Source organism: Paraburkholderia sp. BL9I2N2, from assembly GCF_004339745.1.
Lineage (GTDB): Bacteria > Pseudomonadota > Gammaproteobacteria > Burkholderiales > Burkholderiaceae > Paraburkholderia.
Genome location: NZ_SMGP01000005.1, coordinates 230,687 through 287,311 on the forward strand (window position 1 = coordinate 230,687; position 56,625 = coordinate 287,311).

The 56,625-nt window shown below is 63.1% G+C and carries 51 protein-coding genes, 1 tRNA gene and 1 pseudogene (2 of these 53 only partly in view); 27 read left to right on the forward strand and 26 right to left on the reverse strand.

Going from position 1 to position 56,625, the window contains the following annotated elements; translation table 11 throughout:
• The 3 genes from treS to B0G74_RS42685 form a co-directional block, all read right to left on the reverse strand.
• On the reverse strand, positions 1-1,805 hold the 5' portion of the coding sequence (gene treS / locus B0G74_RS42675; RefSeq protein WP_132383668.1) for a maltose alpha-D-glucosyltransferase. It extends 1,660 nt beyond the left edge of the window; the window shows 1,805 of its 3,465 coding nt (coding positions 1-1,805); its start codon is at positions 1,803-1,805; its stop codon lies beyond the left edge, outside the window.
• A complete protein-coding gene (locus B0G74_RS42680) occupies positions 1,802-5,242 on the reverse strand; it encodes an alpha-1,4-glucan--maltose-1-phosphate maltosyltransferase (protein WP_132383670.1) in 3,441 nt (1,146 codons plus the stop codon). The genes treS and B0G74_RS42680 overlap by 4 nt, the downstream gene beginning before the upstream one ends.
• A gap of 466 nt (positions 5,243-5,708) precedes the next feature.
• Positions 5,709-6,374: a DUF1345 domain-containing protein gene (locus B0G74_RS42685; RefSeq protein ID WP_132383672.1), complete on the reverse strand. Its 666-nt coding sequence runs from the start codon at positions 6,372-6,374 to the stop codon at positions 5,709-5,711.
• 361 nt (positions 6,375-6,735) lie between these two features.
• On the opposite strand from B0G74_RS42685, the gene B0G74_RS42690 reads away from it, so the two are divergent.
• The 4 genes from B0G74_RS42690 (at position 6,736) to B0G74_RS42705 (ending at position 11,374) form a co-directional block, all read left to right on the forward strand.
• The gene (locus tag B0G74_RS42690; protein ID WP_132383674.1) at positions 6,736-7,329 is read left to right on the forward strand and encodes a sugar dehydrogenase complex small subunit; all 594 of its coding nucleotides are present in this window, start codon (positions 6,736-6,738) and stop codon (positions 7,327-7,329) included.
• Between the two features lie 116 nt (positions 7,330-7,445).
• Positions 7,446-9,047, forward strand: coding sequence for a GMC family oxidoreductase (locus B0G74_RS42695; protein ID WP_132383676.1), 1,602 nt, complete (start codon positions 7,446-7,448; stop codon positions 9,045-9,047).
• Between the two features lie 19 nt (positions 9,048-9,066).
• Positions 9,067-10,491, forward strand: a complete 1,425-nt coding sequence (locus B0G74_RS42700; RefSeq protein WP_132383678.1) for a cytochrome c — start codon at positions 9,067-9,069, stop codon at positions 10,489-10,491.
• A gap of 145 nt (positions 10,492-10,636) precedes the next feature.
• Positions 10,637-11,374: a metallophosphoesterase gene (locus B0G74_RS42705; RefSeq protein WP_207915805.1), complete on the forward strand. Its 738-nt coding sequence runs from the start codon at positions 10,637-10,639 to the stop codon at positions 11,372-11,374.
• A gap of 56 nt (positions 11,375-11,430) precedes the next feature.
• On the opposite strand, the gene B0G74_RS42710 is transcribed toward B0G74_RS42705, so the two are convergent.
• Entirely contained in the window at positions 11,431-12,132 is a 702-nt protein-coding gene (locus B0G74_RS42710) for an RES family NAD+ phosphorylase (protein WP_132383682.1), read from the reverse strand.
• The gene (locus tag B0G74_RS42715) at positions 12,129-12,566 is read right to left on the reverse strand and encodes an MbcA/ParS/Xre antitoxin family protein (protein WP_132383684.1); all 438 of its coding nucleotides are present in this window, start codon (positions 12,564-12,566) and stop codon (positions 12,129-12,131) included. The genes B0G74_RS42710 and B0G74_RS42715 overlap by 4 nt, the downstream gene beginning before the upstream one ends.
• 112 nt (positions 12,567-12,678) lie before the next feature.
• Here B0G74_RS42715 and B0G74_RS42720 point away from each other — a divergent pair, with 112 nt between their 5' ends.
• Positions 12,679-13,245, forward strand: a complete 567-nt coding sequence (locus B0G74_RS42720; protein WP_132383686.1) for a hypothetical protein — start codon at positions 12,679-12,681, stop codon at positions 13,243-13,245.
• Between the two features lie 7 nt (positions 13,246-13,252).
• Here the strand turns inward: B0G74_RS42720 and B0G74_RS42725 are convergent, their stop codons facing one another.
• Both B0G74_RS42725 and B0G74_RS42730 read right to left on the reverse strand, forming a co-directional pair.
• Entirely contained in the window at positions 13,253-14,176 is a 924-nt protein-coding gene (locus B0G74_RS42725) for an HTH-type transcriptional regulator ArgP (protein ID WP_132383688.1), read from the reverse strand.
• Positions 14,177-14,261: 85 nt separating this feature from the next.
• Positions 14,262-15,113, reverse strand: coding sequence for a LysR substrate-binding domain-containing protein (locus B0G74_RS42730; protein WP_132383690.1), 852 nt, complete (start codon positions 15,111-15,113; stop codon positions 14,262-14,264).
• A 101-nt stretch (positions 15,114-15,214) separates the two neighbouring features.
• Here B0G74_RS42730 and B0G74_RS42735 point away from each other — a divergent pair, with 101 nt between their 5' ends.
• Positions 15,215-15,598: a tautomerase family protein gene (locus B0G74_RS42735; RefSeq protein WP_132383692.1), complete on the forward strand. Its 384-nt coding sequence runs from the start codon at positions 15,215-15,217 to the stop codon at positions 15,596-15,598.
• 71 nt (positions 15,599-15,669) lie between these two features.
• Here the strand turns inward: B0G74_RS42735 and B0G74_RS42740 are convergent, their stop codons facing one another.
• On the reverse strand, positions 15,670-16,464 hold the full coding sequence (locus tag B0G74_RS42740) for an SDR family oxidoreductase (protein ID WP_132383694.1): 795 nt from the start codon (positions 16,462-16,464) through the stop codon (positions 15,670-15,672).
• A 201-nt stretch (positions 16,465-16,665) separates the two neighbouring features.
• Here B0G74_RS42740 and B0G74_RS42745 point away from each other — a divergent pair, with 201 nt between their 5' ends.
• Positions 16,666-17,502 (forward strand): TOBE domain-containing protein, encoded by an 837-nt coding sequence (locus B0G74_RS42745; protein WP_132383696.1) that lies wholly within the window; start codon positions 16,666-16,668, stop codon positions 17,500-17,502.
• 24 nt (positions 17,503-17,526) lie between these two features.
• On the opposite strand, the gene B0G74_RS42750 is transcribed toward B0G74_RS42745, so the two are convergent.
• The 4 genes from B0G74_RS42750 to B0G74_RS42765 all read right to left on the reverse strand — a co-directional run bounded on the left by B0G74_RS42750 (position 17,527) and on the right by B0G74_RS42765 (position 20,538).
• Positions 17,527-18,228 (reverse strand): ATP-binding cassette domain-containing protein, encoded by a 702-nt coding sequence (locus B0G74_RS42750; protein ID WP_132383698.1) that lies wholly within the window; start codon positions 18,226-18,228, stop codon positions 17,527-17,529.
• A gap of 1 nt (position 18,229) precedes the next feature.
• The gene (gene modB, locus B0G74_RS42755) at positions 18,230-18,904 is read right to left on the reverse strand and encodes a molybdate ABC transporter permease subunit (RefSeq protein WP_132383700.1); all 675 of its coding nucleotides are present in this window, start codon (positions 18,902-18,904) and stop codon (positions 18,230-18,232) included.
• A 23-nt stretch (positions 18,905-18,927) separates the two neighbouring features.
• Positions 18,928-19,701 (reverse strand): molybdate ABC transporter substrate-binding protein, encoded by a 774-nt coding sequence (gene modA / locus B0G74_RS42760; RefSeq protein ID WP_132383702.1) that lies wholly within the window; start codon positions 19,699-19,701, stop codon positions 18,928-18,930.
• A gap of 135 nt (positions 19,702-19,836) precedes the next feature.
• Positions 19,837-20,538 carry a phosphatase PAP2 family protein gene (locus B0G74_RS42765; RefSeq protein ID WP_132383704.1) on the reverse strand — a complete coding sequence of 234 codons (702 nt, stop codon included), beginning with the start codon at positions 20,536-20,538 and terminating at the stop codon, positions 19,837-19,839.
• A gap of 411 nt (positions 20,539-20,949) precedes the next feature.
• Between B0G74_RS42765 and B0G74_RS42770 the strand changes: the two genes are divergently transcribed.
• Positions 20,950-22,146 carry a PHB depolymerase family esterase gene (locus tag B0G74_RS42770; protein WP_132383706.1) on the forward strand — a complete coding sequence of 399 codons (1,197 nt, stop codon included), beginning with the start codon at positions 20,950-20,952 and terminating at the stop codon, positions 22,144-22,146.
• Positions 22,147-22,253: 107 nt separating this feature from the next.
• Positions 22,254-22,430 (forward strand): DUF3563 family protein, encoded by a 177-nt coding sequence (locus B0G74_RS42775; protein ID WP_132383708.1) that lies wholly within the window; start codon positions 22,254-22,256, stop codon positions 22,428-22,430.
• An 86-nt stretch (positions 22,431-22,516) separates the two neighbouring features.
• Here the strand turns inward: B0G74_RS42775 and B0G74_RS42780 are convergent, their stop codons facing one another.
• The 7 genes from B0G74_RS42780 to B0G74_RS42810 form a co-directional block, all read right to left on the reverse strand.
• The gene (locus B0G74_RS42780; RefSeq protein ID WP_132383710.1) at positions 22,517-22,975 is read right to left on the reverse strand and encodes a TspO/MBR family protein; all 459 of its coding nucleotides are present in this window, start codon (positions 22,973-22,975) and stop codon (positions 22,517-22,519) included.
• 53 nt (positions 22,976-23,028) lie between these two features.
• Positions 23,029-24,528: a deoxyribodipyrimidine photo-lyase gene (locus B0G74_RS42785; protein ID WP_132383712.1), complete on the reverse strand. Its 1,500-nt coding sequence runs from the start codon at positions 24,526-24,528 to the stop codon at positions 23,029-23,031.
• A 217-nt stretch (positions 24,529-24,745) separates the two neighbouring features.
• Positions 24,746-25,165, reverse strand: a complete 420-nt coding sequence (locus B0G74_RS42790) for an organic hydroperoxide resistance protein (RefSeq protein ID WP_106282649.1) — start codon at positions 25,163-25,165, stop codon at positions 24,746-24,748.
• 174 nt (positions 25,166-25,339) lie between these two features.
• The gene (locus B0G74_RS42795; RefSeq protein ID WP_132383714.1) at positions 25,340-25,792 is read right to left on the reverse strand and encodes a MarR family transcriptional regulator; all 453 of its coding nucleotides are present in this window, start codon (positions 25,790-25,792) and stop codon (positions 25,340-25,342) included.
• 171 nt (positions 25,793-25,963) lie between these two features.
• On the reverse strand, positions 25,964-26,770 hold the full coding sequence (locus tag B0G74_RS42800; protein ID WP_132383716.1) for a BPSS1780 family membrane protein: 807 nt from the start codon (positions 26,768-26,770) through the stop codon (positions 25,964-25,966).
• The gene (locus B0G74_RS42805) at positions 26,761-27,756 is read right to left on the reverse strand and encodes a homoserine kinase (protein ID WP_132383718.1); all 996 of its coding nucleotides are present in this window, start codon (positions 27,754-27,756) and stop codon (positions 26,761-26,763) included. The genes B0G74_RS42800 and B0G74_RS42805 overlap by 10 nt, the downstream gene beginning before the upstream one ends.
• Positions 27,757-27,980: 224 nt before the next feature.
• Entirely contained in the window at positions 27,981-28,376 is a 396-nt protein-coding gene (locus tag B0G74_RS42810; RefSeq protein WP_132383720.1) for a hypothetical protein, read from the reverse strand.
• Between the two features lie 199 nt (positions 28,377-28,575).
• Here B0G74_RS42810 and B0G74_RS42815 point away from each other — a divergent pair, with 199 nt between their 5' ends.
• A complete protein-coding gene (locus tag B0G74_RS42815; RefSeq protein WP_012428586.1) occupies positions 28,576-30,102 on the forward strand; it encodes an AMP nucleosidase in 1,527 nt (508 codons plus the stop codon).
• Positions 30,103-30,161: 59 nt separating this feature from the next.
• Here the strand turns inward: B0G74_RS42815 and B0G74_RS42820 are convergent, their stop codons facing one another.
• Complete coding sequence (locus tag B0G74_RS42820; protein ID WP_132383722.1) at positions 30,162-30,692, reverse strand: chromate transporter; 531 nt, start codon at positions 30,690-30,692, stop codon at positions 30,162-30,164.
• Positions 30,689-31,259 (reverse strand): annotated as a pseudogene (locus B0G74_RS42825) (chromate transporter). The gene B0G74_RS42820 and the pseudogene B0G74_RS42825 overlap by 4 nt, the downstream one beginning before the upstream one ends.
• Before the next feature lie 95 nt (positions 31,260-31,354).
• On the opposite strand from B0G74_RS42825, the gene B0G74_RS42830 reads away from it, so the two are divergent.
• Entirely contained in the window at positions 31,355-32,272 is a 918-nt protein-coding gene (locus tag B0G74_RS42830; protein WP_132383724.1) for a transcriptional regulator GcvA, read from the forward strand.
• A gap of 65 nt (positions 32,273-32,337) precedes the next feature.
• Here the strand turns inward: B0G74_RS42830 and B0G74_RS42835 are convergent, their stop codons facing one another.
• Positions 32,338-33,081 carry a TIGR00730 family Rossman fold protein gene (locus B0G74_RS42835; RefSeq protein WP_106282655.1) on the reverse strand — a complete coding sequence of 248 codons (744 nt, stop codon included), beginning with the start codon at positions 33,079-33,081 and terminating at the stop codon, positions 32,338-32,340.
• Between the two features lies 1 nt (position 33,082).
• Between B0G74_RS42835 and polA the strand changes: the two genes are divergently transcribed.
• From polA to B0G74_RS42850, 3 genes are all read left to right on the forward strand, one after another.
• Positions 33,083-35,824 (forward strand): DNA polymerase I, encoded by a 2,742-nt coding sequence (polA, locus tag B0G74_RS42840; protein ID WP_132383726.1) that lies wholly within the window; start codon positions 33,083-33,085, stop codon positions 35,822-35,824.
• Positions 35,825-35,989: 165 nt separating this feature from the next.
• Positions 35,990-37,339 carry an NAD(P)/FAD-dependent oxidoreductase gene (locus B0G74_RS42845; protein ID WP_132383728.1) on the forward strand — a complete coding sequence of 450 codons (1,350 nt, stop codon included), beginning with the start codon at positions 35,990-35,992 and terminating at the stop codon, positions 37,337-37,339.
• Positions 37,340-37,441: 102 nt separating this feature from the next.
• Positions 37,442-38,314: a dienelactone hydrolase family protein gene (locus B0G74_RS42850; RefSeq protein WP_132383730.1), complete on the forward strand. Its 873-nt coding sequence runs from the start codon at positions 37,442-37,444 to the stop codon at positions 38,312-38,314.
• A gap of 99 nt (positions 38,315-38,413) precedes the next feature.
• Here the strand turns inward: B0G74_RS42850 and B0G74_RS42855 are convergent, their stop codons facing one another.
• Together B0G74_RS42855 and B0G74_RS42860 are read right to left on the reverse strand one after the other, a co-directional pair.
• Entirely contained in the window at positions 38,414-39,283 is an 870-nt protein-coding gene (locus tag B0G74_RS42855; protein WP_132383732.1) for a sulfurtransferase, read from the reverse strand.
• A 213-nt stretch (positions 39,284-39,496) separates the two neighbouring features.
• Positions 39,497-40,603 carry an aromatic ring-hydroxylating dioxygenase subunit alpha gene (locus tag B0G74_RS42860; RefSeq protein WP_132383734.1) on the reverse strand — a complete coding sequence of 369 codons (1,107 nt, stop codon included), beginning with the start codon at positions 40,601-40,603 and terminating at the stop codon, positions 39,497-39,499.
• Positions 40,604-40,888: 285 nt separating this feature from the next.
• On the opposite strand from B0G74_RS42860, the gene B0G74_RS42865 reads away from it, so the two are divergent.
• The 4 genes from B0G74_RS42865 to folE2 all read left to right on the forward strand — a co-directional run bounded on the left by B0G74_RS42865 (position 40,889) and on the right by folE2 (position 45,129).
• Positions 40,889-41,197: an exodeoxyribonuclease VII small subunit gene (locus tag B0G74_RS42865; protein ID WP_007178839.1), complete on the forward strand. Its 309-nt coding sequence runs from the start codon at positions 40,889-40,891 to the stop codon at positions 41,195-41,197.
• Positions 41,194-42,075 (forward strand): farnesyl diphosphate synthase, encoded by an 882-nt coding sequence (locus tag B0G74_RS42870; protein ID WP_132383736.1) that lies wholly within the window; start codon positions 41,194-41,196, stop codon positions 42,073-42,075. Before B0G74_RS42865 ends, B0G74_RS42870 begins: the two co-directional genes overlap by 4 nt.
• Before the next feature lie 85 nt (positions 42,076-42,160).
• Positions 42,161-44,068 carry a 1-deoxy-D-xylulose-5-phosphate synthase gene (dxs, locus tag B0G74_RS42875; protein ID WP_132383738.1) on the forward strand — a complete coding sequence of 636 codons (1,908 nt, stop codon included), beginning with the start codon at positions 42,161-42,163 and terminating at the stop codon, positions 44,066-44,068.
• Positions 44,069-44,322: 254 nt separating this feature from the next.
• Positions 44,323-45,129: a GTP cyclohydrolase FolE2 gene (gene folE2, locus B0G74_RS42880; protein WP_132383740.1), complete on the forward strand. Its 807-nt coding sequence runs from the start codon at positions 44,323-44,325 to the stop codon at positions 45,127-45,129.
• A 74-nt stretch (positions 45,130-45,203) separates the two neighbouring features.
• On the opposite strand, the gene tsaD is transcribed toward folE2, so the two are convergent.
• Positions 45,204-46,232 (reverse strand): tRNA (adenosine(37)-N6)-threonylcarbamoyltransferase complex transferase subunit TsaD, encoded by a 1,029-nt coding sequence (gene tsaD / locus B0G74_RS42885; protein WP_132383742.1) that lies wholly within the window; start codon positions 46,230-46,232, stop codon positions 45,204-45,206.
• A 121-nt stretch (positions 46,233-46,353) separates the two neighbouring features.
• Between tsaD and B0G74_RS42890 the strand changes: the two genes are divergently transcribed.
• From B0G74_RS42890 to B0G74_RS42925, 9 genes are all read left to right on the forward strand, one after another.
• A complete protein-coding gene (locus B0G74_RS42890; protein ID WP_132383744.1) occupies positions 46,354-47,571 on the forward strand; it encodes an NAD(P)/FAD-dependent oxidoreductase in 1,218 nt (405 codons plus the stop codon).
• 68 nt (positions 47,572-47,639) lie between these two features.
• Entirely contained in the window at positions 47,640-47,852 is a 213-nt protein-coding gene (gene rpsU / locus B0G74_RS42895; RefSeq protein ID WP_028196180.1) for a 30S ribosomal protein S21, read from the forward strand.
• A 235-nt stretch (positions 47,853-48,087) separates the two neighbouring features.
• Positions 48,088-48,534, forward strand: coding sequence for a GatB/YqeY domain-containing protein (locus tag B0G74_RS42900; protein WP_011490548.1), 447 nt, complete (start codon positions 48,088-48,090; stop codon positions 48,532-48,534).
• Positions 48,535-48,613: 79 nt separating this feature from the next.
• Positions 48,614-50,485 (forward strand): DNA primase, encoded by a 1,872-nt coding sequence (gene dnaG / locus B0G74_RS42905; RefSeq protein WP_132383746.1) that lies wholly within the window; start codon positions 48,614-48,616, stop codon positions 50,483-50,485.
• 91 nt (positions 50,486-50,576) lie between these two features.
• Entirely contained in the window at positions 50,577-52,979 is a 2,403-nt protein-coding gene (gene rpoD / locus B0G74_RS42910; RefSeq protein ID WP_132383748.1) for an RNA polymerase sigma factor RpoD, read from the forward strand.
• A 153-nt stretch (positions 52,980-53,132) separates the two neighbouring features.
• Positions 53,133-53,220: transfer RNA gene (locus B0G74_RS42915), tRNA-Ile, on the forward strand.
• Positions 53,221-53,685: 465 nt separating this feature from the next.
• Positions 53,686-53,895, forward strand: coding sequence for a hypothetical protein (locus B0G74_RS42920; RefSeq protein WP_132383750.1), 210 nt, complete (start codon positions 53,686-53,688; stop codon positions 53,893-53,895).
• A 190-nt stretch (positions 53,896-54,085) separates the two neighbouring features.
• The gene (locus B0G74_RS46105; protein ID WP_165924048.1) at positions 54,086-54,226 is read left to right on the forward strand and encodes a hypothetical protein; all 141 of its coding nucleotides are present in this window, start codon (positions 54,086-54,088) and stop codon (positions 54,224-54,226) included.
• Positions 54,227-55,033: 807 nt separating this feature from the next.
• Positions 55,034-56,167, forward strand: coding sequence for a porin (locus B0G74_RS42925; RefSeq protein WP_132383752.1), 1,134 nt, complete (start codon positions 55,034-55,036; stop codon positions 56,165-56,167).
• 141 nt (positions 56,168-56,308) lie between these two features.
• On the opposite strand, the gene B0G74_RS42930 is transcribed toward B0G74_RS42925, so the two are convergent.
• Positions 56,309-56,625: the end of a porin gene (locus tag B0G74_RS42930; protein ID WP_243658587.1), read on the reverse strand. Its footprint extends 766 nt past the window's final position; 317 of the gene's 1,083 nt are visible here — the last part of the coding sequence; its start codon lies off the right edge, out of view; its stop codon occupies positions 56,309-56,311.

Below are 56,625 nucleotides of genomic sequence, written 5' to 3' on the forward strand. Positions count from 1 at the left end.
ACGATCGTCACGAATTCCGGCAGCGACTCCGAATGGGCCTGTGCCCACGTCGGACGCTGGCTGCCCTCACACAGCAGGAACCACAGGAAGCCGTACGGCGGGAACGTCAACAGATACGTCAGTTGGCCGATGGCGGGGAACACGGAATCGGCGGTCATTTCGATCGGCACCGAGCCGTTGAACTCGGACAGATCGAGCTCCACCGCTTGCGGCGCGCGCGACAGATTCGCCACGCACAGGATCGGCGGCTCGCCCGGCATTTCGCGCAGATACGCGAGGATCTTGCGGTTTTCCGGCTTCAGGAAACGGATCGTGCCGCGCCCGAACGTCTGTTTCGCGCGGCGCGTGGCGAGCATGCGCCGAGTCCAGTTCAGCAGCGAATGCGGGTCGCGGCTTTGTGCTTCCACATTCACTGCGTCGAAACCGTACAGTGAGCCCATGACCGGCGGCAGCACCAGTTGCTCAGGATCGGCGCGCGAAAATCCGCCGTTGCGATCCGACGACCACTGCATCGGCGTGCGCACGCCGTCGCGATCGCCGAGGTGGATGTTGTCGCCCATGCCCAGTTCGTCTCCGTAATAGATCACGGGCGTGCCCGGCATGGAGAGCAGCAGCGAATTGATCAGTTCGATACGGCGGCGGTCGCGCTCCATCAGCGGCGCAAGGCGGCGGCGAATACCGAGATTCAGCCGCGCGCGACGATCGCTCGCGTAGGTGTTCCACAAATAGTCACGCTCCGAATCCGTGACCATCTCCAGCGTCAATTCGTCGTGATTGCGCAGGAAAATCGCCCACTGGTTCGTTTCGGCGAGGTCCGGCGTTTGCCGCATGATGTCGGTGATCGGGAAGCGATCTTCGCTCGCTATCGACATGTAGATGCGCGGCATCAGCGGAAAGTGGAATGCCATGTGGCATTCGTCTTCATCGCCGAAGTATTCCTTCACGTCTTCCGGCCACTGGTTGGCTTCGGCGAGCAGCATCCGGTTCGGATACTCGGCGTCGATGGTGGCGCGAATCTTCTTCAGCACCTCGTGCGTTTCCGGCAGATTCTCGTTGTTCGTGCCCTCACGTTCCACCAGATATGGCACCGCGTCGAGCCGTAGCCCGTCGATGCCCATATCGAGCCAGAAGCGCATGACCTGCAACACTTCCTTCAGCACGGCCGGATTGTCGAAATTCAGGTCGGGCTGATGCGAGTAGAAACGGTGCCAGTAATACGCGCCCGCCACGGGATCGTGCGTCCAGTTGGACGGCTCCGAGTCGATAAAGATGATCCGCGTTTCCTGATATTTCTGATCGGTGTTGGACCACACGTAGTAGTTGCGGTGATTCGAACCCGGCTTCGCGCGGCGCGCGCGCTGAAACCACGGGTGCTGATCCGACGTGTGGTTGATCACCAGTTCTGTGATCACGCGAATGCCGCGTGCGTGTGCTTCCTGAATGAAGCGCTTCACGTCGGCGATCTGACCGTAGTCGGGGTGCACGTTGCGGTAGTCGGCGATGTCGTAGCCGTCGTCGCGCCGCGGCGATGGATAGAACGGCAGCAGCCAGATCGCGTTCACACCGAGCTCGGCAATGTAGTCGAGCTTCGCGATCAGGCCGGGAAAATCGCCGACGCCGTCGTTGTTCGCATCGAAGAACGACTTGATGTGCACCTGATAAATGATCGCGTCTTTGTACCAGAGCGGATCGTCGTTCAATGCCGCCGGTTTGCCGCGCCGATTCGTGCGCGGCTTGGCCGTGTTGCCAGGGGCATTGCCCACCGGTGACTGTGTCGTGCTTTGAGCCGGGTCGTCACGCTTCATGTCGCACCTTCCGTTGAGGTTGGGTTGCCAGCGTCTGCGTGATAGTCGCTGTCGGCTTCATCCGGCCGTTCGGCGGGCAGGCCGCCGAGCGGCGCGATGCGCCAGATCGAGAACGGCTGGCCCGACCCGAGCTGGACGTGCTGCCAGCGGCCGTGCCATTCGAAGCGCGCGCCGGTCATCTGGTCGGTGACTTCCAGCGGGCCGTGGTCGTGCAGATTCCATTTCTGGAAAGTCTCCCACGACAATTCGATATCCGCGCCCTGTTCGTTGAACGGGTCGAGATTGATCGCGACGAGGATCACGTTGTCGCGCGATTCGGTCGCTTTCTCGAAGAATAGGATGTGATCGTTGTGCGCGGGCAGGAACGTCAGTCCGAGATGCGTTTGCAGCGCCGGGTTCGCACGGCGAATCCGGTTCAGCGCAGTGATCTCGCCGACGATGTTGCCGGGCCGGTTCCAGTCCCACGCGCGCAACTGGTACTTCTCGGAGTCGAGATATTCCTCGCTGTTCGGCAGCGCGGCGGCCTCGCATAGCTCGAAACCGCTGTACACGCCCCACAAACCGGCCAGCGTCGAGGCGAGCGCGGCGCGAATCAGAAAGCCCGTGCGTCCTTGCGATTGCAGATGCCGCGGGTTGATATCCGGCGTATTGACGAAGAAGTTCGGCCGGTACGAATCACGCGCGCCGGTTTGCGTGAGTTCGGTCATGTACTCGATGAAGTCGCGCTTGGATTCCCGCCACGTGAAGTACGTGTACGACTGCGAGAAGCCGATCTTGCCGAGCCGGTTCATCATGCGCGGCCGCGTGAAGGCTTCGGCGAGGAAGATCGTGTCGGGATAGCGCGCGCGGATATCGCCGATCACCCACTCCCAGAACGGCAGCGGCTTGGTGTGCGGATTGTCGATGCGGAAAATGTGCACGCCCGCTTCGATCCAGAACAGGAACACGTCGCGCAGCGCGAGCCATAAATCGGGCTTGGCGTCGTGCGCATAGAAGTCGGGATTGACGATGTCCTGATACTTCTTCGGCGGATTCTCCGCGTAGCGCAGCGTGCCGTCGGGGCGCCACGCGAACCACGTCGGATGCTCCTTGAGCCATGGGTGATCCGGCGAGCATTGCACCGCGAAGTCGAGCGCGATTTCGAGGCCGTGCGCGTGCGCGGCGGCAAGCATTGTCTTGAAGTCGTCGAGCGTGCCGAGTTGCGGATGCACGGCCGTGTGCCCGCCTTCGACCCCGCCGATCGCATACGGACTGCCGACGTCGCCCGGCTGCGCGTTCAGCGTGTTGTTGCGGCCTTTGCGATTCGCCACGCCGATGGGGTGAATCGGCGGGAAATACAGCACGTCGAAGCCCATGTCGCGAATGCGCGGCAGCTTCGTCGTGACATCGGCGAAGGTGCCGTGGCGCGATTCGTCGTCGCTCATCGACCGCGGGAAGATTTCGTACCAGCTGGCGAAGCGCGCGGCGGTGCGGTCGGCGTCGATCTTGTAGATGACCGGATCGCGGCTCAGGAACGGCCGGTGGCGCGCGGCGGTCATCGCTTTCGCGGTGGTCGGCGCGAGCAGCAGCGCGAGCTTGGTTTCCGGGTCGGCCTTGGTGAACACCTTGACGATATGTTCGAGCGGTTCGGTGACCGCGCCTTCCGCGGTTTCGACCTCGGCGAGCACCAGCGCGAACAGATGCGCGGCTTCCTCGAGTTCGAGTTCGACGGTTTGTCCCGCCTTCAGCTTCTTCTGGACGTGCTCGACCAGCGAAGCGAAGTCGTCGCGCCAGGCGATCACGGTGAATTCGTGTCGGCCGAGGCGTTCGAGCGGAATGCGCGCCTTCCAGATGTCGAGGCCCGCGGGTTGGGCCGGTTCCATCAACACTTCGTGCCAGGCGGTTTCGTCGGCGGCGCGCCAGATCACGGCGGCGGCGATCTTGTCGTGACCTTCGGCGAAGATCGCGGCGGTGATTTCGGCGCGTTCGCCCACGCTGCGCTTGGCCGCGAAGCGGCCGTTGTCGACCGAAGGCGTTACGCTCTCGATCGCCACGCGCGGCGCGCTCAGCGCCTCGATCACGGTCTTGCGGCCGCTGCGCTTGCTGTTCGCCTTGTCGATGGGTGGCGCGAGACGGATCGGCTTCTCCGTGACCGCGCGGAACAGTCCGACCGCGCCGGGCGCGAGCGTGAACGATGTCAGCGTGACGGGTGAGGCGCTGGCGGGCGCATCGAGCGGCACGAAGCGCGTGAAATTGCCCGGCACGCCCGCGAGGAAGCGCGCTGGATCGACGCGTACCGGTGCGCCGAGTTCGGGATTGATCGCGATCAGGATCGCTTCGTCGGCCTCGCGCAGGTCGGGCTGGTCGGCGCGCAGCAACACCGCCGCGGGTGCGCCGGGCCCGCTGAGCGGGCGCAATTCACCGTTGGCGTGCAGCGTCTTCGTATTGCGCGACACCTGGTTGGCGTGTGTGATGAGTTTCGAGAGATCGAAATGCTTCGCCTGGACCGCGAGGGCGAACTGCGAAGCATCGCCGCGCGTTTGCGACATCGGCTCGGTGATGCCGTATTCGAAACCCATCGGCATCATCCAGCCCGCGCCGATGGCGGCCGACGTGAACAACGCGCGCCGGTAGGCCCGCTCGACGATGGCGGCGTCGTGCGAATCGCTCAACTCGGCGGCGAGACGGGTGCCGTAAGGCGCTTCGGGAAACGCGATCGGCGCGCCGATGCGCGCGAGCGCGGCATGTTCCTCGACCATCCAGCTTGCGCGAAAGTCCCACCAGCGCACCGACGAGAACACGCTGTCGAAGCCGGCGCCTTGCAGGCCGAGCAGATCGCCGCGAGCGAGGCCGGGCGTGGCGGCGAGAAAGCGCACCTCGGGATGCTTGGCGCGGACCGCGTCGCCCAATTGCCGCCAGACCGCGGCCGGCACGCGATGCGGCGAATCGAACCGGAAGCCGCCCACGCCGGCCTCAGCGAGCGCCAGCAACTGCTGCGTCCACCAGCCGACCAACGCGGCGCTGCTGCCGGCGTCGTTGAAGTTGGCATACGCGACGTTGTCCTCGCGATGCACGTGGCGGGGGTCGAGCCGCGCCTCTTCAGACTCGAATGGGTGGAACCAGTCGGCATGTTCGGCGTACAGCGCGCCATCGGCGGCCATCCGGTCGATCACGAGATCGACCAGCAAGGTCAGGCCGTTCTGACTGGCGGCGCTCGCGAGCGTGCGTATCGCCTCGCTGGCGGGCTGCTGGGCTTCGAATACCGGATGCAGGCGGGCGTGGTCGCCGACCACCTGTCCGTGGCCGGCCCGTCCAGGCTCGAAGAGGCTGCCGATCAGCGCGTGATCGAAGCCCAGCGCGGCTGCATGCGCGAACTGCGCAGGCCATGCATCGAGCGGCCCAACCAGAAGTGAATGAAAAAAGTAAATCCGCGGCGCGTACCCGTTTCGAGGTTCCATCGATCGTTTCCAGATTCGTCCTGCTGCGGTGTGGATGCAAGTGGCATGCGATCACAGCGCTCATTGGGCTTCCAGAGCCGGATACCGCGCGATGCGTCAAGCGAAGGCGCGTACTGGTCAATGTAGTGCAAAGATCGTCACGCCGCTGGCCAGTAAAGGGTGCTTTGACGCCAGGCGTCGATTGCACGGGCCGGCCAGATCGATTCGGAAGACGCAGCAAACGCTGTGCCAGCGCGGCTCGGACGGCAGCGATGGAGGGGTGAGCGTACGCACTGCAGCAAGCTTCGGAGGCAAGTGCGAAAGAAGGCGCGAGGCGCCGAGACGCGTCGCACGGACGGCCGCCGCGTGTAAAACGGGCGGCCTCGGTCCGGGATTTACACGTGGCGCGTCAGGGTCGGGGCGATGCCCGCAAAAGGCGGAGTGTCATTCGGCGAGCGTATTCGTGAGAGGCTTTGTGTCGACAGTATTACGAAGAACCGAGCAAGCCCGCCGCGATGTTCACGCACAAACCCAGCACCGCCACGTTGAAGTAGAACGACAGGACGGATTGCGCGAGCGCGGCGCGGCGAATCGAACGCGAGCGCAGCACGACGTCAGAGGTTTGCGACGCCACGGCGATCGTGAACGAGAAATACAGGAAGTCCCAGTAGTCCGGCTGGAGCGCATGGTCGGGAAACAGCAGCGGCGTTTCCTTTGCGTCGGTGTCGTAGTAAATCCGCGCGTAGTGCAGCGTGAAGATGGTCGGGATCAAGAACCATGCGCCGAACATCGTGAGCCCGGTCAGCGCGTAGTGCCAGACGATGGAGGCGCCGGCTGTCCCCTTGGCCGAGGCCAGTTCCAGCACGATGGCCGCAATGCTCGCAATGGTGGCCACGCAGATCACCATCAGCACCACGCCGGCGTTCTCGTCGTCGCGACGGGCGAATTCGCGCACGCGGCCTTCGTCGGCAACGGCCATGTGCACCCAGATCATCGCCAGATAGCTCCAGATGGCCGCGTCCCAACCGGCCAGCACGCGGACCATCGGGCGTGTGTGCGCGGGTACGGCCAGCGCGGCGACGATGCCGAGCGCAAGGCCGACCAGCATGCGCGGTCGATTGCGAAGAACCTGTGGATAGTATTTTGTGAGCATGGAATGTAGGGTGTGGGGCTCTCGCTGTCGCGGATTCTACCCGCGCCTGGACCACCATTTGTCGAATGGGCGGGTCACAGGCTATAGTCTTTCGCAACGCCCTTGCGCGCCGCTTTCAGTTGAAAGGCGATTGGCAGGCGGCACGGTCTTTTTTTGCCGCGCATGCCATGCCGTGCATGCGGTTTCATACGGATGTCATCAGCACCGCGTAGCCCAGATCGCACTGGGTGCGTGCGGGCTCACAAAAGACCGCTCAAGCGGCGCTTAGGCCAGGTTTGGGGTAGAGATCGACGCCACGCGCGAATGGCATCACGCCAGGGTCGCGAGGCAAGTTGAGAATCACTCACCATCTGGAGTCCCCATGACAGATGTACCCAACAACAATGATGCGCACCACGAAGTGACGCATCCAGCAGAGTTGTCGTCGTCAGCATCGTTGTCCGCCTCGCGCAGAGCGTGGGTGCTCGGTGCATGCGCCGCAGCCGCGGCGCTCGCGTTTGCCGGCGCCGGCCGCTCGCTTTCATGGATCGCCCCGGCGTTTGCCGATACGCCCGCGGGCGGCGGGCTCGACGCATTCCTTGCACTCTCGCAGCGTCTCACCGGCCGTACGGGCTTCGACGCCCCGCTCGGCAAACGCGTCTACGACGCCCTCGCCAAATCCGACAGTCAGTTCACGCAGAACGTCGCCGCGCTCAACACATGGCTGCAAGGTCATGGCGGCGTACCGTCGGATACCGTCACGCAGGCTTTGCAAGTCGACCAGCCCGCGCTCGCGAAATCCGTGAGCGCGATCATGCGCGCGTGGTATCTCGGCCTTGTCGGCGACATGCCGCATGTGGACGTGGTTGCTTATGAAAAAGCGTTGATGTTCGAGCCCGTCAAGGACGTGCTCACGATTCCGTCCTATTGCCGGGACGTGCCGTTCTACTGGACGAAGAAACCGTTGAGCGCGTGAGCGAGGTTCGTCTCGCGCGTGCCGCATTGTTCGACTGAGTCATTCGACGCAGTGGCGGCACGCGAGTACAGCAAACAACGCAAACAAAGATAAGTGCTCTGCACAAGAGGGCAATAATGGCAAACTCAAATTCCGCCGACATCGTCGTAGTCGGTTCGGGCGTGGCGGGCGGACTGGTCGCGCATCAGATGGCGCTGGCCGGCGCGTCGGTGATTCTGCTCGAAGCCGGGCCGCGCATTCCGCGTTGGCAGATCGTCGAGAACTTCCGCAACTCGCCGGTCAAGTCGGACTTCGCGACGCCGTACCCATCCACGCCTTATGCGCCGCATCCCGAGTACGCGCCCGCCAACAATTATCTGATCCAGAAAGGCGACTATCCGTATAGCTCGCAGTACCTGCGGCTGGTGGGCGGCACCACCTGGCATTGGGCGGCGGCCGCATGGCGGCTGTTGCCGTCGGACTTCCAGTTGCACAAGCTGTACGGCGTGGGACGCGACTGGCCTTATCCGTATGAAACGCTGGAGCCGTGGTATTCGGCGGCTGAAGTGCAGCTCGGCGTGTCGGGTCCCGGCAGTTCGATCGATCTCGGCTCGCCGCGCTCGAAACCGTATCCGATGAGCCAGCTTCCGCTCTCGTATATGGATCAGCGTTTCAGCGACGTGCTCAATGCGCAAGGCTTCAAGGTCGTGCCCGAGCCGGTGGCCCGCAACAGCCGTCCGTACGACGCGCGGCCCACCTGCTGTGGCAACAACAACTGCATGCCGATCTGCCCGATCGCCGCGATGTACAACGGCGTCGTGCATGCGGAGAAGGCCGAACAGGCCGGCGCGAAACTGATTCCCGAAGCGGTAGTGTATCGCGTCGAAGCGGACAATAAAGGGCTGATCACCGCGGTCCACTACAAGGACCCGAACGGCAACAGCACGCGCGTGAGCGGCAAACTATTCGTGCTTGCCGCGAACGGCATCGAAACGCCGAAGCTGATGCTGATGTCGACGTCCGATAAATTCCCGCACGGCGTCGGCAACAGTTCCGATCAGGTGGGCCGCAACCTGATGGATCATCCGGGCACGGGCGTCGCGTTCCTCGCCAATGAACCGCTGTGGCCGGGACGCGGACCGATGGAGATGACCTCGATCGTCAACTTCCGCGATGGCGCGTTCCGTTCGGACTACGCCGCGAAGAAGCTGCATCTCTCGAACGGCGTGCCCACGATGAGCGTGACCGCCGATCTCCTGAAAAAAGGCCTGACCGGCGCCGAACTCGACCGGCAGATACGCGACCGCGCGGCGCGCACGCTGAATATCAACAGCTTCCATGAGCACCTGGCGGAGCCGCAGAACCGCGTGGTGCCGTCGGCGGATCACAAGGATGCGCTCGGCATTCCGCAGCCGGAAATCTACTACTCGATCAACGACTACGTGAAGAAAAGCGCGGCCAATACGCACGAACTGTATGCGCAAATCGCCGCGCTGTTCGGCGGCGCCGAGGTGACCTTCGACGACACCTTCGCGCCGAACAATCACATCATGGGCACCACGATCATGGGCAGCGATCCGGCGGATTCGGTCGTCGATGCGGACTGCCGCACGCATGACCACTCCAATCTGTTCATCGCCAGCAGCGGCGTGATGCCGACCGCGGCCTCGGTGAATTGCACGCTGACGATCGCGGCCCTGTCGCTGAAGCTGGCCGACAAGCTCAAGCGTGAAATCTGAGCGTGAACGGAGAGCCACAATGACGAAGAACCCCTCTCGCGTGCAGCCGCTCGAGGCGCTTGCGCGGAACGCCCGCCGCCGCCGCCTCAGAGTCGCGACGCTGGCCGCGATTTTTTCGCTGTTCGCGCTGTACGTCGCCTGGTATGAGGCGCACGGCCCCGACACGCAACGTAACGACGAACTGCCGATCACGCAGGCCCGCGCCGACGACGCCTCGCAAGCGATCAGCGGCGCGGCCTTGCCGGTGACGGCGGCCGGCGGCGACCTGGTCAAGCGCGGCGAATACCTCGCGCGCGCCGGCGATTGCGTGGCGTGCCACACGGCGGACAAAGCGCGGCCCTTCGCGGGCGGGCTGCCGATCAACACACCGTTCGGCACCATCGTGACGCCGAACATCACGCCCGATCCGGACACCGGCATCGGCCAATGGAGCGACGCCGATTTTCTGCGCGCCATGCACGAGGGCATCGGCAAAGGCGGCGAGCGCCTGTATCCGGCCTTCCCTTATGCGGAGTACACCAAGGTCACCGATCAGGACGTGCTGGCGATTCGCGCGTATCTGAACACGCTCACGCCGATCCACTACACGCCGCCCGGCAACAGCCTGAAATTCCCATTCAATCAGCGCTGGCTGATGGTGTTCTGGAACCTGTTCAATTTCACCGAGGGCCGCTTCGTGCCCGATCCCAAGCAAAGCGCCGAGTGGAATCGCGGTGCGTATCTGGTGCAAGGGCTCGCGCATTGCGAGGAATGCCATACGCCGCGCAATTTCACGCAGGGCTTGAAGACGAGTTCGCGTTTCTCCGGCGCGGTGCAGGCCGGCTGGCACGCGTACAACATCACGTCGGACAAGAACAGCGGCGTGGGCAACTGGAGCGACGACGAACTGGTGTCGTATCTGTCGACCGGCGCGGCGCCGGGCCGTGCCAATGCGGCCGGTCCGATGGCCGAGGTGGTAGCCGACAGCACGCAATATCTGACGCGCGAGGATCTCGGCTCGATCGTCGCGTATCTGCGCGCGGTGCCGCCGATCAGCGGCGGCGAATCACGCCCGCGCGACCAGTGGGGCAATCCCGCCGACGACGTCACGGCGCTGCGCGGCACCGCCGTCCACGCCGTGAACGGTGCGCAACTGTTCGTCGCCAATTGTGCAAGCTGCCATAGCTGGACGGGTCAAGGCGTGGGCGCGAGCGCGCCGGGTGCGTATCCGTCGCTGATTCACAACTCCGTGGTGGGTGCGAGCGACGCCAACAATCTGGCGATGGTGATCCTGCACGGCGTCACCCGTACGACGAAACAGGCGGACGTGTTGATGCCCGCATTCGCCAGCCAGCTCACCGACGACCAGGTGGCCGCCATCACCAACTATGTGACCAAACAGTTCGGCAATCCCCAATCGACCGTGACGGCTGATCAGATCGGCAAATTGCGAACTCAGCAATAGTGACCGCGCAGACGGCGTGTTTCCGGTAAGGCCTGCCGGAAACATGGCGCTTTTGCGTTGATTTGCGTCATTCTCGCCCTCCACGGCGCCAAGAAACGATAGGCAGCGCGCATACGCATTGCGGATGCCGCATTATCATGAACGCATGGCTACCGTACTCGTCAATTCCGTCCAGCATCACCCGGCCAACCGGAGCGGCCGCGACTTCGTGGTCGGGGATCTGCATGGCTGCGTCGATGCATTGCGCTATCTGCTGCGCGTGATCACGTTCGACCCGGAGCGCGACCGGCTCTTCTCGGTCGGCGATCTGGTGGATCGCGGCGAGAATTCCGAACTGGCTCTGGCGCTGCTCGACAAGCCGTGGTTTTTCGCCGTGCTCGGCAATCACGAAGACACGCTGTGCGCGGTCGCCGACGGGCGCTTGCGGCGTCAATGGTGGTACGGAATCGGCGGCATCTGGGCGGCGCAGCTATCTGACGAACGCTTGCAGCATTACGCAGAAATCCTGCGCGGGTTGCCGCTTGCGCGCGTGGTCGGCAGCGGCAAGGAGCGCTTCAATATTCTGCATGCCGAATTCTTCGGCTCGGACGCGGAGCTCGACGCGGGGAATTTCTCCGCCGACACCCGCCAGCGATTGTTGTGGGGCCGCGACCTGGCGTTGGGCAACGGCGATCCGCAGCGGCAGCGCGGTCTCTCGCTGACCTATTGCGGCCACACGCCGATGCGCGACATCAAGCAGGTCGGCTCACAGGTGTTCATCGACACCGGCGCGTTCGGGCCAGGCGGCAAGCTCACGATCGTGGAGCCGCTGGCCTTGCGGCGCTGGTCCGTCTCGACCGAAGAGGCCCGCGCGGAAGGCGCGGCGGCGCTGGCGCTGCCTTGACGGCGGCGTTGGCGACTGCGCGCGCAGGCCACGCGCAGTCCATTTAGGCCGAGCTATCAGCCGACCTGGCTGAGTTCGAACACCATATCCACGCTCGTGCCATTCCAGTTGTATTCCAGATACGCCGCGTGATGGCAGTCGCGCAGCAGCGTCGTTTTGAACGCGGCGAGGCACTCGCCGCCGTCATCCCGTACCGACGGATACACGATACCCGGCGCACCTCCCGCGCGGATGGCCCGGCCGAGAGACTGCCCGGCCAGATAGTCATCCGGCGACAGCACCGCGAGATCCACCGATGCGTCGCCGCGAATGTCCACCACGCTGCCTTGCGCGGCGACGGTGTAAAGACGCATCTGCTGGCGCATGGGCGGCTCGGCCGTCGCTTCCAGAAATTTCCCTGTGTGATAACGCGTTTCGGCGATCGCGGTGGCGCGTGAGCGCGCGCAATAGAACACGCCGTATGTGCCGTCCGAGAAACGGCTGCCGAGCGGATTCAGATGCGTCAACGCGGCCATGATCGGCCCGTAGCCCGGTCCGAAACGGCGTTCTTCGCGCGGCACCAGATCGAGCTCGCCGACTTCGGTGCGCAGACGGTCGTTGGTCATGGCTTCGAGCGCGTACAAGGCGTCGAAATCTTCCGGCGAAGCGACCCGGTCGAACAGATTGACGGCCGGAAAGCGCGTCGGAATCACGCGATACGCGGGCGACCAATCGAGCGGCGCCGTGCGCCAGCGGTCCTGCCAATGCGGTTGTGTCACGCCCAGCCGCCTCGCATTGCGTCCAGATACTGGCGCACCGCCACGAGGTCGCTGATGTTGCCCGCCAGCATGCGGTCCAGCGCGCGGCGGCCGCCGAACGGCGGCGCGCTGTTGGGACGTTTGATCCAGGTGTCGGCGGCACTGGCTTGCGGCAACAGGATTTGCAGCGCTTTATAGATGCCGAGCAGCAGTGACAGGCGTTCTAGCGTGTCGCGCCCGAGGCGGGCCGTTTCAGGCGCCGACTTCCATTTGAAGTAGGTGGAGCGGCCCGGCGAGCCGAGCAGCACGATCTGTTCTTCCGCGTTCAGGTCCCAGTCGTGCGCGATTTTGAAGAACGCGCGTAGACCCGCCGCGGACATTTCCGTTAGCGTGGGTTCCGAAACTGGCCGACGAATCGGCGCTTCGGGCTGGGTGGCACGGGCAGCGTGAGCCATGAGTGGGTAAGTCCTAATTTGTACTTGAAATTGATATTAGTCTAAATGTGGATTTTTGCAAGAGAATATAATCCGGGCTCGTCATAAAGTCGAAGATCAGGAGAAGCAGGAGATGGGCGTTCGAGCAGTTGCAGCAGGAGCGGCGCTTGCCGTGTGGTGTGTGTCGGGCGCGGCCATGGCCGCGGGTTATGCCGAAGTATGGAACCCGCCCGAGGCGAGCGGGCATGTCACGAAGCCGGGCAAGAAGGTCAAGTCTAGCGCCGGTTCGAAGACAGCGTCGAAGGCCGCTTCGAAGCACGTGACAGCGACGACGGGGCATGGCAACAAGCCGGCGGCGCATGCCAGCGTGAAGAAGGTGGCGGCCAAGGGCGCCGCGAAGAGCGGGTTCAGCGCGACGCATGGAGGCAAAACCCAATCGAAAGCGGCCGTGATGGCGCAGAGTAAAAAGCCGCACGCGCAGTTCGTCCAGACCCAACCGAGCCAGGGCAAGGTCGTGCACGCGAATCTGGTGGTCCCGGCTCGTCAGGCTAACCCGCAAACGGCCAAGGTCGCGGCGAAACCGGCTGCATCCCACGTGAATGTGCCGGCGCCGTCCGCAAACGTTCAAGCCAATCCGGCGAACGCAACGAGCAATCCCGCCACGGCCAGCAGCGGTTCGCTGCCGCCGATTATTCACTGATCCGCGGTCAAGCCGCGCGTTTGCGCTTCGGTTTGCTGCCTGGCGCCCCCAACGCGGTGCGCCCAAGTTCGACGATGCGCGCCGACAGCTTTTCCAGGCGCGGCGACTGGACCTTCCACGCGTGCCAGTACAACTCGACGTCGGTGGGCTGCTTCGGCGCCAGGTCGATCAGATCGCCGCGCTCTAACGCATCGCCGAATTCCAGTTCGGGCACCATGCCGTACGCCAGGCCGCGCTGGATCGCCATGTAACGCGGGACCGGCGCGGGCACGTAGTGACAGGGATAGGCTTCCGGCGGCAGGCCGAAGCGCGTCTCGAGAAAACGCGCCTGCAACGCGTCCTTGCGTGAGGACAGGATCACCGGCGCGCGCCGCGCGCTTTCGCGCGTCAAGCCATTCGGAAACCATCGCTGCACGAACGCCGCCGACGCCACCAGCCGGTAGCGCATGGCGCCGAGCCGTTCGGCGAAGCAGCCGCCCATGGGCGCCGGTTCGGTGGTGATGCAGCCGATCGCGAGGCCGGAGGCGAGCAGGGCGTGCGTGTGGTCCTGGTCGTCGACGGTCAGGTCGAGCAGCACGTTTTCTTGCAGCAAGATGTCGGAGAGGGCGGGGAAAAACCACGTCGACAGCGTGTCCGCATTGACGGCGGCGGCGACGCTAAGGAGCGCTTCGTCGGCGCGTGCAAGATCGCTGGCGAAATCGTCTTCGAGCAGGGCGGCGCGCCGCAGATATTGCAGCAGACGCTGGCCCATCTGCGTCGCACGGCACGGCCGCGTGCGCACGATCAGTGGGTTGCCCAGCCGTGTTTCGAGCGCCCGCACACGCTGCGATACCGCCGACGACGTGAGATTCAGCCGCACAGCGGCCTGCTCGAAGCTGCCGGTTTCGATGACCGCGCGGACGGCGGCGGTTTGTCGAGGGTCGAGGTCCACGGATCTACTTTGAAAGGGATAACTTTTCTAGCTTAAGCGAAAGGCGGCGAAGTTTATCCGCGGGGGAAGGCGGTGAGTCGTTTTGTCATTGCATCGCCAACCCGTTGGTCACCAGCCGCAAGGTCTCCGCCGACCGCTCGTCCCTAACCCGCGAATGCAGCGTGACGCGCGATTCCGGCAGCGCCGGCAAACCGAGCCGCACGCCGACGTCGATCAGGCCGCGCGGCGCCACGCGGCGCGCCAGCGGCGACACCGCCAGGCCCGCCGCCACGGCCGCGCCGACGGCCGCCACGCCGCCGCCGACGAATACTTCCTGCCAGCCAACGCCCGCCTGCGCGAGCGCTCGCAGTGCCACGTCGCGCACGTTGCACGGCGGGCTCAACAGCGCCAGCGCCAATGGCTCGCCGACTCGCGGCAACCACGCCGGCGTGGCGAGCCAGCCGAGCGGTTCGCTAAAGAGCACCTGGGCGTCGTCGCGTGGCGGTTCGTCGGCGCCGTAGCGGACGATCACCGCGTCGAGGCGGCGTTCGTCGAATTGCGCGAGCAGCGCGGCGGACATGCCCAGATGCAATTCGATCACCAGCCCCGGATCGTGCGCATTGAGCCTGCCGAGCAGGAGCGGCAAGTCCGGTCCCGCGACATGCTCGCTGAGCCCCAACGCGAGCCGCCGGCGCTCGACCGATAGCGACCCCAGCGCGCGTTCATGCGCATTCAGCAGGTCGCGCGCGGCGCTGAGGAACGCATTGCCGTCCGCGGACAGGCGCACCACACGCGGCGTACGCTCGAGCAATTGCTTGCCCAGATGGGCTTCCAGCCGCTTGAGCTTGAGGCTGACGGCCGATTGGGTCGTGTCGAGCGCATCTGCCGCACGCGTGAAGCTACGCAGGTCGGCGACCAGAACGAACGCTCGAACCGCGTCGAGATCGAGAACTTTCATTTTCGATGGATATAGATGAAATCATCAATGATGTCTGTTTATTATGACTGAGTGCGCCTAAGCTGTGTTTACCCAATCAACCGCAGCCAAGGAGTTTCATCATGCCGCTCACACGAATCGCATTGCGCGCAGGCAAGTCCGCCGAATACCGGAAGGCGGTGACGCAGAGCATCCAGCGTTCGCTGGTGGACACCTTCAACGTGCCGAAGGACGACATCTTCATGCTGATCACCGAGCATGAGGCCGGCAATTTTGTGTACGACGATCAATATCTGAACGTGCAGCGAAGCGATGATCTCGTGATCATTCAGATCACGCTGAACAACACGCGCACGCTCGAGATGAAGAAGGCGCTGTACAAGCGTATGGCGGACGAACTGGCGGAATCGCCCGGGCTGCGACGCGAGGATGTATTCATCAATCTCGTCGAGGTGCTGAAGGAGAACTGGTCGTTCGGCAACGGCATCGCACAGTACGCGTTGTGAAGATTGCGGCCATGACATGACGTGAAGACGGGCGGCCATGCCGCCCGTCGTTCGTTAGAAAAGCGGCAACGTTACGCAATCGTATCGATCACGCCGCCATCGACGCGTAGCGCCGCGCCGGTCGTCGCCGAGGCCTGCGGCGAGCAGACGTAGACGACCATGTTCGCCACTTCCTCGGTGGTGGCCGCGCGCTGGATGATCGAACTGCTTCGGTGCTCGCGGACGAACTCCGTGGCGACCTGTTCGACGGTTTTACCTTGCTCTTTCGCGGTGTCTTCGACCATCGAACGGAAGCCGTCGGACAGGGTCGGTCCGGGCAGCACGGCATTCACTGTCACGCCGCTGCCGGCCGCCTGTTTGGCGATGCCGCGCGCGATGCTCAATTGCGCGGTCTTCGAAAAACCATAGGCGAGCATATCCGGCGGAATATTCAATGCCGACTCGGACGAGATGAACACCACGCGGCCCCATTTGCGCTCCATCATCCCTTTCAGGTAGTGGCGCGTGAGCCGCACGCCCGACATCACGTTGACCTGAAAGTAGCGCTCCCAGTCGTCGTCTTCGGTGGTGAAGATGTCGCCGGGTCCGAAGACGCCGAGGTTGTTCACCAGGATATCCGTCTGCGGCACGGCTTTCGCCAACGCGTCGCAACCTTCCAGCGTGCCGAGGTCGCCCGCGAAGCCCTGCAATTTCGCTTGCGGCGCGGTCTTGCGGATCGTCTCGATCGCGCGGTCCACCGCTTCCTGCTTGCGTCCGTTGATAATGGTCTGCGCGCCTGACGCGGCAATGCCGGTGGCGATCGCAAGCCCGATGCCCGCCGTGGATGCGCTGACGATAGCGGTCTTGCCCGATAGATCGATGTTCACTGTCTTGCTCCTTGTTGACGTTGCGGCGCGCCGGCCAAAGCCGGCGCGCCGAAAATGCAAAGGGCGTGGTGTTCGAAGCGTCGAACTGAAAGTATCCCATCTATCCCGCTTCGAAGTCGGCTGGCCGCGCGGCCGGTGACGCGGGTCTGCGTCGCTATAATGATTCGTCGTCCTTTCCTCGCTCATCGACTGCTCCTCGCCATGACATCCGACCACACCGATCCTTCCCGCGACAATCTCGAGCTCGGCGGTTCCGTCTGGTTTCAGGCGGGCGCGCAGACGCTCGGCGGCGCGTCGCGGATCGCGCTGCTCGCGGCGATCGGCGAGACCGGCTCGATCACCAGCGCGGCCAAAGCCGTCGGCATGAGCTATAAAGGCGCGTGGGATGCCGTCGATACGATGAACAATCTCGCCGGCGAGCCGCTCGTGGTGCGCCTGACCGGCGGCAAAGGCGGCGGCGGCACCACGCTGACGCCGCGCGCTGTCAAGCTGATCGAGACGTTTCGCGCGGTGGAACGCGAGCACCAACGCTTTCTCGAACGCGCGGGCGCGGCGATCGAAGGATTCGCGACGGACTGGGATCTGATTGGCCGCATCGGCGTGAAGACGAGTGCGCGCAATCAGCTGTATGGCACGGTGTCGGCGATCACGCGCGGCACTGTCAACGACGAAGTCGTGCTGACGCTGTCCGGCGGCCATGCGATTGTCTCGGTCATCACGCATGAAAGCACCGAGACGCTGGACCTCGCCGAGGGCGCCGCGGCGTTCGCGTTAATCAAGGCGTCGTGGGTCGTGCTGCTCGTCGACAACGAAAGCGGTGCGCCGCTCAAGCTCTCGGCGCGCAATCAGTTGCGCGGCACGGTGCAGAGCGTGAAGCGCGGCGCGGTCAATGCCGAGGTCTCGCTGGTGCTGGATGGCGGCGCGGTGATTACCGCGGTCGTCACGAATGAGAGCGTCGACACGCTCGGCCTCGTGGAAGGCGGGAGCGCTGTCGCCGCGTTCAAGGCGTCGAGTGTGATTCTCGGGGTGAAGGACTGAGCGCGCGAAACGCTAACGATCGAGTCAAGGCTCGCTGCGCGCATAGCCGGCGAACGGATGATCCTCGCGCACGCAGCCATCGCTGACCTGCACGACCTGATCGCCGAAGGCGGCGACATCGTCGGGATCGTGCGTGATCAACACCATCGGAATATCGAGCCGTGTCTGCAGATCGGACAACTCGCGGCGCATGCGCTGACGCAAGACGCTGTCGAGCGCCGAAAACGGTTCGTCCAGCAACAGCACCTGAGGTTGCGCGACGAGCGCTCGCGCCAGCGCCACGCGCTGCTTTTGTCCACCGGAAAGCTGCGCCGGATGGTTGCCCGCCACGCTCTTCAACTCCAAGGCATCGAGCCAGTAATCGATCTGCGGATGCGCGATCCGCTTGCGCGGATTGAGCCAACCCTGCTGCAAACCGAAGCCGATGTTCTGCCGCACATTCAGATGCGGAAATAGCGCGTAATCCTGAAACAGATAGGCGAGCTTGCGCGCCTGCGGTTTCAGATCGACGCCGCGCACGCTGTCGAACAGCGCGTTGCCGTGCAGCGTGATCGAGCCTTCGTCGGGACGCAGCAGGCCGGCGATAGCCTGCAACGTCAGACTCTTGCCCGCACCCGACGGCCCGAACAGCACGACGCGTTGCGAGGTCGCGTTGAAGGCGACATCGAGCGTGAAACGTCGCTCGGCGCTCTGGAAGGTCTTGCGGATGTCGACGGCGAGCAGCATATCAACCCGACTTCAACAACGTGTGCTGCGGCACGAGACGCCCCGCAAGCAACAGGATCACGACGCACGTCACCGAGGTCACGAGCACGAGGAAATTCGCGGTGCTGTCGTCGCCGGCCTGCACGGCTGAATACACCGCTACCGACAGCGTCTGCGTGCGTCCCGGCAGATTGCCCGCGATCATCAGCGTCGCGCCGAATTCGCCGAGCGCCCGCGCGAACGCCAGCAGGCCGCCGGCGAGAATGCCACGCGCGGCGAGCGGCAGCGTCACGCGAAAGAACACGGCCGTCTCGCTGACGCCGAGCGTGCGCGCGGCGCGCTCGAGTTGCGGATCGACGGCCTCGAAGGCGGCGCGCGCCGATTTCAGTACAAGCGGAAACGCCACGACCGTCGACGCGATCACCGCGCCCTGCCAGGTGAACACCAACTGGATATCGAAGCGGTCGAGCCAGCCGCCGATCACGCCACGCCGTCCGAGCAGAACGAGCAGGTAATAGCCGAGCACGGTGGGCGGCATGACGAGCGGCAGCATCAGCAGCGAGTCGATCACGTCGCGCGCGCCGGAGCGCCAGCGCGACAAACCGAAGCCCGCCGCGACGCCGAATACCAGATTGAGCGCGGTGGCCCAGCCCGCCACTTTCAACGACAGCAGAAGCGGAATCCAGGCCTGTTGCATGAGCGTGAGTCGTCCCGGTGAAGTTAGTGCGCGGGCTTGAAGCCGTACTTGGCGAGCACGGCCTGGCCGGCCGGCGACAGCACGAAGTTCATGAACGCTTGCGCGTCCGCTGCGTGGCGGCTGCCTTCCACTTGCGCGATCGGATAGGTGATCGGCGTTTGCGTCGGCACGTTGAGCGCGACCTTGACCTTGTCCGGCATGACGGCGGCGTCGGTGCTGAACACGAAGCCGGCGTCGACTTCGCCACGCGACACATAGTCGAGGCTCTGACGCACGTTCGAGGCCAGCACCGCCTTCGCGCTCACCGCATCCCACACGCCCGCGGCCTGCAGAGCGCCCTGGGTGTATCGGCCGACCGGCACGGAAGCCGGATCGCCGTACGCGACGCGCTTCACGCTCGCCGAAGTCAGATCGTTCAGAGCGGTCGGCGCGAAATGGCTGTCGGTCGGCACGATCAACACCAGTGAATTAGCGGCGAAGTCGCGGCGCGTGGCCGGCACGATCACTTTTTCGGCGGCGGCCTTGTCCATGGCCTTTTGATCCGCGGACGCGAACACGTCGGCGGGCGCGCCCTTGACGATCTGCTGCATTAGTACGTCGGAGGCGCCGAAGTTCAGCAGCACCTTGGTGCCCGGATGCTGCTGCTCGAACACTTCACTGACCGCCTTGAACGCGTTGGTCAGGCTGGCGGCGGCGGAAACCACCAGTTCGTCGGCGTGCGCGTTGGCGCTGATGGCGACGGAGACAGCGCTGGCGACGAACAGCGCTTGCTTCAGAAGGCGGCGGGAGAGTGTCATGAAGGATTGGAAGTCCGGCGTGAACCGGATCGGCGGGTTAAAACGCTATCGTAATATATGAAAGGTTATAACGGTGGCCCATGACAATTATTCAGCCGTGCGCATGAAGCGGCTCGTCGAGCAACGGGAGATGATTCAGGCGTCGGACGAATGCGGCGGCGCCAGCGTGTTGAGCGTTTGCGACAGCGGCGCCGTGGCCGGACGGACATCGCGTACCGCCTTCCACTTCGCGCGAATGAACGGCCGGTCATGACCGGACACTTTCAGCGCGATATGCGTGACCCAGCGCTGCGTCGGTACGTGCACGCCGTGCACCAGCACCGCGAGGACCATCATGCTGACGGCGACGGGCAGAACCGACAGCCGGCCCGGCTCCGCATGCCACGCGAGGCGGACGAACACCAGCGCCGCCAACGCGCCGGTCAGGCAGCCGGTGATGGCTTCAGACGGCGAGTGAGCGCTCAGCACGACGCGCGACAACCCCACCGCGATCCCCGCGGCAAGGCCGAGCAGCACGCCGGCCAGCCGGATGCCTGGACGCGCCGGCAACAGTATGAGGAACAGCACGACCGGATAGACCGCGGTGGATAGCATGGCATGGCCGCTGACGCCGGTGAAGTCCAGCTCTCGCACGCCGACACCCCAGCCGAGGAATGCCAGCTTCGTCACCGTCACAATGCCGATGGCCGCGCCGAGCAGCAGCAGCCAGCCCGCCGCCATGCGCCATGTGTAGCCGACCGCCAGCCACAACGCGATGGCGAACGCGAGCGGCAGCGTCATGCCGGCGCCGCCGAGGCTGGTGATCGAATACCAAAGGTGGGCAGGTAAATCGGGCATGGCAAAAAGCGCGACCAAGGCCGCGTAGAATCGGGTTGGTGGTGGGTAACGCACGAGCGGCGCAATTCGCCCACTCGGCCGGCGCGGCGTAAGTCGCGCGCGGCAAAGAATCAACCGCCAGTATAGACGGGTGCTGCAGGGCGGCGCGCCGCGCACGTAGCTTTTTGCCGCTTAACGTTAGCTGACGAACAAGTGATAAAGATTCGGCCGACAAATGGCAGATAAACAGCGGACGAGCCTTGCCGGGCTTTGACGCCAGCCTCGTGACAAGGTTCGCCGGGCGGAAAATTCGGTCCCGGATAGCATTCCAGGGTTCCAGCATCGCATGAGGATTGGTGTTATTGTGCATTGCACAACAAAGCGCCGTTCTACCGGACGGACCCTGTCCCTTTTTGCGAGGTTTTTCCGCCAATGGCAAAAAGTCTATCGAAAATCTGGCTGCGCGGTCTGAAGCGGCTGCTCGCGATCCAAACCGAGCACGCCCGCAAAACAACCAAGCGCACAACGACGCGACCGGCCCGGCCCGCCACCAGTAAGCCGTCCACCAAAGTTCGCCCGGTCAAGCTGGATGCGGTGGTGCGTGCGCCCGCCAAGCGCGAAGTGCCGCGCGCCGCCGCTCGCGAGTCGCGGGTGCGTCCACGCGCGTCGGCATGGGCAAGCGGCTCGTGGACGCGCTCGTTCCACTCGGCGCCCGCCGCGCCCGGCCGGCTCGTCAATCATCTTCAGTACGGCTTGTATGTCCCGACCGGCCATGCGCTCGAGGCCATGCCGCTGGTGGTGATGCTGCACGGCTGCACGCAGTCGATCGACGAATTCGCCGAAGGTACGCGGATGAACGTGCTCGCCGACCGCTTCGGCTTTGCCGTGGTTTATCCGGAACAGTCGAAGCACGTGCACTCGCACCGCTGCTGGCATTGGTACGACGCCGGCGATAGCGCCGGCGGTGCCGAAGCGCGAGCGGTGGTGTCGCTGGTGGACGCCTTGGTCGCGCAGCATGGTTTCGACAGCGAGCGCGTGTACGTCGCCGGAATCTCCGCCGGCGCCGGCCTGACGGCGCTTCTGGCCGTCAACTATCCGGAGCATTTCGCAGCGGTCGCGCTGCATTCCGGCCCCGCTTTCGGCGAGGCGCGTTCCGGCGTCGCGGCGATGGACGTGATGCGGCGCGGTGCGCGCCGCGAACCGGCCGAACTGGTCGACGAAACCGCCGACGTGGCGCGTTACCCCGGCATGCCGGCCATCATCATCCACGGCGACGCCGACCATGTGGTCTCGCCGATCAATGCCGACCAACTGGCCGTGCAGTTTCTCCGCCTGAACCGCATCGTCGACCAGAACGGCGCGCGCAAATCCGGTGAAGTCCGCGAGGACCGCAAGGGCGGCGTGGTCATGCGCGACTACCTGCGCGGTGGGCGGCGTGTGGTGCGGCTGTGCCGTGTGCAAGGGCTTGCCCATGCCTGGAGCGGCGGCGACGACGCCGTGCCGTTTCATTCAGCCAAAGGTCCCGACGCAAGCGCCATGGTGTGGGAATTTTTCAAGCACCAGCGCCGTACAGGCACAGGCCGTATCGCGGAAGCGGACGCCGCAGCGGCCTCAGCGGGCGCACGGTGACGTTGGAGCAACACTTCGAAATGAGTGCTGGCGCGTTACTAGGGTTTTCCCTATAATACGGGTTATCCCTTAGGCGTTAACGCCTAAACTCATTGCCGAGGTTGACCATGTATCTGCTTAGCCGCCTGTTTCTGTTTCTGACCAAATCGCCCGATCAACTCGCGAAAGAACGCGCTGACGCTTTCCTCGCCGAAGCAACGGATCTGTACGATCTGGAATTCCGTATGCGTAAGCTGGACCGTGAGGCGAACCTTCGCCAACCGTCGTGGATGAGCCAGCACTAAGCTGCGCAAGTCAAAAACATCGGCGCGGATTGCGACGCCGGTGTTCGGGTGAGGCGCCCCAAGCTGTCGCAGATTGTCGCAAGCGCTCAGACAGCCGGATTCAATTGCCACAACGCGTGATTCAACACCGCGGCGAACGCCACCCAGGCGACATAGGGCATCAATAATCCGCCTGCCCAGCGGTCTCGTCGCCAGAATGCCCATGTCAGCGCGACGATCAATATCAGCAGTATCAAAATATCGGCCAGCGCCACGCCCGGTCGATGCAGGCCGAAAAAGAGCCACATCCAGGCCGCGTTGAACAGCAACTGCACCAGCCATAAAACGATCGATGCGCTCAGGCCGTCGCGTTTCCACACGCGCCAGGCGGCAATCGCCATCAGCACATACAGCACCGACCACGCCGGCGGGAACACCCAATCCGGCGGATTGAACGCGGGCTTTTGCAGCGCCACGTACCAGGCGTCAGGCAAAAACCGGCTCGCAACGAATGCGGCTGCGAACGCCAAAACAAGAAACACCAGCAGCGACGGCAATCGGCGCATCCCGAGGCTCCTTCAGATATACAGAATCAAAGCAAAGCGGCGTAAGCGGGTGCTCACTTGCCGAAACGGGCCAGCGTGCGCGCCCGCGCTTCGGCATGGTCGACGATCGGTGCCGGATAGTCCTTGCCCAATACCACGCCGAATTCCGCGAGCCGGTCCGCTCCCGCCAGCCACGGCGCGTGAATCCACTTCGACGGCAGCTTCGCGAGCTGGGGCAAATAGCGTTTGATAAAGCGTCCTTCGGCGTCGAATTTTTCGGACTGCGTGATCGGATTGAAGATCCGGAAATAAGGCTGCGCGTCGCATCCCGTCGACGCCGCCCACTGCCATCCGCCGTTATTCGCCGAGAAATCGAAGTCGTTCAACTGTTCGGCGAAGTACCGTTCGCCGAGCCGCCAGTCCACGCCCAGATCCTTCACCAGGAAGCTCGCTGTCACCATCCGCAAGCGGTTGTGCATATAGCCGGTGCGGTTCAATTGCAGCATCGCGGCGTCGACGAGCGGGTAGCCCGTGCGGCCGTCGCACCACGCGGCGAACGCTTCGTCCGCCTCCGGGCCCTGTTCCCAGCGCAGCCGGTCGTACTCCTCCTTGAACGACGCGCCGCTTGCGAGCCGCGGATGATGCGCCAGGATCATGAAGTAGAAGTCTCGCCAGATCAGCTCCGACAGCCACGTCGCGGAGCCTTGCCCGTCGGGTTGCAGCGACATCTCGTGGGCGAGGCGCGCAAGTGTGCGAATCGAGACCGTCCCGAAGCGCAGATGCATCGACAGGTAGCTCGGGCCTTTGGCGGCGGGGAAGTCGCGCCGGTCCTTGTAGCTGTGGATACGCGTCGCGAAGTCGTCGAGCAGATGCTGCGCGCCGCTCATGCCGGTGGGCAGGTCCAGTTCCGCCAGGTTGCTCGGCGTAAAGCCGAGTTGAGCGAGCGTCGGTAACCGGCGGTCCAGCTTCGACGGCGGCGCGGCCAGATGCTTCGTGTAGGTTTCCACGGGATACGGCTTCAGATCGAAGGCCGTCAGTTGCCTGAGCCATGCGTTCTTGTACGGCGTGAACACCGTGAAAGGCTTGTTCTGGCCAGTGAGCACCTCGTCGCGCTCGAAAATCACCTGATCCTTGAACGTCAGCCACTGGCGTCCAGCTTCAGCGAGCCGCTCGCGGACCGTCTCGTCGCGCTCGATGGCGACCGGCTCGTAGTCGTGATTCGCGAAAACCGCGTCCGCGCCGAGTTCGTCGGCGAGCTTCGGCACCAGGTCGGCGGGTTCGCCGTACAGCACGATCAGGCCGCCGCCGTTCGCGCGCAACGCTTCGTCCAGTTCACCCAGCGCCGCAAGAATCAACTCGATGCGGCGATCCTGCGGCTGCGTATCGGGATGACGAGCCTGCCACGCGTCGACCAGCGGTTGCAGGATCGTCGTGTCGAACACGAATGCGCACCACACGCTTTCGCAATGCTTGAGCGCGTAGTAGAGCGCGGCGTTGTCCGTGCTGCGCAGGTCGCGGCGAAACCAGACCAGACCGGTGTCGAAGGAGTCGTTCAGTTGTCGGACGCGTGTCATCAGGAACGTGGAGAGTGGAACTAAGTGCGTGGCCGCGCTATCGCCGGCCGGGAGCGCTGCAAGCGACGGTATGGCCCTGCGTCGCACATCGCATGCCGCGTCGGTAAACGCCACAGCGCCCGCTCCTATTGTGCAGGGTGCGGGCGCCGTGCGTGGCAGGCGGCGAGGTTTTCCGCGCCGCTCAAGCGGTTCTTTAGCGATGCATCGAATCCGTCGCTTACGCGATTTGCAAACGGACGTCGACGTTGTTACGCGTGGCGTTCGAGTACGGGCAGACCTGATGCGCTGCGTCGACCAGTTCCTTCGCCGCGCCGGCGTCCAGACCCGGCAGCGAGACGCGCAGATCGATGTCGAGTGCGAAGCCGCCCTTGTCGTTCGGGCCGATGCCGACTTCCGCCGTGACTTGCGTGTCCGCCGGCAAGGTCTGCTTCTTCTGGCCGGCGACAAACTTCATGGCGCTCAGGAAACACGCCGAGTAGCCTGCTGCAAAGAGTTGTTCCGGATTCGTACCTGCTGCGCCGGTGCCGCCCAGTTCACGCGGTGCTGCCAGCTTAACGTCCAATGCATTGTCCGACGATACTGCACGGCCGTCGCGGCCACCGGTGCTCGTTGCGCTTGCTTTGTAGAGGATGTTCATGGTGCTGTTCCTATGTCTGGGTTGTCAGGATCTGCAAATTTGCCGCTCTTTGCCGAGCCCGCCGTTCTGGCGGAGCGCTGTCGCAGCGGCATGTGAGTAAGATAGTACACAAATCATTTGTGTGCAAATGAATTTTTGCATCATAGCGATAACGCACGTTTTGCAACGGGCCGACTAGAGGTCCATGTAATCGTTGAGGGTGGTGCGCAGGCGAGTCAGGTCGTCGCGCAAACGCAGCAGAAATTCGGGCGTCTGCTGGGTTGCGCACAAGATTTCCGCGGGCACTTCGCGCGCCTGGCGCTTGAGCGCCGAGCCGGCTTTGGTGAGCCGGATATACACGAGACGCTCATCTTCGACGCCGCGCACCCGCTCCAGCAGCCCTTGTGTCTCGAGACGCTTGAGCAGCGGCGTGACCGTCGCCGAGTCGAGGTTCAGGCGCGCGGCCATGTCTTTGACCGTGACGTCGTCGCTCTCCCACAGCACCAGCATGGCCAGATATTGCGGATACGTGAGGCCCAGCTTGTCCAGTAGCGGCTTGTACGCCTTCGTCATGGCAAGCGAGGTCGAGTAGAGGGCGAAGCAGAGTTGCTCGTCGAGCGTGAAGGGCAAAGCGGAGCGCTGGGTCATGGTGCATCTCGTATAAAAGAGCGTGCAAATGGATTGCGTGCAAACCATTGTGCCGCAAATCGGCACACTTTGACGAGTGCAGCTGGAGATTCAGGAAACAGCGAAGGCATGCGCTGCCGAGAGGGCAGCACAGGCGCGGGCGCCAGAACAGCGCCCGCGCCCGAACGGAACTCAAGCCGCTGGCGTGGTCGGCAAGTCCGGTGCTTCGGGCGTTTGCACGCCAAAGCAGCCGCGATAGGTCGCGTAGAACGAGCAGTACAGCATCGTGGTGACGATCATCGTGGCGGGCATCAGGATCGCAAACGCGAAGTCGCCCGCGCCCAGCGCCTGCATCAGCGCCGACAAGCCGAGCGACACCGTCAACGCCACCGCAAACCACAGCGCGCCGAACACGATAAACGCACCGCGGTTGCGCCAGCAACTGACGAGGCTGAAGAACATCGCCTTGACGGGCGGCACGTCGTGCCACGCGGCGAGAATCGGCGAGAACCAGAAAATCATCGCCACCGGAATGTAGACCGCGAAGGCCGTGATCACCGCCAGCGGGATATTGCTGTTGGCGATCGCGTCCTGATCCATCGCGGCGGCGCCGAGCATGACCTTCAGCAGCATGCCGCCGTCGGCGAGTGCCGAAGCGGCCAGCACCAGCGCCATTGCGACGACGTAGAGCACGCCGAGCACCAGCAGCCGTTTGGCGACCACCGGGCCGTACGAGTGAAAGCCGTCCACCAGAATGGTCGGAAACACCGGTTTGCCGGCGATCGTGTTGCGGCACGCCGCCATGAAGCCGACCGCGACGCCCGGAATGAAGGCGAGCGGCAACACGCCGCCGACCACCGGAATCTGCGACACGAGCGTCATCACCAGCAGATAGGTGAAGAACAGCGTCAGGAACGCGAGCGGGTTCTTGCGGAACAGCCAGATACCCTGCCGGAACCACACATAGCCGGCTTTCGCGGGGACTTCGATCAGTTGCATGAGGTATGGATGCCTGGAAGTGCAACGCCGGTTAGGCGTTCGCGCAGAATGCGCTCGAAATGGCCGGGGTCGTGCGGTTTGAGCAGTTCGGCCGCGCGCGGCAAATGAAAATCATACAGGCGCGAGACCCAGAAGCGGTACGCGCCCGCTCGCAGCATGTCGCCCCAATGGCGGTTTTCTTCGACGGTGAAGGGGCGCACGGTCTGGTAGGCGCGCAGCATGGCTTCGGTGCGCGCGTCGTCGAGTTTGCCGGTGGCGAGGTCGACGCACCAGTCGTTGACCGTTACCGCCACGTCGAACAGCCACTTGTCGCAGCCGGCGAAATAGAAGTCGAAGAATCCGCCGAGGCGCACTTCGTGGCCCGTGTCCGGCGCGGCGTGCGCGAACATGGCGTTATCGCGGAACAGGTCGGCGTGGCACGGGCCTTCGGGAAGCGCGACGTAATCGGCCGAGGCGAAGAAGGCTTCCTGATGCGCCAGTTCGGACGACAGCAGATCGCGTTGCTCGCCTTCCAGAAACGGCAGGATGGTCGGCACGGTTTCCTGCCACCACGGCAGGCTGCGCAGATTCGGCTGATAGCCCGTGTAGTCGCGTCCTGCCAGGTGCATGCGCGCCAGCATTTGCCCGACTTCGATGCAGTGCTCGACGCCCGGCGCCAGTTCCGGCGCGCCCTCGAGCTTGGTCACGATGGCGGCGGGCTTGCCATGCAAGGTGCCGAACAGCGCGCCGTCTTCGCGCGGCATGGGGTCCGGTACCGGCACGCGATGCGCAGCCAGATGCCGCATGAGGTCGAGATAGAACGGCAGTTGTTCGGCCGTCAGCTTTTCGAAAATCGTGAGGACGTATTCGCCGCGCGTCGTCGTCAGAAAGAAGTTGCTGTTCTCAATACCGGAGGAAATGCCGCGAAATTCGACGACGTCGCCGAGATCGTAATGGCTCATCCATTCTTCAAGTTGGGGTTCGGTGACAGCGGTGAAGACAGCCATGCGGGAAACGTCAGATCAGGTTGGTCGGGCTGGCGCGGTGCGGCCAGTGCGATGTGCGGCAAATGCGGTATCGGAAAAGCGTTCTTGCGGGGCCGTGAAGCGCTGCGGCATTTCAACGCGTTACCACCAGCGTGAGACCCGGCAAGCAGACTGAGGCCCGGGACGGCGCCTCGCGGGCGCCTGGATCGGGGCGGCGCCGACACCGGGCACCGCCCTGGAATGCATCAATAGGCCAGGTGCACCGACGGCAAACGCGTGCTTGCACGGCCGTTGTCGCGCACGGTGGGCGACGTGTCGAGCGGCGCGCTCATCTGATAGCGCGTGCCGAGGTTCGAATGCACGTTGATTTCGACGGGCTTGCCTTTGTCGCGGTATTCGGTGATTTCGGTGCCGTTGGCGCTGCGTTCGTAGAAGCTCGGCGTGCGCGGGACGTTGATTTCAACCTTCGAGCTGACCTCGGCGGCCGGACGATTGATCTTTTCCAGATCGGGCAAACCGGCCCGTTCGTTGGCGGACTGGGGCGCGCCGGGAGCCGGTGTATCGTCGACAGGCTGGGCAGCCATCGCGGCGTTGCCGAAGGCGAGGGCCAGCGCAACGGCGACGGGAAGGAGCGGCTTCATGGTGATTCTCCAATATGGTGCCCCGATTCTAGCAAATCCCACCTGGTCCTCGGGCGCGATCGCCTTATTTTGCGCCGCTTTCGCGCGGCGTGCGCGCAATCTTGCGAGTAGCGCCGCAGCGTGTGTTGCAGCACCGCCAGGTGATTTGGCGAGTCACGGTTCCGTGGTAATGTGGCCTCATCATTAGAGGCGAATGAAGATGAACAACGATACCAATCAACGCGCGGTGCAGACTCCCGCCAACAGCTTCCCAACCGAATCCTTCGACGACGCGACCGAGGCCGTCACCCGCCTCTCGGCGATCTACGAAGCGAACACTTCGTTTCTGCGCGACGCCTTCGCGCGCTATCGCCGCAACGAACTGTTCGAACGCCGGGTACGCGCCTGCTATCCGTTCGTGCGGGTGTGCACCGAGGTCAACACGCATATCGACTCGCGCCGTTCGTATGGCTTCGTCGCGGGTCCGGGCGTGTTCGAGACGACCGTCACACGGCCCGATCTGTTCGGCAACTACTATCGCGAGCAATTGCGCCTGCTGGCAAAAAATCATCACGTGCAGATCGAAGTCGGCGTGTCGGACCAGCCGATTCCGATTCATTTCGCTTTCGCCGAAGGCATCCACCTCGAAGGCGATCTGGATCGCGAGCGCCTGTTCCTGATGCGCGATGTGTTCGACACGCCGGACCTGGCGCTGCTCGACGATCGTATCGTCAACGGCACGTATGAACCGCTGCCGGGCGAGCCGCATCCGCTCGCGTTGTTCACCGCGGCGCGGGTCGATTTCTCACTGCATCGGCTGAAGCACTATACGGCGACCTCGCCCACGCATTGCCAGAACTACGTGCTGTACACGAACTACCAGTTCTATATCGACGAGTTCGTCAAACTCGGCCGCACGATGATGGCCCATACCGACGACGAGGAACTGCGCGCCTATCGCAGCGAATACACGTCGTTCGTCGAGCCCGGTGACGTGGTCACGTACAACGCGAATCTCGGCGAACAGGAGCAGGAAGGCACGGCGCCGCCACGTTTGCCGCAGATGCCCGCGTATCACCTGAAGCGCGCGGACGGCAGCGGCATCACGATGATCAACATCGGCGTCGGGCCGTCGAACGCGAAGACCATTACCGATCACATCGCCGTGCTGCGCCCGCATGCGTGGATCATGCTCGGCCACTGCGCGGGCTTGCGCAATACGCAGCGCCTCGGTGACTATGTGCTGGCGCACGGCTATGTGCGCGAGGATCACGTGCTCGACGACGACCTGCCACTGTGGGTGCCGATTCCGGCGCTCGCCGAAGTGCAGGTGGCGCTGGAGCGCGCGGTCGCACAGGTCACGCAGCTGGACGGCGTCGAACTGAAACGCGTGATGCGTACGGGCACGGTGGCGAGCGTGGACAACCGCAACTGGGAATTGCGCGATCATCGCGAGCCGGTGCAGCGGCTCTCGCAAAGCCGCGCGGTTGCACTCGACATGGAGAGCGCGACGATTGCCGCGAACGGTTTCCGTTTCCGCGTGCCTTACGGCACCTTGCTGTGCGTGTCGGACAAGCCCTTGCATGGCGAATTGAAACTGCCCGGCATGGCGGATCAGTTCTATCGCGCGCAGGTCGATCAGCATCTGCAGATCGGCGTGAAGGCGATGGAGCTATTGCGGATGAACGGGCTGCATCGTTTGCATAGCCGCAAGCTGCGCAGCTTCGCGGAAGTCGCGTTTCAGTAAGCGGCTTCTTGGACAGACAAGGGCGAGCGCCACTACCGCGCGCTCGTGCTCGATCAAGGTCAAAGCTGCCCGAAGCCCGCCAGCCCGATCAAACTGCCGACCGCCAGAAGCCACAGCGGATGAATGCGCGTCGTCATCGCCATGACAACGGTGAAGGAGGTGATCGCCCACGCGATGGCCGTCGTGTTCGACGCTTCGGCAATCAGCGCCGCGCTCGCCGCGATGATGCCGGCGGTCACCGGCATCAGTCCCAACTGCGCGTAGCGCCGCCACGGGCGGTCCTTGAATCGCTCCCATGCATGCACCGCGAGGATCGTCACCAGCGACGACGGCCCGAACTTCGCGACCGACGTCACCAGCATGCCCGCCCAACCGGCCACGTGCCAGCCGATCAGCGTGACGATCATCAGATTCGGCCCCGGCGCGGCTTGCGCGAGTGCGAATAGCGCGCTGAATTCGCTGGCCGGCATCCAGTGATGCACGTCCACCACTTGACGCTGCATCTCGGGAAGAATCGTATTGCCGCCGCCGAACGCGAGCAGCGAAAGCTGACTGAAAATAACGGCGAGGGCAATGAGCGTCTCGTTCATCGTGCCCTCCTCGACGCGATATAGATGCTGAGCGGCGTCAACACCAGCATGGTGGGCAGAAGCGGCAGCCGCATGATCGCAATCGCAATGAAGCCGAGTGCCGCGATGAGCGCGGCCAGTGGGCTACGCCGCAGCGGCAGCAGGATTTTCACGGCCATCGCGATCAACAGGCCGGCCGCGGCGGCGGCGAGACCCGCGAACAGATGGCGAACGTACGGGTCGTTTTGCGTGTGCTCGTACAGCACGCCGAGGCCGATCACCACCAGCGACGGTCCCGCGATCAGTCCGAGCAGGCCGGCCAGCGCGCCCGGCACGCCGCGAAAGCGCATGCCCATCGCCACCGAGAGATTGATCACGTTGCCGCCCGGTAAAAAACTGGCAGAGGCCCAGCAAGTCGGTGAATTCGTCGGCGCTCAGCCAGCGGCGTTGTTCGACCAATGCGCGCCGCGCCAGCGGCAGTGCGCCGCCGAAGGAGATCAGCCCGAGGCCGAGAAAGCCGCCGAAGATTTCCCGCAATGTGGGCGTAGGCGCCAGCACGGGCTCGGACGAGGTGAGATCGTGGTCCATTGGTTAGCTTCCAGTTCAAGCTCAGGAGGTTAGCGCCGAACCGGCGTTGAGCAAAACGATTTTTGAGCACCGCCTTGTGATCTAGAATCACAAGCATGGCCCGAAACCTTCCTCCTTTTCCGGCGCTGCGCGCCTTCGAAGCCGCCGCGCGGCATGAGAGCTTCACCGCCGCCGCGAACGAATTGCATGTGACGCACGGTGCAATCAGCCGGCAGGTCGCCGCTTTCGAAACGTGGCTCGGCGTGCAGGTGTTCGAGCGTCGCGGCAAGCGCGTGCGCCTGACCGATGACGGGCGCCGCTACCTGTCCACCGTTCAGGCTGCGTTCGACAGCATCGCGCTCGCCACGGATCAACTGCGTGACACCGGTGTCGTCCGTGTGCTGCGCGTGAATGCGTTGCCCACTTTCGCGATGAAGTGGCTGCTACCGCGCCTGCATCAGTTCCAGCGCAAGGTGCCGAATGTGGAGCTGAGATTGGCGACCTCGAACGCGCCGGTCGAGACGCTGGATGGCTTCGACGTCGCGGTGCGGCGCGGTCCCGCGCATTGGGCCAACTGCGCGAGCGGCCATTTTCTCGGCGAGACCGAGATTCCCGTGTGCAGTCCCGTGTTATTGCAACGTTCGCCGATCAAGGTCGCCGACGATCTCGCGCGGCACGTGCTGCTGCATTCCGATACGCGTCCGGATGCCTGGCGCAACTGGTTATCGGCGGCTGGGGTGACGGCGAAATGCCGGAAGAAGCAGTCGTTCGATCACTTCTATCTGGCCTTGCAGGCCGCGGTGGACGGGCTCGGCGTGGCGCTCGGTCCGTTGCCCTTGCTGGCGGATGAACTGGCATCGGGACGGCTCGTGGTGCCGCTGGCGGGTCCGCGTATCGATGCACGCGGCTACTGGTGGGTGGCGAGACGCGAGGTCGCGGATGCACCGTTAGTGGCGCAGTTCTGCGAATGGCTGCAAGCGCAAGGCGATCAAATCGATAAAACGGAAACGGGCAGCCTCGAGGCCGCCCGTTAGCGTGCGCGTGTTCATGCACTGCGTTGCCTTGCGTTCACCTCGCGCAAGAGCGCGAAGCGGCAGCCTCACAGATAGAACATCCGGTCTTCGTCCGACTTGGTTGGCTGCGGCTCGGTTTCTTCGCGGTCTTCATAGAACTTCAGCACCGCTTCGAGCACCTGGTCCGGATCGTCGATGACCTGCATGAGGTCCATGTCGGTCGGATTGATCAGGCCCATTGGCGTGAGCGAGTTCTTGAACCACGCAAGCAGGCCTTCCCAGAACTCGGCGCCCACCAGAATGATCGGCACATGCCGCGACTTCTTGGTCTGGATCAGCGTGAGCACTTCGGCGAGTTCGTCCAGCGTGCCGAAGCCGCCGGGCATCACGATCACCGCGTCCGAGTTCTTCACGAACGTGACCTTGCGCGTGAAGAAATGGCGGAAGCGCAACGAGATGTCTTGCCACTGATTGCCCGATTGCTCGTGCGGCAATTCGATGTTCAGGCCGACCGAAGGCGCCTTGCCCGCATGGGCACCCTTGTTGGCCGCCTCCATGATGCCCGGGCCGCCGCCCGAGATCACGGCGAAGCCGGCGTCCGAGAGCTTGCGCGCGATTTGCGTGGCAAGTTTGTAGTAGGGCGAGTTCGGCTTCAGGCGCGCTGAACCATAGATGCTGACAGCCGGACGAATCTCCGAGAGGTACTCGGTCGCCTCGATAAACTCTGCCATAATCGTGAACATCTGCCACGATGCGCGGGCCTTTTTGGCCGTTGCGCGCTCTTGATCTGCGAGTGATCGCAGACTCGGAATCACTTTTCTCTTAGTCATAATGCCTGAAGAACGAAGCCTTGAAGGTAAGACCCTGCTATTGGTCGACGGTTCGAGTTATCTGTACCGGGCCTACCATGCGATGCCGGATCTGCGCAGCCCCGACGGTGGTCCGACGGGTGCGCTTTACGGGATGATCAACATGCTGCGGCGCATGCGCAAGGAAGTCACAGCAGAGTATAGCGCGTGCGTGTTCGACGCCAAGGGCAAAACGTTTCGCGACGACTGGTATCCCGACTATAAGGCGAATCGGCCGTCGATGCCGGACGACCTCTCGCGCCAGATCGAGCCGATTCATGTGGCCGTGCGCGCGCTCGGCTGGCCCTTGCTGATGATCGAAGGCGTCGAGGCCGACGACGTAATCGGCACCCTCAGCACCGAAGCGGAAAAGCGTGGCATGAATGTGATCGTGTCGACGGGTGACAAGGATCTGGCGCAGCTTGTGTCGGATCATGTCACCCTCATCAATACGATGACTAACGAAACGCTCGACCGCGCCGGCGTGCTCGCCAAGTTCGGCGTGCCGCCGGAGCGCATTATCGACTACCTGTCGTTGATCGGCGATACCGTCGACAACGTGCCCGGCGTCGAGAAATGCGGGCCGAAAACAGCGATCAAATGGCTGACGCAATTCGAGTCGCTGGATGGCATCGTCGCACATGCGGACGAAATTAAAGGTGCGGTAGGAGACAATCTGCGCAGAGCGCTCGATTTTCTGCCAATGGCGAGGAAACTCGTCACTGTCGAGCGCAACTGCGATATGACCGACCATATCGTGTCGATCGAGGAAAGTCTGCAAAGCCGGCCGGAATCGCGCGAGGAGTTGCGCGACGTGTTCACGCGCCACGGCTTCAAGACGTGGCTGCGCGAAGTGGAAATCGCGGACGCCGTGGAAGGTCCGGAAACGGATGTGGCGCCGGCTTTGTCGGTGGATCATGAGCGGCACTACGACACCGTGCAGACGTGGGAGCAATTCGACGCATGGCTCGAGAAGATCAACGCGGCCGAGCTGACCTCGTTCGATACGGAAACCACCTCGCTCGACCCCATGACCGCGCAGATCGTGGGCCTGTCGTTGTCGGTTGAAGCCGGCCGGGCGGCGTATGTGCCGCTCGCGCATCGCGGCCCGGACGCGCCCGTGCAATTGCCGCGCGACGAAGTCCTCGCGAAACTCAAGCCGTGGCTGGAAAGCGCCGAGCACAAGAAGGTCGGCCAGCATCTCAAGTACGACGAGCAGGTGCTGGCGAACTACGGCATTGAAATGCGCGGTGTCGAACACGACACGCTGCTGCAATCGTACGTGGTCGAATCGCATCGCACGCACGACATGGACAGCCTCGCGCTGCGCCATCTCGGCGTGAAGACGATCAAGTACGAAGAGGTCGCGGGCAAGGGCGCGGGGCAGATCGGCTTCGACGAAGTCGCGTTGGACAAGGCCGCCGAATACGCTGCGGAAGATGCTGATATCACTTTGCGGCTGCATCAGGCTCTGTATCCGCAAGTGACTGCGGAGAAGACGCTCGAGTACGTCTATCGCGGGATCGAACTGCCGACCTCGCGTGTCCTGCGCAAGATGGAGCGCACCGGCGTGCTGATCGACGCGGAGAAACTGCGTCAGCAAAGCAGCGAAATCGCCACGCGTCTGATCCAGTTGGAAAGCGAAGCGTATGTGCTGGCCGGCGGCGAATTCAATCTGGGCTCGCCGAAGCAGATCGGGCAGATCTTCTTCGAGAAGCTGGAACTGCCGGTGGTCAAGAAGACGCCGAGCGGCGCACCGTCCACTGACGAAGAAGTGCTGCAAAAGCTCGCCGAAGACTATCCGCTGCCGAAGATTCTGCTTGAACACCGTGGCTTGTCGAAGCTGAAGTCGACCTACACCGACAAGCTGCCGCGCATGGTCAACGCCACCACGGGCCGCGTGCATACGAACTATGCGCAGGCTGTGGCGGTCACGGGGCGCCTTGCATCGAACGACCCGAACCTGCAGAACATTCCCGTGCGCACCGGCGAAGGCCGCCGTATTCGCGAAGCGTTTATTGCACCGCCCGGACACAAGCTGGTCTCCGCGGATTATTCGCAGATCGAACTGCGCATCATGGCGCACATTTCCGGCGACGAATCGCTGCTGCGCTCATTCTCGCAGGGCGAAGACATTCACCGCGCCACCGCGGCGGAGATTTTCAGCGTGACGCCGCTCGAAGTGTCGAACGATCAACGCCGCGTGGCCAAGGTCATCAACTTTGGTCTGATCTACGGCATGAGTTCGTTTGGTCTTGCCGCGAACCTCGGCATCACGCGCGACGCAGCCAAGCTCTATATCGACCGCTATTTCGCGCGTTATCCGGGCGTGGCGCGTTATATGGATGAAACGCGAGTGAGCGCCAAGGCCAAGGGTTATGTCGAGACGGTGTTCGGCCGCCGCCTGTGGCTGCCGGAGATCAACGGCGGCAATGGTCCGCGCCGTCAGGCCGCCGAGCGCGCCGCGATCAACGCGCCGATGCAAGGCACAGCCGCCGATCTGATCAAGCTCTCGATGATCGCTGTGCAGGACTGGATCGAAGCCTCGAAGATCGGCACGCGCATGATCATGCAGGTGCACGATGAATTGATTCTCGAAGTACCGGACGCGGAATTGTCCGACGTGCGCAAGCGCTTGCCCGAGTTGATGTGCGGTGTCGCCGACCTGAAAGTGCCGCTGGTCGCCGAAGTGGGTGCCGGCCTGAACTGGGAAGAAGCGCATTGACGTGCGTGTGACGGGACGCGATATCGTCGTGCGCATGTCACACATGCGTATTGATGGCTTGTGACAACCCGTGCTGCTCGCGGACAATCGCTGAAAGACGGCGCTCATGTGAATCCTCATGGGCGCCGAACGACGCATAACCCATCGGCAAACACGGAGAGTTCAATGCATCGTTTTATCGTGGTTGGCGGAGGCGCGGGGGGATTGGAGCTGGCGACGCGTTTGGGCGATCGCTATGCACCCCACAAGAGCAAGGGCGGTGTGCGGGCGCAGGTCACGCTCGTCGACCGCAATCCGACTCATATCTGGAAGCCGCTCCTGCATGAAGTGGCGGCGGGCAGCATGGACCCGTTCACGCAGGAACTCGAATATGCCGCGCAAGCGCGCTGGCACGGCTTCGAATTTCAGCAGGGCGAACTGACGGGACTGGACCGCGCGAACAAGCGCCTCACGCTCGGCACCGTGCTCGACGACGACGGCGCCGAGTTGCTGCCCGAACGCCAGCTCGAATACGACACGCTGATCATCGCGATCGGCAGCACGACCGCCTTCTTCGGCGTCAAAGGCGCGCCTGAATTTTCCCTCGCACTCGATACAGTCAGCCAGGCCGAGCGTTTCCGCAAACGCCTGATCGCGGCATGCATGCGCGCCGAGCATCAAGTGCATGAACCGGTCGAATCGGGGCCGGGCACGTCGTCCACGGGCGAGCCGCGCATTCAGGTGGCGATTGTCGGCGGCGGCGCGACGGGTGTCGAACTGTCGGCGGAATTGCGTAACACCGCGCAGGTGTTGTCCGCATACGGCTTGCATAAGCTCGATCCGCGGCATGACGTCGGCATCGTGCTGATCGAAGCGGGGCCGCGCATTCTGCCGGCTTTGCAGGAACGGGTCTCGACCGCCACGGCCGAGCTGCTCACCAAGCTCGGCGTGAAGCTGATGATCGGCGAAACCGTGGCCGAAGTCGCGCCCGGTATGATCCGCACCGCGAGCGGCAAAACGGTGCGCGCCGATCTGACGGTGTGGGCGGCCGGCATCAAGGCGCCGGCGATTTTGAGCGAACTCGACGGCTTGCCGGTCAACCGGCTGGGCCAACTCATCGTGCGCCGCACGCTGCAAACTGAAACGGACGACAACGTCTTCGCGCTCGGCGATTGCGCCGCCTGTCCGTGGCCGGGCAACGAGCGCAACGTGCCGCCGCGCGCGCAGGCGGCTCACCAGCAGGCGAGCTTTTTGATGAAGGCGCTGGCGGCGCGGCTCGAAAACAAGCCACTGCCGGAGTTCACCTATCGCGACTTCGGGTCGTTGGTGTCGCTCGGACATTTCAGCGCGGTCGGTAATCTGATGGGCGGGGTGATCGGCGGCAATATGCTGATTGAAGGGCTCTTCGCGCGCTTCATGTATATGTCGCTGTACCGGCTGCATATCGCCGCGCTGCACGGCTATGCGCGGATGGTGCTCGATACCTTCGCGCACTGGTTGCGCCGCACCACGCTGCCGCGGGTCAAGCTGCACTGACGAGTGCCGATGCGCCCGGCCGGCCCGGGAACGTTGCATCTGCAACAGGATGCGTGTCAGGCGTATCCTGTTGCCTCCAACGTTCAACCGAGGAGTGCACGCATGCTGAAACCCGATATCGACAGCCTGGTCCCGCACGTCCCCTTCAACCGACGTACTTTCATTAAAGCCGCGCTCGGCACCGGCTTCGCCGCCGCCGTGCTGCCCGTCTCGGCGCAAACCATTCATACCGATACTGACGGCCTCGAAGCCGGCGAAATCGCGGTGCGCTCCGGCGACACGCTGGTGCCGGCCTATCGCGCGCAGCCGAAGGGCAAGACGCACTTGCCGGTGATCATCGTCGTGCACGAGATTTTTGGCGTGCACGAGCATATCGCCGACGTATGCCGGCGCTTCGCCAAGCTGGGCTATCTCGCGATCGCGCCGAATCTTTTTGAACGGCAGGGCGATCCGACCGTTCATGCAAGCATGCAGCAGATCAGCGCGTTAGTGGTCAGCAAGGTGCCGGACGACCAGGTGATGGGCGATCTCGATGCCACCGTCGCCTGGGCCGGAGAGCATGGCGGCGATCTGAACCGGCTTGGCGTGAACGGCTTTTGCTGGGGCGGGCGGATTGCGTGGCTGTACGCCGAACATAACCCGCGACTGAAGGCGGGTGTCGCCTGGTACGGACGGGTAACGGGCGAAAAGAACGCGATGATGCCGGCGAATCCGCTCGATCAGGTCGCGCAACTTCATGCGCCGGTGCTGGGGCTTTACGGATTGCAAGATCAGAGCATCCCGCAGGACACGCTCGAACAGATGAAGCAGGCCATCGCGCAAGGGCCGCAAGCGGGCCGTGGTTCGCAGTTCGTCGTGTATGACGATGCGGGCCACGCGTTTTTCGCGGATTATCGGCCGAGCTACAAGAAGGCCGATGCCGAGGATGGTTGGCGCCGTGTGCTGGTGTGGTTCAAGCAGCATGGGGTGGCTTGAGGCGGTCGCCGCTCCCTCGCTTGCTTTAAAAAAAGGCCGTTGCCGCTTTCGGGTGGCAACGGCCTTTTGCTAACGACGTGCTGTGGCGCGCTGGGACGCTCAAGGATTCGGGCCCGTCGCGATGGGCCGCTTCGGGTCGGAACTCCACTCGCTCCACGATCCCGCATACAACGCGGCGCCGTGCAGGCCGGCAACTTCCATCGCCAGGGCATTCACGCATGCCGTCACGCCCGAGCCGCATTGCAGCACCACGTGTTCCGGCGGCGTGTCGGCGAGCAGCGCGTGGAATTCCTCGCGCAACGTATGCGCCGGCTTGAAGCGGCCGTCGGCGGTGAGGTTGTTCTTGAAGAAGCGGTTGAGCGCGCCGGGAATGTGGCCGCCGACGCGATCCAGTGTCTCGTTCTCACCGCGATACCGGTCGTCTGCGCGGGCGTCGACCACCACGTGTTCCTTCGAGCCGAGATTGCGCTCGACCGTTTGCGCGTCGACCGTGACGGACAGCGGCGCGCCTGCCTTGAAGTCGCCGGTGTTCTGGGCCGGCGCGTCCTGCGTCAGCGGATGACCGCCGGCTTCCCATGCCTGCAGGCCGCCGTCGAGCAGCGCGACCGCGTCGTGACCGAGCCAGCGCAGCAGCCACCATGCACGGGCGGCGTACATGCCGCCTTGCGCGTCGTACGCGACGACCTGCTGGCCCTGCTTCAGGCCGCGCGACTCCAGCGTCTCCACCAGCCGCGCACGATCCGGCAGCGGATGGCGGCCGTTATGACCGTTCTTCGGCCCCGACAGATCGCGATCGAGATGCAGGTAATGCGCGCCCGGCAGATGCCCGGCCAGATAGGCTTTTTCGCCGGCTTCCGTGTCGGCCAGATCGAACCGGCAGTCGATGACGAACACGCTGCCCGGCGCGGCGGCAAGCCGTTCCGCGAGATTGGTCGCGGAAATCAGAGTGGTGTAGTGAGTGTGCGGCATGACGTCTCCTGTCGATCAGAGTTAGCGCTTTAGCGCTCGCTCGGGTCCCATGCAAAGCTCGATGCGGGCGATGGCGGCTCCGCTAGGCGGCTTGGCGCCGCCTACGGATGGCCAAGCTATCTTCTAAGTCTAAACAAAAAAAGACGGGTCGAAGCCCGTCTTTCCATGCATTGATCCTGCCGGAAGAATCTGGTGAATCTGGTTCGGCGCCACTCAGATCGTACCGAGTTCGCGCCGCAGGAATTCGTGGAAGTGCTGCATGCCATCTTCCATCGGGCTCTGATACGGGCCGACCTGCGATTCGCCGCGATTCATCAGCGCACGGCGGCCGGCGTCCATGCGTTCCGCGATCTCGTCGTCTTCGCGGGCCGTTTCCATGTAGGCGGCGCGTTCGGCTTCGACGAACTCACGCTCGAACAGCGCAATTTCCTCAGGGTAATAGAACTCCACCACGTTGGTGGTTTTCTGCGGACCGCGCGGAATCAGCCAAGACACCACCAGCACGTGCGGATACCACTCGATCATGATGCCCGGGTAGTACACCATCCAGATCGCGCCGAATTCAGGCGGATTGCCGCCGCGAAAGCGCAGCACTTCGTCGTGCCACTTGCGGTACGTGGGGCTGCCCGGCTGCTCCAGATCCTTGTGCACGCCAACCGTCTGCACGCTATACCATTCGCCGAACTCCCACGTCAGGTCGTCGCAATTGACGAAGCTGCCGAGGCCCGGATGGAAGGGCGCGACGTGATAGTCCTCCAGATAGACCTCGATAAAGGTCTTCCAGTTGTAGTTGCACTCGTGCACTTCGACGTGATCGAACATGAAGCCCGAAAAATCGAAGTGTTCCTTGGTGCCGAGGCGCGCCAGATCGCGCGCGACGTCGCGCCCCTGCGCTTCGAACAGCAGGCCTTGCCAGTTCTGCAGCGACGTGGCGCCGAGATTCAGGCAGGGGTTATCCGCAAAATGGGGCGCACCGAGGAGCTGGCCGTTCAGGTCGTACGTCCAGCGATGCAGGGGGCAGACGATGTTCTCCGTCTGGCCGCGGCCGTTGAGCATGATGGCTTGCCGGTGGCGGCACACGTTCGACAGCAGTTCGACTTGTGACTGCTGGTTACGGACGAGCACACGCCCTTCGCTCTCGCTCGGCAAAGCAAAATAATTCCCCGTTTCGGGCACCATGAGATCGTGGCCGATGTAACGAGGACCTTTCTTGAAAAGGGTTTCGATTTCGCGCGTTAGAAGCGCTTCGTCAAAGTAAGCCGTGACTGGCAGCTGGCTGTGGACAGACCGCAACTGCAATGCATTGCTCAGATTGGACATTCCCACTCCCGTGAAGACGTGAAAGCAGTGAACAACCCAACCATCGAAGATTCGATTTAGGGAGCCCGCAATTATACCTGTTTCCCCTTCTTTGGGGCCGTTAAGTGCCTGATTTGGGTCAAAAATCTCAGGAAAGTTCGGCTTTTTCGCCGCAGACCGATCGTTTTTTTTCTGCGAGACTGCTAGGACGGCGCGCAGCGGGAAGGCGGGCGTAGGGCGGCGGGCGGCTCGGAAATATCGCTTTTGCCGTAGAATGTCCGACTTGTTTTAATTTTGCGACTATTCATGGCGAAGACCGCGTCGAAAGATACTGCTGCCACGCCAGCCGAAGGCGTCGACACCACGCCGCTGCCCGAGAATTACGAGGCCGCCCAGGCGGAGCTGGAAGGGCTGGTTGCACGCATGGAAAGCGGCAATCTCAGCCTCGAGGAATCGCTCACCGCCTACCGGCGCGGCGCGGCTCTCGTGGCGTTTTGCCAGCAGCAGCTCGAGAAGGTCGAGCAGCAGGTGCGCGTGCTTGACGGCGAGACGCTCAAGCCGCTGCCCATGAATACCGCAGGCACAGCCGCTACTGAAAGCGGGGACGACCTATGACATTCGAACAATGGATGCGCTCGGTACTGGAGCGCGTCGAAACGGCACTGGAACATTACCTGCCGAGCGAGGCAACCGAGCCCGCCACGCTGCATGAAGCCATGCGCTACGCGGTGCTGGGCGGCGGCAAGCGGGTTCGCCCGCTGCTGTGCCACGCGGCCGGCGAGCTGACCGGCGCGCGCGCCGAGTGCCTCGACGCGGCGGCGGCAGCGCTGGAAATGATCCACGTGTACTCGCTCGTCCACGACGACATGCCGTGCATGGACGACGACGCGCTGCGTCGCGGCAAGCCCACGGTACACGTCAAATATGACGAAGCGACGGCATTGCTGGTCGGCGACGCGCTGCAATCGCAGGCGTTTGTCGCGTTGACGTCGGACGTTCTGGCCCCGGCGCAGCAGGCCGCGCTCGTGCGCGAACTGGCGCTGGCGAGCGGCTCGATCGGCATGTGCGGCGGGCAGGCCATCGATCTGGCGAGCGTCGGCCACACGCTGACGCGCACGCAACTCGAAACCATGCACCGCATGAAGACCGGCGCGTTGCTGCGCGCCGCGGTGCGCATGGGCGCACTGGCGGGCGAAACGCCGGATGCGGACGGCATGCGTGCGCTCGACGCGTATGCGGCCGCTGTCGGCCTCGCGTTTCAGGTCGTCGACGATATTCTCGACGTCACGACCGATTCCGCGACGCTCGGCAAAACGGCAGGTAAAGACGCGAAGGACGGCAAGCCGACCTACGTGTCGATTATTGGGCTCGACGCGTCGCGCGCGCTCGCAGCGCAGCTGCGCAGCGACGCTCACGCCGCGCTGGCGCCGTTTGGCGCACGCGCGCAGCGTCTTGCCGAATTGGCCGACCTGGTGGTGAACCGGGTTAGCTGAACGCGAAAGCCCGCCGCCGCGCGCCTCCGTTGCGAAGCGCATGTATGAAGTGCGGGCGCGTAAGTTTTCCTACAATGGAACGACGATGTACGACTTGCTGAAAACCATTGACGACCCGGCAGCCCTGCGCCGCCTCGATCGCCGCCAATTGCAACCGCTTGCCGACGAGTTGCGTGCCTTCGTGCTCGACAGCGTATCGCAGACGGGCGGCCATCTTTCGTCCAACCTCGGCACGGTCGAGTTGACCATTGCTCTGCACTATGTGTTCGACACGCCGCACGACCGGATCGTCTGGGATGTCGGCCATCAAACCTATCCGCACAAAATCCTGACGGGCCGCCGTGACCAGATGCACACGCTGCGTCAGCTGGGCGGCATCTCGGGTTTCCCGAAACGTGACGAGTCGGAGTACGACACGTTCGGCACGGCGCACTCCAGCACGTCGATTTCCGCCGCGCTCGGCATGGCGGTCGCAAGCAAGCTGCAGGGCGACAACCGCATGGGCATCGCCGTGATCGGCGACGGCGCGATGACGGCCGGCATGGCGTTCGAGGCGATGAACAACGCCGGCGTCGAAGACGACGTGCCGCTCCTGGTCATCCTGAACGACAACGACATGTCGATTTCGCCGCCGGTCGGCGCGCTGAATCGCCATCTGGCGCGCCTGATGTCGGGCCGCTTCTACGCCGCCGCGCGTGCCGGCGTCGAACGCGTGCTGCGCGTCGCGCCGCCCATGCTCGACCTCGCCCGCAAGCTCGAAGAGCACGCCAAGGGCATGATCGTGCCGGCCACGCTGTTCGAAGAGTTCGGCTTCAACTACATCGGCCCGATCGACGGCCACGATCTCGATTCGCTGATCCCGACGCTGCAGAACATCAAGGAACTGCGCGGTCCGCAATTCCTGCACGTGGTGACGAAGAAAGGCCAGGGCTACAAGCTGGCCGAAGCCGATCCGGTGCTGTACCACGGCCCGGGCAAGTTCAATCCGGCTGAAGGCATCAAGCCGGCCAGCACGCCGTCGAAGAAGACCTACACGCAGGTATTCGGCGAATGGCTGTGCGACGCAGCCGAGCTGGACGCACGTGTGGTCGGCATCACGCCGGCCATGCGTGAAGGCTCGGGCATGGTGGAGTTCGAGAAGCGCTTCCCGGACCGTTACTTCGACGTCGGCATCGCCGAGCAACATGCGGTGACGTTCGCCGGCGGTTTGGCCGCGGAAGGCATGAAGCCGGTGGTCGCGATCTACTCCACCTTCCTGCAACGTGCTTACGACCAACTGATTCACGACGTCGCGCTGCAGAACCTGCCGGTGGTGTTCGCCATCGACCGCGCGGGTCTGGTCGGCGCGGACGGCGCGACGCACGCGGGCGCTTACGACCTGGCGTTCCTGCGCTGCATCCCGAACATGACGGTGATGGCTGCGTCGGACGAAAACGAATGCCGCCAGATGCTGTACACGGCGTTGCAGCAACCGAACCCGACAGCGGTGCGCTATCCGCGCGGCGCCGGCACGGGCGTCGCCACTGTGAAGCAGATGGTGGCGCTGCCGCTCGGCAAGGGCGAAATTCGTCGTGAAACGTCGCAGCCGGCTGGCAAGCGCATTGCGATTCTGGCATTCGGCACGATGGTCGCGCCGTCGCTGGCAGCCGCCGAGCAACTGGATGCGACGGTCGCCAACATGCGCTTCGTGAAGCCGCTCGACGCCGATCTGGTCCGTCAACTGGCCGAAACGCACGACGCCATCGTCACGGTCGAAGAAGGCAGCGTAATGGGCGGCGCGGGTTCGGCCTGCGTCGAAGCCCTGCTTGAAAGTGGGGTTATGCGACCCGTACTACAATTGGGCCTTCCCGATCGGTTCATCGATCATGGGGACCCGGCCAAGCTGCTCGCCGCGTGTGGTCTCGACGCCGCGGGTATCACCAAGTCGATCCGCGAGCGCTTCCTGTCGAGCGGCGCGGTCGGCGGACAGTCGTCGGTGAAGCGCGTCGCGTAAAGCGTCGCCGCTCGCGGTGCGGCCGCCGTGCCATGGCGGCCATAAGCAATCTCCAACTTGAATCGGTGGGCCTTCGGGCCCTTCATCCAACGCCGGCAGGGGCCGGCGTTCGCCATTGCGCGCCTTGATCCGCGCGGCCGCGGGGAGCCGCCGAACCTGTCGCTTTGCGGCAGCCCTCGCGAGGGAATCCCCGAAGGGGACTTCCTTCGGGGCGAAGACTCAGGGCGGTCCGGCGTTTCCTGAAAGGACAAGAAATGAATCAGATGAATCCCGCCTTTGTGATGCCCGACGTGCAAAGCACGCCCGACACTCGTCAGATCCCGATTCAACGTGTCGGCGTAAAGGCCGTGCGCCATCCGCTGACGGTGCGCACCCAAGGAGGCGAGGTGCAGCCGACGGTCGGTACGTGGAACCTCGACGTACATCTGCCGGCTGAGCAGAAGGGCACGCACATGTCGCGTTTCGTCGCCTTGCTCGAAGAGAACAAGGCGCCGCTGGAGCCGGCCACGTTCCGCACCATGCTCGCCGCAATGCTCGAAAAGCTCGAAGCCGAGGCCGGCCGCATCGAGGTGTCGTTCCCGTACTTCGTGAACAAGACCGCGCCGGTGTCGGGCGTGCAGAGCCTGCTCGACTACGAAGTCACGCTGACGGGTGACACTCGCAACGGCGCGACGCGTCTGTTCCTGCAAGTGCTGGTGCCGGTGACGAGCCTGTGCCCGTGCTCGAAGAAGATCTCGCAGTACGGCGCGCATAACCAGCGCTCGCACGTCACGATCAACGCCGAACTGGCAGGCGATGTGGCCGTGGAAGAACTGATTCGTATCGCCGAAGAAGAAGCCTCGTGCGAACTGTGGGGCTTGCTCAAGCGCCCGGACGAGAAGTTCGTGACCGAGCGTGCTTATGAAAATCCGAAGTTCGTCGAAGACCTGGTGCGCGATGTCGCGCAACGTCTGAATGCGGATGAGCGGATCGTTGCCTACGTGCTGGAAGCCGAGAACTTCGAGTCGATTCACAATCACAGCGCGTACGCGGTGATCGAGCGGGATAAGCGCGTGGCTTGATACGCGCGTTTGCCGACAGCATCAAAAAAGCCGCTTCTTGAAGCGGCTTTTTTTACGGCGTAACGATGTCGAACTCAGCGTGCGAGGGACGTCAGATCCCAGCGAGGCTTCACCGTGAACGCGTAGTCCTTGCCCGATTGATCGGGCCAGCGTTGCAGTCGCAAGGCACCGGCCAGTGCGATCATCGCGCCGTTGTCCGTGCACAGCGACAGGTCCGGATAGTGCACGTAGAAATTGCGCTTCTTCGCGGCAGCGGAAAGCGCCTCGCGCAATTGCCGGTTCGCGCCGACCCCGCCCGCGACGACCAGCCGGTTGAGCTTCGTCTTCTTGAGCGCGGCCAGCGACTTCGCCGCCAGAACCTCGACAGCCGCGTCGACGAAACCGCGCGCCAGATCGGCTTTCGCCTGCTCGCAGATATTCGAGCCGCCCAGCTTCTTGGCGTGCGTGAGGACAGCGGTCTTCAAGCCGCTGAAGCTGAAATCCAGGTCGCCGGAATGCAGCATGGGACGCGGCAGGACCACCGCGCCCGGCGTGCCGAATTCGGCCATGCGCGAGACTTCCGGGCCGCCCGGGTAACCGAGGCCGAGCAGCTTGGCGGTTTTGTCGAAGGCTTCGCCGGCTGCGTCGTCCAGCGTTTCGCCGAGCGTCTCGTAGACGCCGACGTCAGTCACGCGCATCAGTTGCGTGTGACCGCCGGACACCAGCAGCGCGACGAACGGGAACGGCGGCGGCTCATCCACCAGCAACGGCGAGAGCAAATGCCCTTCGAGGTGATGAATGCCGATAGTCGGCTTGTCCCACGCCATGGCCAGCGAATTGGCGACGCTCGCGCCGACCAGCAGCGCGCCCGCGAGACCCGGGCCTTGCGTATAGGCGATCGCGTCGATGTCGCCGCGGGCAGCGCCGGCGCGTTCCATCACCTCTTCGAGCAGCGGCAGCGCACGCCGGATGTGATCGCGCGACGCCAGTTCCGGCACCACGCCGCCGTACTCCCGATGCATCGCAATTTGCGAATGCAGCGCGTGCGCAAGCAGGCCGCGCTCCGTGTCGTAGAGCGCGAGACCGGTTTCGTCGCAAGAGCTTTCGATGCCGAGAACGAGCATGATGGGTCGCTTGAGTGGACGCCGGATTAACAAAACCCAGGCGCCCGACAGTGAGAAGGCAAGCCTGAAAGTATAGCAGTGCGGGCAAGGCGCCGCCGACGCGCGGGTACAATGCGGCCCCATGGAATCCTTCGATATCGCAGTGATCGGCGCAGGCGCGGCCGGCATGATGTGCGCGGCCGTGGCCGGGCAACTCGGCCGTCGCGTGGTGCTGATCGACCACTCGCAGCGTCTCGCGGAGAAGATCCGCATCTCCGGCGGCGGCCGTTGCAACTTCACGAATCTGTATGCCGGCCCGGCCAATTACCTGTCGGCCAACCCGCATTTTTGCCGCTCGGCGCTCGCGCGCTACACGCCGCGCGACTTCATGGCGCTGCTCAAGCGCCATCACGTGACGTGGCACGAGAAGCATAAAGGCCAGCTCTTCTGCGACCAGTCGAGCGACGCGGTCATCAATGTGTTGAAGCACGAGTGCGACGCGGGCCGCGTGGCATGGCGCACGCCGCTGTCGGTCGAGCAGGTGCGGCAGGATCCGGAAGGGCGCTTCACGCTGGATACGCAGTCGGGGCCAATCATGGCGCGCGCGCTCGTGGTCGCAACGGGCGGACTGTCGATTCCCAAGATCGGCGCCACCGATTTCGCCTACCGTCTTGCCAAACAGTTCGGCCACAAGCTGATCGACACGCGCCCCGCGCTAGTCCCGCTGACCTTCGCCGCAGCCGACTGGGAGCCGTTCGCGGCGTTGTCCGGTGTCTCGCTGGAAGTGCAACTGGCGACCGGCAACAAGAAGACCGGCGCCGAGTTCAACGAAGACCTGCTGCTCACCCACCGCGGCCTTTCCGGCCCGGGTGTGCTGCAGATTTCGAGCTACTGGCAGCCCGGCGAGCCGATTCACATCAACCTCTTGCCGGCCCAGGACGCCACGACCGCCTTGCTCGAGGCGAAAACCGGCACCAAGCGTCAGATCGCCAATCTGTTGTCGGAATGGGTGCCGCAGCGGCTCGCCCATGTCTGGCTCGAAACCCATCAGATTTCCGCCGAAGCCCGCGTGGCCGATTTGCCGGACAAAACCCTGCGCCGCGTCGGCGAAGCCCTGTCGCGCTGGACGCTCACCCCCAACGGCACCGAAGGCTATCGCAAAGCCGAAGTGACGCGCGGCGGCATCGACACGCGCGACCTGTCGTCATCGACGATGATGAGCGCGCGCGCGCCGGGCTTGTACTTCATCGGCGAAGCTGTCGACGTAACCGGTTGGCTGGGTGGCTACAACTTTCAATGGGCGTGGGCATCGGGTGTGGCGGCCGGCCAGGCGGCCGCGGAGTATGCCAGAGGGGCTTGACGGCGCTCTGGCTTTGTGAGAAAGCTCTGCTATACTCCTGAACCTTTACAAAGTTCCGTTATTGAAAAATGACGACCATCCGCGTAAAAGACAACGAGCCGTTCGAAGTCGCCATGCGCCGGTTCAAGCGCACCATGGAGAAAAACGGCTTGCTGACGGAACTTCGCGCTCGCGAGTTTTACGAAAAGCCTACGGCTGAGCGCAAGCGTAAGAAGGCGGCTGCGGTGAAGCGTCATTTCAAGCGTCTGCGTGGCCAGATGCTGCCAAAGAAGTTCTACTGATTCTGGCGTTGCCGCGGTTCCCGTTGAACGGAGCGGCGACATTCAACCGGTGAGGGCGCGACAGGTGCCATCACGGAAAACACGGCCCTTCGGGCCAGCCGGCAGGGTCGCAACCACAACGCACAGTGTGCCAACCCGCTTGAGGAAGCAGTCCCAAGCGGGTATTCGTGTTGATGCGCGTGTTGATGCAATTAGCCTGGCCGGTTTTTCAAATTCCAACGCATTCAGGTGAGTGATGAGTCTCAAGGACCGGATCAACGACGATATGAAGGCCGCCATGCGGGCACGTGAGACCGAGCGCCTCGGCACGGTCCGTCTGCTGCTCGCCGCGATCAAGCAGCGCGAAGTCGACGAGCGCATTACGCTCGACGACACCGCGATCACCGCGGTCATCGACAAGATGATCAAGCAGCGCAAAGACTCGATCAGCCAGTTCGAAGCCGCTGGCCGCACCGATCTGGCCGACAAGGAAAAGGCCGAGCTGGCGATCTTGTCTGCTTATATGCCGGAACAGATGTCCGAGGCGGAGATCGTTGCCGAAGTGCAGGCCGCGGTGGCGCAAACCGGCGCAGCCGGCCCGCAGGACATGGGCAAGGTGATGGGTGTGCTCAAGCCGAAGCTGGCCGGCCGTGCCGACATGACCGCTGTCTCGGCGCAAGTCAAAGCCGCGCTCGCGAAGTAAATTCCCGTATTTCCGCGCTGTGCATGCCGTTATTTCGACGGCGCGCGCGGCGCTGAGTTTTTAGGCAGCGTCATTTACTGTGATTCCTCCGTCATTCCTGCAGGACCTGCTCAACCGCGTCGATATCGTCGACGTGGTCGGCCGGTATGTGCAGTTGAAAAAGGGCGGCGCGAACTTCATGGGGCTGTGCCCGTTCCACAACGAGAAAAGCCCTTCGTTTACGGTTAGTCCGACTAAGCAGTTCTATCACTGCTTCGGCTGCGGCGCGCATGGTACGGCCATCGGGTTCCTGATGGAACACGTCGGTTCATCGTTTCCGGAAGCGGTCAACGAACTGGCGCAGTCGGTCGGCTTGACGGTGCCGAATGAGCCATCGCCCGGCTATGGCGGCGGCGGTTCCGGCGGCGGCTATGCGCCGGCGGCGTCCAAAGCGGTTACCACCGCGCTATCCGATGTCATGCAGACCGCCTGCGACTTCTACCGCAAGCAACTGCGCAGCGCGCCGGTCGCGATCCAGTACCTGAAGAAACGCGGCTTGACCGGCGAGATCGCGGCCCGTTTCGGGCTCGGCTATGCCCCGGACGGCTGGCAGAACCTCGAAGCGGCCTTTCCGAACTACCGCGACGATTCGCTGGTCGAATCGGGTCTGGTGATCGTCAGCGAAAAGTCCGACGCTCAGGGCCAGAACCGCCGGTACGACCGCTTTCGCGAGCGGGTCATGTTCCCGATACGCAATGTGAAAGGTCAGGTGATCGGCTTCGGCGGCCGCGTGCTCGACGGCGGCGAGCCCAAATATTTGAATTCGCCCGAAACGCCTTTATTTAACAAGGGCAGCGAGCTGTATGGGCTGTTCGAGGCGCGTCTGGCAATTCGCGAGCAGCACTACGTGCTGGTCGTGGAAGGCTATATGGACGTGGTCGCGCTGGCCCAATTGGGGTTCCAGAACGCGGTCGCCACGCTCGGCACGGCCTGCACGCCGATTCATGTGCAGAAACTGATGCGCCAGACCGACACGGTCATCTTCAGTTTCGACGGCGATTCGGCCGGCCGGCGCGCCGCCCGGCGTGCGCTGGACGCCTGTTTGCCGCATGCGGCGGACAACCGGACCATCCGGTTCCTGTTTTTGCCGTCCGAGCACGATCCGGACAGCTATGTGCGTGAATTCGGCACCGAGGGTTTCGCCGAGCAGGTCGAGCGGGCCATGCCGCTGTCGCAGTTCATGCTGAACGAGGTGCTGACCGGCAAGGAGCTGGATCAGCCGGAAGGCAGGGCCCGCGCGCTGTTCGACGCCAAGCCGCTGCTGCAGGCGCTGCCGGCCAACGCGCTGCGCGCCCAGATCATGCATATGTTCGCCGACCGGCTCGACGTGCCGTTCGACGAGGTCGCCGCGCTATGCGAGGTCGATTCGCGCATCGCGGCGGCGGCCCGCGCTGCGCCGGCCCGCAAAGACCGGCGCAGTGTGACCGGGATCGAGGAAAAAACGCTGCGCAATCTGGTGATGTATCCGCGCACGGTGTCCGTGCTGGACGAAGAGGCCGAACAGGCTCTTCTCACGGTCACGCGGCACGGCGAGTTGTTCGAGGAAGTGACGACGCACGCGCGTGCGCTGGGCGATTCGGCGGAGTTTCAGTTGTTGTCCGACCTATTGCGAAACGGCGCGAACGCCCCAACTTTCGAGGAAATCTTTCGCAAAATTCTAGACTATGATGAAAACGTCCGGGATTTACTGCTGAAGGACCCGGAAGATGCGACCGTCATCGAGGAACGGCGCGAGCAGGAACGGATTGTCGGCGAGGAACTGAAGGCGGCGATCCTGAAGATGCGGTACGACGCTTACTGCGATCGTCTCGAGCAGCTTTCGCGGCAATCCCGGCACACGCCGGAGGAGTTTGCGGAGCTGTCGGAGCTTAATCGGAAGCGGGCTGACATGAAGCGCCAGCTCGGGCTGTAGGCGGAGCGCAGGAAGCCTGGGTGGTATAATAAAAGGTTTCCAGCGGTTTGTTTTTCAAGGGTTTTCCTAGCAAAGGCGAAAAGGCGATGCGATGGCAAAGACTACGGGCGGAACTACGGACGGAAAGAAAACAACAGGCACGAGCTCCACGGAGCGGACCAGAAAGGTCACCGAGGCCAGGTTAGTTTCTTCCACCAGAAAAACGTCTGCGGTTAGCGTTGCACCGGTTGCCGGGAAGAAGTCCTCGACCACTTCGGCTGCGCGAGCGGAGCCGGACAGGGCGGCGAAAGTTGTAGCAGTACCGGCCACGAAGGGGTCGGGTGTCAGAAGCGTAAGGGAAGCGGCTGCCGCGCAGGACGATGCGGTAGTGCGCGAGGTTCCAGTATCCACGGTTCAAACGGCTGTTGTCCACCAGCCGCGAGTCGAGACTACAGCCGGTACGGCGAACTCCATGACGAAAAAGCTGAACGAAGTACCCGTCGATGACGACGCAACCCAAAGCGAAGAAAGCCCCGCGGCTGTTCCAGCCAAGGTGGAAAAGGCCAAGGCTCGCGATCGTCGTGCAAAGGAAAAAGCGCTGCTGAAAGACGCTTTCGCGTCGTCACAGCCGGGCACGGTCGAGGAACTCGAGGAACGCCGCTCCAAACTGCGCGCGCTGATCAAGCTCGGCAAAGAGCGCGGCTTCCTGACGTACGCTGAAATCAACGACCACCTGCCGGACAACTTCACCGAGACCGAGGCGATAGAAGGCATCATCAGCACGTTCAACGACATGGGCGTGGCGGTGTATGAACAGGCCCCGGACGCTGAAACGCTGCTGCTGAACGACAACGCGCCGGCGGCTTCGTCGGACGACGAAGTGGAAGAGGAAGCGGAAGTTGCGCTGTCCACCGTCGACTCGGAATTCGGCCGCACCACCGACCCGGTCCGCATGTACATGCGCGAAATGGGCACGGTGGAGCTGCTCACGCGCGAAGGCGAAATCGAAATCGCCAAGCGGATCGAAGACGGCCTGAAGCACATGGTGATGGCCATCTCCGCGTGCCCGACCACGATCGCCGACATCCTGGCGATGGCGGAGCGCGTCGCGAATGAGGAAATTCGCATCGACGAACTGGTCGACGGCCTGATCGACGCCAATGCGGAAGACGCGGACGGCTTCTCCGCGCAGGAAGCGGAAGCGATCGAGAGTGAAGACGAGGAAGTCGAAGAGGACGCGGAAGAGGACGAGGAAGAAGACGACGGCACGGCGCAAGCCACGGCTAACGCAGCGCAGATGGAAGCGCTCAAGCGTGCGTCGCTCGAAAAATTCGCGATGATCAGCGAATGGTTCGACAAGATGCGTCGCGCGTTCGAGAAGGAAGGCTACAAGTCCAAGTCGTATCTGAAGGCACAGGAAACGATCCAGAACGAGCTGATGACGATCCGCTTTACCGCGCGCACCGTCGAGCGTCTGTGCGACACGCTGCGTGCGCAAGTGGACGAAGTGCGTCAGGTCGAGCGTCAGATCCTGCATACGGTGGTCGACAAGTGCGGCATGCCGCGTGCGGAATTCATCGCGCGTTTCCCGGGCAGCGAAACGGACCTCGAATGGGCCGACAAGATCGTCGGTGAGGGTCACGCGTATAGCGCGATCCTCACGCGGAACATCCCGGCCATTCGCGAACAGCAGCAGCGTCTGCTGGATCTGCAAGCGCGTGTCGTGCTGCCGCTGAAGGACCTGAAGGAAACCAACCGTCAGATGGCAGCGGGTGAACTGAAGGCGCGTCAGGCGAAGCGCGAAATGACCGAGGCGAACTTGCGTCTCGTGATCTCGATCGCGAAGAAGTACACGAACCGTGGTCTGCAGTTCCTCGACCTGATTCAGGAAGGCAACATCGGCCTGATGAAGGCGGTGGACAAGTTCGAATATCGTCGTGGCTACAAGTTCTCCACGTATGCAACGTGGTGGATCCGTCAGGCCATTACGCGTTCGATCGCGGACCAGGCGCGCACGATCCGGATTCCGGTTCACATGATCGAAACGATCAACAAGATGAACCGCATCTCGCGTCAGATTCTGCAGGAAACCGGTCTCGAGCCGGATCCGGCAACGCTGGCCGAGAAGATGGAAATGCCGGAAGACAAGATCCGCAAGATCATGAAGATCGCGAAGGAGCCGATCTCGATGGAAACGCCGATCGGTGACGACGACGATTCGCATCTGGGCGACTTCATCGAAGACAACAACACGGTTGCGCCGGCCGACGCCGCTTTGCATGCCAGCATGCGCGATGTCGTGAAGGACGTGCTCGACTCGCTGACGCCGCGTGAAGCGAAGGTGCTGCGCATGCGTTTCGGTATCGAGATGAGCACCGATCACACGCTCGAAGAAGTCGGCAAGCAATTCGACGTGACGCGTGAACGGATCCGTCAGATCGAGGCGAAGGCGCTGCGCAAGCTGCGTCACCCGAGCCGTTCGGACAAGCTGAAGTCGTTCCTCGAAGGGAATTGATCGAAGCGGGCGTTGGTTGCAAATGATGTAGCGGTTTGAAGGGGCCTCGCGGTTGTTTCGCCGTAGCGAAGCGGTTGCGAAGGCCCCTTTTTCGTGTAGTATGTCGGCCAATCAACGAATAGGCCCGGCCTTCACGACCGGGTCTTTTTTCTTGGGCCGGACGCCGTGCTGGTTGCAGGCAGCGGACTCATAATCCGCCTCCGAAAGGACACCGTCGGTTCGAATCCGACCCGGCCCACCATCGATGCTAAGAAAGGGTTCCGATAATGTCGGAACCCTTTTTGTTTTTATGGCGTGAAGCGGATATCGGGCGCGGCAATATGTCACTTTCGCTGCGCTATTAATCTACGCATGGCGGATTTCTATCCGGTTGGGTGAAAGACGTTCATCGCCGCATTGGCGGGATTTTCCAAACGCTTCGGACCGGATGTTGTGAGTTAAGCGGGCGTGTTAAGCGGCGCATTTCACGTCGCAGCAATATCGTCATTCCTTCTGCCGTTGCCGGCGCAAACTCCGTTCGATTCAATCCCTCTTTTGCAGGATTCGCCTCGTCATCTCGTTGCTTCCGTTTCGCGCTCCGGCGCACAGACGCCATTGCGATAGCGGCGCTAATCTGAGTAGCAGTCGGCCCGAGGTCCGGTTAGTGAGAGTGGCATGTCGTTTGCATAAGCTCGGCGTCCAAACCATATCAATAACGAGAACGATCATGCGACCTGACCACACCGCTACTGAGTTTGTGCAGACTCGACCCTTGCTGGCCACTCCGCTGGAAGGTGCCGGTGAGAGTGCGCCGCAACGACAGCAGTTCAGTGCGTTGGCACGCGCCACCTTCTGCTTTGCCTGGCTGTTCGGGCTGGAGCCGTTCCTGACCGGTTCGGATGACGAGATGCCGCGCTCGCGGCCGGATAGCCATTAGTCTCGTGACAGGGCGCGGCGTATTCAGTCGCGCGATTGGGCGTTGAAAGTTTCGGCGTACACGGGGCAATTTCTACAGCCGGACATCAACCGATCGAGACGGCGGCGCGATTCGGCTGTGGCGCCAAGACCTCGGGAATAGCCGTTGCGCGCTGAGTGTTGGGAGATATTCCCACCTCAGGACGCTCATCATGCAAACCGATCCGACTATCGACCCCGTTGCCGACCCCGCCAACCAGCCGCTCGATGAACCCGACGAGCAGCCGCGTCCGTTGCCAGGCGTGCCGCCCGAAACCGATCCGCTTGCGCCGGGCCGCTTCTCCCGAGGATGAGGACGCGCTCCGGCGATCGCACGACAAGCCATAAGGCCGTGCTCGCCGGGAACTAGGGAAACTCCGTGTAAAAAATCGCACGTTCGTGCCGTTCAATGGAGGCGGAAGGCTGTTCGATGTATGCCATCCGCTTTCAGCACGGGTTTTTGTCACGCGGCGGTTGGCGCCGCATTTCACCTCCGGGCAACGCCCGTGCTGAAGGCTTTCCCCTTCGACGCGCGGGCTCGCGAAGCGCGCGGAATTGCCCCTGCAACTTCCATTTAGTTCATTCCGCTCCGCAGAGACATTAATGGCCAGTTCAATGACACTGGCGAATCCGGTTTGAATCAAACGACTCCATTCATTTAATTAAGTTCCCGGTTTTCTAAAATAAATTAACATTGAACTGAATGGATGCGGCCTAATTGCCTCATTTCCGGGCAGTCAGAAGTTTCTGATTGTTTAATCGTTCCGACCCGATTACGACGGAAATATGAAAACCCTGTTGCATACACACAACTGACAATATTGAGAAGTTGCAAATTACTTATGTTCAGAGCAGCTGCGACACTTGCCTAATTTTGCAATTAATGCCGGAAAAACAAAGACTTAATGCCTGCGGCAATTAGATTATTGCTGATTCTGAAAAATCCTGTTGCGTGAATTGCCGGCCTCGCTACCAGGGTGTCCCCCTACACTCACGCTTCGTTTCAAGGGTGCCCGGCTGATCCGAAACGGGTCGGCGACAGGGCGGCAGTGGGTGCGATGCATGCGCTGCCGAGGCAGGTCCCGCTCCCCGCGTAAATTTATCGAACAGGAGTCCCACGCATGAAAAAGAGTCTCATCGTCGTCGCGGTTGCCGCATCGTTCGCTTCCGTCGCTCACGCACAAAGCAGCGTGACCCTGTATGGTCTGCTGGACGCGGGCCTGACGTACACGAGCAACGTCAACCACAATTCGAAGTGGGCAGCTGGTAGCGGCGGCATCAACCAAAGCATGTTCGGTCTGCGCGGTTCGGAAGACCTGGGCGGCGGTCTGAAGGCAATCTTCACGTTGGAAAGCGGCTTCAACATCAACAACGGCAAGTTCGCTAACAACAACGGCATGTTCAACCGTCAAGCGTTCGTCGGTCTGTCGAGCGCGCAATTCGGTACGGTCACGCTGGGCCGTCAATATGACGCAGCTCAAGACTACCTGGCACCGCTGACCGCAACGGGCAGCTGGGGCGGTACGTACTTCGCACACCCGTTCAACAACGACAACCTGAACACGAACGGCGGCTACGCAGTCAACAACTCGATCAAGTACTCGAGCGCTAACTACGCTGGCTTCACGTTCGGCGGCACGTACGGCTTCTCGAACCAGGCTGGCGCATTCGCAAACAACCGCGAATACAGCGTTGGTGCTGCATACCAGTGGCAAGGTCTGCACCTGGGTGCTGCTTACGCACAGCAAAACAACCCGGGCGCAGGCAACACCGGTGCTTCGGACGGTTCGTACGTCAACGCACTGGCAGGCAACGTCGGCAACTTCCGTCAACGTGAATTCGGCGTTGCTGGTTCGTACGCTTTCGGCCCGGCTACCGTCGGTCTGGCATGGACGCAATCGCGTTCGGACAACTTCACGGCTGGCCAGCAATCGCTGCGCGCTAACAACTACGAAGTCAACGGCAAGTACAACGTGACCCCGGCTCTGGGCCTGGGCGTTGCTTACACGTTCACGGACGGCAAGGGCTACGGCGTTGGTGCGAACGGTGGTTCGGAGTCGGTGCGTTACCACCAGATCGGCCTGCAGGCTGACTACTCGCTGTCGCGTCGTACGGACGTCTACGCTCAAGCCGTGTACCAGCACGCAATGGGCGACGGCGGTGTCGCTTCGATCTACAGCGGCGACAACACGCAACTGCCGTCGTCGTCGAAGAACCAGACGGCTGCTACGGTCGGTCTGCGTCACCGCTTCTAAGCTTCAGCAGAAGCTGGTTGTTGTACGAAAAGGTGCCGTTCGCGGCACCTTTTTTTATGCGCGCGCGATTCGATGGTCGGCGCCCGGCGTGAATATGCCGGATGCCGCGCGCCTTGCTGGGCTCGAGCGGCCCTGCGTGCCTTAGAAAATCGTACGCAGACCGAGCGCAACGCCGGTCTGATTGCTCTTGCCCGGTAATTCGACCGACGCAGCGCCCGATACCTTGTCGAAATCGACCGTGCCGTACACCTCGGTGCGCTTGGACAATGCGTACTCAGCCAGCGCCACCAACGTATAGCGATTGCCGCTGCCCAGTTGTCCGTTGCCGATCGCCGCATTGGACATGTGGTCGTAGTACGCTGCGCCCGTCAGCGTGAGTGCGGGTGTTGCCTGCCACGTCACGCCGGCGAATGGACCGTTGTCGACGCGGCCCGAACCCTTCAGGATATCCACGCCGG

Excerpts from the sequence above, each read along its gene's own strand:
- B0G74_RS42680 (WP_132383670.1), bottom strand. The coding sequence starts at position 5,242 with ATGGAACCTCGAAACGGGTACGCGCCGCGGATTTACTTTTTTCATTCA.
- B0G74_RS42685 (WP_132383672.1), bottom strand. The coding sequence starts at position 6,374 with ATGCTCACAAAATACTATCCACAGGTTCTTCGCAATCGACCGCGCATG.
- B0G74_RS42690 (WP_132383674.1), top strand. The coding sequence starts at position 6,736 with ATGACAGATGTACCCAACAACAATGATGCGCACCACGAAGTGACGCAT.
- B0G74_RS42695 (WP_132383676.1), top strand. The coding sequence starts at position 7,446 with ATGGCAAACTCAAATTCCGCCGACATCGTCGTAGTCGGTTCGGGCGTG.
- B0G74_RS42700 (WP_132383678.1), top strand. The coding sequence starts at position 9,067 with ATGACGAAGAACCCCTCTCGCGTGCAGCCGCTCGAGGCGCTTGCGCGG.
- B0G74_RS42705 (WP_207915805.1), top strand. The coding sequence starts at position 10,637 with ATGGCTACCGTACTCGTCAATTCCGTCCAGCATCACCCGGCCAACCGG.
- B0G74_RS42715 (WP_132383684.1), bottom strand. The coding sequence starts at position 12,566 with ATGGCTCACGCTGCCCGTGCCACCCAGCCCGAAGCGCCGATTCGTCGG.
- B0G74_RS42720 (WP_132383686.1), top strand. The coding sequence starts at position 12,679 with ATGGGCGTTCGAGCAGTTGCAGCAGGAGCGGCGCTTGCCGTGTGGTGT.
- B0G74_RS42730 (WP_132383690.1), bottom strand. The coding sequence starts at position 15,113 with ATGAAAGTTCTCGATCTCGACGCGGTTCGAGCGTTCGTTCTGGTCGCC.
- B0G74_RS42735 (WP_132383692.1), top strand. The coding sequence starts at position 15,215 with ATGCCGCTCACACGAATCGCATTGCGCGCAGGCAAGTCCGCCGAATAC.
- B0G74_RS42745 (WP_132383696.1), top strand. The coding sequence starts at position 16,666 with ATGACATCCGACCACACCGATCCTTCCCGCGACAATCTCGAGCTCGGC.
- B0G74_RS42750 (WP_132383698.1), bottom strand. The coding sequence starts at position 18,228 with ATGCTGCTCGCCGTCGACATCCGCAAGACCTTCCAGAGCGCCGAGCGA.
- modB (WP_132383700.1), bottom strand. The coding sequence starts at position 18,904 with ATGCAACAGGCCTGGATTCCGCTTCTGCTGTCGTTGAAAGTGGCGGGC.
- modA (WP_132383702.1), bottom strand. The coding sequence starts at position 19,701 with ATGACACTCTCCCGCCGCCTTCTGAAGCAAGCGCTGTTCGTCGCCAGC.
- B0G74_RS42765 (WP_132383704.1), bottom strand. The coding sequence starts at position 20,538 with ATGCCCGATTTACCTGCCCACCTTTGGTATTCGATCACCAGCCTCGGC.
- B0G74_RS42770 (WP_132383706.1), top strand. The coding sequence starts at position 20,950 with ATGGCAAAAAGTCTATCGAAAATCTGGCTGCGCGGTCTGAAGCGGCTG.
- B0G74_RS42775 (WP_132383708.1), top strand. The coding sequence starts at position 22,254 with ATGTATCTGCTTAGCCGCCTGTTTCTGTTTCTGACCAAATCGCCCGAT.
- B0G74_RS42780 (WP_132383710.1), bottom strand. The coding sequence starts at position 22,975 with ATGCGCCGATTGCCGTCGCTGCTGGTGTTTCTTGTTTTGGCGTTCGCA.
- B0G74_RS42785 (WP_132383712.1), bottom strand. The coding sequence starts at position 24,528 with ATGACACGCGTCCGACAACTGAACGACTCCTTCGACACCGGTCTGGTC.
- B0G74_RS42790 (WP_106282649.1), bottom strand. The coding sequence starts at position 25,165 with ATGAACATCCTCTACAAAGCAAGCGCAACGAGCACCGGTGGCCGCGAC.
- B0G74_RS42795 (WP_132383714.1), bottom strand. The coding sequence starts at position 25,792 with ATGACCCAGCGCTCCGCTTTGCCCTTCACGCTCGACGAGCAACTCTGC.
- B0G74_RS42800 (WP_132383716.1), bottom strand. The coding sequence starts at position 26,770 with ATGCAACTGATCGAAGTCCCCGCGAAAGCCGGCTATGTGTGGTTCCGG.
- B0G74_RS42805 (WP_132383718.1), bottom strand. The coding sequence starts at position 27,756 with ATGGCTGTCTTCACCGCTGTCACCGAACCCCAACTTGAAGAATGGATG.
- B0G74_RS42810 (WP_132383720.1), bottom strand. The coding sequence starts at position 28,376 with ATGAAGCCGCTCCTTCCCGTCGCCGTTGCGCTGGCCCTCGCCTTCGGC.
- B0G74_RS42815 (WP_012428586.1), top strand. The coding sequence starts at position 28,576 with ATGAACAACGATACCAATCAACGCGCGGTGCAGACTCCCGCCAACAGC.
- B0G74_RS42820 (WP_132383722.1), bottom strand. The coding sequence starts at position 30,692 with ATGAACGAGACGCTCATTGCCCTCGCCGTTATTTTCAGTCAGCTTTCG.
- B0G74_RS42830 (WP_132383724.1), top strand. The coding sequence starts at position 31,355 with ATGGCCCGAAACCTTCCTCCTTTTCCGGCGCTGCGCGCCTTCGAAGCC.
- B0G74_RS42835 (WP_106282655.1), bottom strand. The coding sequence starts at position 33,081 with ATGACTAAGAGAAAAGTGATTCCGAGTCTGCGATCACTCGCAGATCAA.
- polA (WP_132383726.1), top strand. The coding sequence starts at position 33,083 with ATGCCTGAAGAACGAAGCCTTGAAGGTAAGACCCTGCTATTGGTCGAC.
- B0G74_RS42845 (WP_132383728.1), top strand. The coding sequence starts at position 35,990 with ATGCATCGTTTTATCGTGGTTGGCGGAGGCGCGGGGGGATTGGAGCTG.
- B0G74_RS42850 (WP_132383730.1), top strand. The coding sequence starts at position 37,442 with ATGCTGAAACCCGATATCGACAGCCTGGTCCCGCACGTCCCCTTCAAC.
- B0G74_RS42855 (WP_132383732.1), bottom strand. The coding sequence starts at position 39,283 with ATGCCGCACACTCACTACACCACTCTGATTTCCGCGACCAATCTCGCG.
- B0G74_RS42860 (WP_132383734.1), bottom strand. The coding sequence starts at position 40,603 with ATGTCCAATCTGAGCAATGCATTGCAGTTGCGGTCTGTCCACAGCCAG.
- B0G74_RS42865 (WP_007178839.1), top strand. The coding sequence starts at position 40,889 with ATGGCGAAGACCGCGTCGAAAGATACTGCTGCCACGCCAGCCGAAGGC.
- B0G74_RS42870 (WP_132383736.1), top strand. The coding sequence starts at position 41,194 with ATGACATTCGAACAATGGATGCGCTCGGTACTGGAGCGCGTCGAAACG.
- dxs (WP_132383738.1), top strand. The coding sequence starts at position 42,161 with ATGTACGACTTGCTGAAAACCATTGACGACCCGGCAGCCCTGCGCCGC.
- folE2 (WP_132383740.1), top strand. The coding sequence starts at position 44,323 with ATGAATCAGATGAATCCCGCCTTTGTGATGCCCGACGTGCAAAGCACG.
- tsaD (WP_132383742.1), bottom strand. The coding sequence starts at position 46,232 with ATGCTCGTTCTCGGCATCGAAAGCTCTTGCGACGAAACCGGTCTCGCG.
- B0G74_RS42890 (WP_132383744.1), top strand. The coding sequence starts at position 46,354 with ATGGAATCCTTCGATATCGCAGTGATCGGCGCAGGCGCGGCCGGCATG.
- rpsU (WP_028196180.1), top strand. The coding sequence starts at position 47,640 with ATGACGACCATCCGCGTAAAAGACAACGAGCCGTTCGAAGTCGCCATG.
- B0G74_RS42900 (WP_011490548.1), top strand. The coding sequence starts at position 48,088 with ATGAGTCTCAAGGACCGGATCAACGACGATATGAAGGCCGCCATGCGG.
- rpoD (WP_132383748.1), top strand. The coding sequence starts at position 50,577 with ATGGCAAAGACTACGGGCGGAACTACGGACGGAAAGAAAACAACAGGC.
- B0G74_RS42920 (WP_132383750.1), top strand. The coding sequence starts at position 53,686 with ATGCGACCTGACCACACCGCTACTGAGTTTGTGCAGACTCGACCCTTG.
- B0G74_RS46105 (WP_165924048.1), top strand. The coding sequence starts at position 54,086 with ATGCAAACCGATCCGACTATCGACCCCGTTGCCGACCCCGCCAACCAG.
- B0G74_RS42925 (WP_132383752.1), top strand. The coding sequence starts at position 55,034 with ATGAAAAAGAGTCTCATCGTCGTCGCGGTTGCCGCATCGTTCGCTTCC.